The organism is Thiohalorhabdus denitrificans (assembly GCF_001399755.1).
Taxonomy (GTDB): Bacteria; Pseudomonadota; Gammaproteobacteria; order Thiohalorhabdales; family Thiohalorhabdaceae; genus Thiohalorhabdus; species Thiohalorhabdus denitrificans.
Genome location: NZ_LJCP01000014.1, coordinates 1 through 57,318, shown reverse-complemented (window position 1 = coordinate 57,318; position 57,318 = coordinate 1). Strand labels below are relative to the sequence as shown.

The following is a 57,318-nucleotide window of genomic DNA, read 5'->3' as shown; positions in this document are numbered from 1 at the left end:
ACGCCTCCGTTCGCCTGTTTGGATCGCGCCTGGATGACGAGCGGCGGGGCGGGGACATCGATCTGTACATCGAGGCCGATAGCACCCCCGAAGAGCTCCTGGGCCAAGAGCTCAAGCTGTACGCAAGGTTGCAACGGCGTCTGGGCGAGCGGCGGATCGATATCGTTGTGCATGGGCAGGGTCGGCCCCTCCGTCCCATTGACCGGCATGCACGGGAGAGCGGAGTGGCCCTGTGAGCCGGGAGCTCGCTCCGGCCCTGGAGGCCGCCTGTCGGTTCACGGACCGTATGCACACCGCCTTTCAGGCCATTGCGCATTACGCCAGGCATCGCTTGTTGAACCGGTGACGTAGAGTGACCCCCCGCAACCTCGTCTTCTGCTGCGACGGCACCGCCAACGAAGACGGCACGGTGAACACCAACGTCGTCCACCTCTACCAGCGCCTGGCGGACGACCCCGGTGCGCAGATCAGCTGCTACGAGCCCGGCGTGGGCACCTTCTCGCCGCTGGGGATCATGGACGGCGGCAAGGTGGGCATGGCCCTGGGCAAGCTCTTCGGCCACGGCCTCACCGAGAACATCGAGAACGGCTACCGCTTCCTCATGCGGCACTACCACGAGGGCGACCGCGTCTTCCTGTTCGGCTTCAGCCGCGGCGCCTACGCCGTGCGGGCCCTGTCCGGGATGCTCGCCAAAGTGGGCCTCCTGTATGCGGAACAGGACAACCTCGTCCGCTACGCCACCCGCCTCTACAACCGCAAGGGCAACGACGAGGAGGCGAGCGGCTTCGCCCGCACCTACGGGCGCCCCTGTCCCGTTCACCTCATCGGCGTCTGGGACACCGTCGCCTCCCTGGGCTACCTCTACCGCAACCGCCGCTTCTTCAACGCCAAGCTGAGCCGCGAGGTCACCCACGGCTACCACGCCCTCGCCATCGACGAGCGCCGGCCCAAGTTCGGGCACCTGCCCTGGGACGAGGCGCGCGTCGAGCCCCACCAGACCGTGGAGCAGGTCTGGTTCCCCGGGGCGCACGCCGACGTGGGCGGCGGGTACAAGGAGCGCGGCCTGGCCGAGATCAGCCTGCAATGGCTCACCGAGCGCGCCCGCGCCGCCGGCCTGCGCCTGCGCGAGGACGTGGAGCCGCCCCAGCCGCCGGACCCCGCCGGCACCCTCCACGAGCCCTGGAATACCTGGACAGGCTGGGCCCTCAAGATCGCCTACCTAGGCGAGCAGCCGCGGGAGATTTCCGAGGGAGCCCTGGTGCACGGCAGCGTTGCCGCCCGCCGCGAAGCCACCGGCTACCGGCCGGAGGTGCTGCCGGAGGAATACCGGCTTGTCGGGTGGGGGCAATGATGGAAGAATGACTGTTCAATGATTGAACGGACATCGGGACAGTAGCTGTCCCGAACGGGCTGATAAAAAGGGCCAAAGCTTGGTATCAATCCTCCCCGGTTAGGGGGTAGGAGGGTACCCTTCGCTTATTCCGGCCCTGTGCGCTGGGATGAATATTGTGGTGCGGAAAAGAACGGAAGCGGAATGAACTGGCTGATTACCGGCGGCTGTGGGTTTCTGGGGACGAATCTTATCCGGTCTCTGGTGGAGGAGGGCGGACATGCCATCCGCGTGGTCGACAACCTCTCCGTGGGTACCCGCGAGGACCTGGGCCGGGCGGCCGATTTCCAAGAGGTGAGTGATCCCGGTCCCCAGGGGCCAGCAGCCCCGGTGGAGCTGGCGGTGGGGGATATCGGGGACACCGGCCTGGCGGAACGGGCCGCGGCGGGGATGGATGTGATCGTCCATTTCGCCGCCAACACCGGCGTCGGCCCTTCCGTTGAGGACCCCCGCCTGGATTGCGAGAAGAACGTCCTGGGCACCTTCAACTACCTGGAGGCAGCCCGGGCCCAGGGCGTCCCCCGCTTCGTGTTCGCTTCCAGCGGGGCGCCCGCCGGGGAAGTGGAGCCCCCCATCCACGAGGAGCTGGCTCCGCACCCTGTCTCCCCCTACGGCGCCAGCAAGCTTGCCGGGGAGGGGTACTGCTCGGCCTATTGGGGCACCTTCGGTATTGAAACCGTGGCATTGCGCTTCGGCAATGTTTACGGGCCAGGCTCTACGCATAAGGGCAGCGTGGTGGCCAAGTTCCTCAAGGATGCTTTGTACGGAGAAGGCTTGGAGATCTACGGGGACGGGACCCAGACGCGAGACTTCATCTATGTCGATGACCTGATCCGGGCGGTTCAGCTGGCCGCTAAAGTTCCGGGCATCGGCGGCGAGACCTTTCAGATCGCCGCCAACACCGAGACGACCGTTGGCGAGTTGGCAGAGCGCATACTGGCGGAGCTGGCGAAGAATGGCGTGAGCGACATCCCCGTGATTCATGGGGAGCCCCGTGTTGGCGACGTCAAGCGCAACTACTCGGATACCCGCAAGGCCGCCGAGCGCCTTGGCTGGACTCCGGGCTACACCCTTGATCAGGGCTTGGCCCGAACGGTTTCCTACTTCCTGGAAGCGACCTTTGCGGAGGCCCTCTGACCATGCCCCAGTTCGAAGGAAAGCGCATTCTGGTGACCGGGGCATGCGGCACGGTGGGCACTGAGCTGGTCCATCAGCTGCTCACCGATCCTGGCTACGCCCCCGAAGAGGTCATCGGCATCGACAACAACGAGTCCGACCTCTTTTTTCTGGACCAGGCCTACCTGAACGAGCCCAGGGCCCGCTTCTTCGTCGCCGACGTCCGCGACCGCGACGAGCTGTCCCGCCGCATGAGCGGGGTGGACCTGGTGTTCCACGCTGCCGCCCTGAAGCACGTCATCCTCTCCGAGCGCTCCCCGGACCAGGCGGTTCAGACCAACATCACCGGCGTGCAGAATGTCATCGCCGCCGCCACCGAGAACGGCGTGGGGCGGGTGATCTTTACCAGCTCGGATAAGGCGGTGAACCCCACCAACGTCATGGGCACCTCCAAGCTCATGGGCGAGCGGCTCATGACCGCCGCCAACAGCAGCAAGCGCTTTGATGGCCCCATCTTCGCCTCCACCCGCTTCGGCAATGTCCTGGGCTCGCGGGGCTCGGTGATCCCCATCTTCCATAACCAAATCGCGGCCGGCGGTCCGGTAACCCTGACCGACCCGGACATGACCCGGTTCGTTATGAGCATCGAGGACTCTGTGCGCTTGGTGCTTGACTCCGCCGCCCTGGCCCAGGGCGGCGAGGTGTTCATCACCAAGATGCCGGTGGTGCGCATCGCTGACCTTGCCACGGCTATGATCCGGTCCCTTGCCCCGCGCTACGGCTTTGGTCCGGATGCCATTGAGACCCAAGTAATCGGTACTAAGCCCGGGGAGAAGCTCTACGAGGAGCTCATGAGCGACGAGGAGACCCGGCGCTCGGTGGAGCTGCCGCGTTACTTCGCGGTGCTGCCCGCCTTCCGGGGCATCTACCACGACATTCCCTACGATTACCCCGAGGTGGTCACCGAGGAGGTGACCAACCCCTACGTTTCCGCTCGGGAACCGGCGGAATCTCCGGACTGGATCCAGGGCTTCCTGGAGCGGAACGGCCTGCTCGGCGAGCCCGAAGAAGAAACCGCCCGGCGCTATTGGCCCGGCGACAAGGAGGAGCGGAACTGATGCGCGTGCTGATCCTGGGCGGCGACGGCTACCTCGGTTGGCCCACCGCCATGCACCTGTCCGCCCGCGGCCACGAGGTGATGGTGGTGGACAACTACCTCCGGCGGCGCATCGCCCGCGAGGAGGACGTCGAGCCCCTGCACCCGGTGCCCAACCTCCACGAGCGCACCCGCCTGTGGGAGGCCCACTCAGGCTACGAGATAACCCCCCGCATCGGCGACCTCAACGACTGGGAGTTCATCGCCCGGATCTTCGAAGAGTTCCAGCCCGAGGCGGTTATCCACTACGCGGAGCAGCCCTCGGCGCCGTACTCCATGCTTTCCCGCCGGGCCGGGGACCTCACCCTGCACAACAACCTGGGGGTGACCTTCAACGTCATCTACGCCTTGCGCGAATACGCCCCTGATGCCCACCTCATCAAGCTGGGCACCATGGGCGAGTACGGCACCCCCAACATCGACATCGAGGAGGGATGGCTGGAGGTCGAGCACAAGGGTCGCACCGATACCTTTCTCTATCCCCGTCAGGCCGGTAGCCTGTATCACACCACCAAGATCATGGACACCGATCTGCTGTGGTACTACGTGCGCATGTGGGACCTGGCGGTCACCGACCTCATGCAGGGCCCAGTGTACGGGGTCTACACCGACGAGAACGAGGGTGACGAGCGCCTAGTGCCACACTTCAGCTACGACGAGCTGTTCGGCACGGTCCTGAACCGATTCATTGTTCAAGCGGTGGTGGGGTACCCCTTGACCGTTTATGGCAAGGGAGGTCAGACCCGGGGGTACCTCAATATCAAAGATACCCTCAACTGCGTGAATCTCGCTCTTGAAAATCCCCCAGACATAAGTGACCTCCGGATTTTCAACCAGTTCACGGAAACCTTTAACGTCAATGAACTGGCCGACCAAGTCCAACGGGTTGGGAGCAACCAGGGCTTAACGGTAGAGGTGCAGAACCTGGAAAATCCCCGTAAGGAAGCCGAGGAACATTTTTACAATCCTAAACATACCGGCCTCCTGGATCTAGGGCTTCGGCCTCACTACCTTACTGATGAGGTCCTGGAGGAAATGCTGGTATATGCATTAAGGCACAGGGAGGGAATTGTCCAGAACCGAATTTTCCGAGGAACACGTTGGGTCTGATGAACCTGATCGGGGCGAGTTAATCCATGCCCGTCTTGCAGGAGCGCAGGCCACTTGCCGCAATCGGGCAATTACTAGGTAGCAGTGGCCTCGGAGGACAGCTCGCCCGAGGCGGTATCGGAAGCCTAACGGTAAAGGTGGTAGGAACAGGGGTCGGATTTGTTACAGCCGTAATGCTTGCTCGGATGCTCGGGCCGCAGGGATATGGCATCTATGCCTATGTAACCTCCCTGGTAACTTTGATGGCTATCCCAGCTCAGTTTGGGTTGCCCACCCTTGTGGTTAGGGAGACAGCCCAAGCCCAAGTAAAAGAACAATGGGGAGTAATGCGTGGCCTCTGGCGCTGGGCCTCCTTAACGGCCATCCTCTTTTCCCTGGCAGTTGCGGGAATCGGTCTTTTACTCGCTTGGTTTTTCTTCGGGCACTATTCCAATATCCAGCTCGCTACCTTTTACGGAGGGCTGGCCTTAATACCTCTCATAGCTTTGGGGAAGTTACGCGGCGCGGCCCTTAGAGGCCTTCGCTATGGGGTATGGGGCCAAATACCGGAAAGGGTGCTGCGCCCAATCCTTTTTATAGCTTTTCTCGGAGGCGCTAACATCTTCTTGCCCCAAGGAGCCCTGGGGGCTTCAGAGGCCATGATGTTGAACGTGGTTGCAGTGGCCCTGACCTTCTTGGTTGGGGCCTTATTACTGAACCATAATAAGCCCCGGGAGCTATTGAAGAAGCCCGTCCCTGAATACCGGATAAAGGGTTGGCTAGGTGCAGTTGGGCCTTTCGCTTTATTGAGCGGAACTCAGTTGATCATGAAAAATACGGATATTTTATTGATAGGGGCCCTGGGAACTATCGAAGAGGTTGGTTATTACAGGGTGGCGGTTCAGGGTAGCTTATTACTTGTATTTGCACTTGAAGCAATTAATATGATCATAGCACCCCATTTCACCCATTTATTCCATCGGGGGGACTATCAGAAAATCCAACAATTAGTCACATGGAGCATACGAGCATCACTAGCATTTGCTTTCCCGTTTTTGCTCATCTTCGCGTTTTTGGGGAGGGAGATTTTGGGTTTTGTTTTCGGGTCTCCATATACGGAGGCTTACTCCCCCCTCCTTATTCTAAGTTTTGGGCAGCTAATAAATGCGGCTTTCGGGCCAGTGGGCTCTCTTTTGAATATGACTGGGAATGAAAAGGATACGGCAAAGTGGCTCGGAGTAGCTGCGTTATTAAATGTAGGTCTGAATTTAATCCTCATTCCCTTGTGGGGAATTGTTGGTGCAGCGGTAGGGACGGCAGTGAGTTTTATTTTGTGGAATGTTTTGTTAAGTAGAGTGGTTAGGGAGCGTTTAGGGGTAAAAACTTATGGAGTGAGAGCATAATTAGCAAAGAAGGGCTTATTAATTTTATTTGTTGTAAATTTTGAGGCGAAACCATGATAAAACTTCCTGATTTTTTTATAGTAGGTGCGCCAAAATGTGGCACAACCTCTTTGTATTCCTATCTTTCTGAGCACCCTCAAATTTTCATGTCTCCCCATAAAGAGCCAACTTATTTCGGGAAAGATTTGAAGCCAGAATCTCCTTATTTTGTTAGGGATTGGGAAAGTTACAAAAAACTATTTAAGGGGGCTGAAGGGTTTCTTCGTGTTGGGGAGGCCTCCGTGTACTATATGTTTTCACATTCGGCTGCGAAGGAAATTTATGATTTTAACCCTGATTCAAAAATTGTGATTATAATAAGAAATCCAGTTGATATGATGTATTCCTTGCATGGTCAATTGTTGCTGACTGGCAATGAGGATGTTTCTTCTTTTGAGAGCGCAATAAATTTAGAAGATAGGCGCAGGAAAGGCTGGGATATTCCTAAAGAGGGGGAATTTTTTAAGGTTCTTTTTTATAGGGAAGTAGCTAAAATGTCAGAGCAGATCTATAGATACTACGAATTGTTCGGTAGAGAGCAAGTATATGTAATGGTTCTAGAGGAGTTTAAGGAAAGCCCGGAAACGGAGTTCTCCTCTTTATTGAGATTTTTGGAGGTGGATCCCGGTTTTTCTCCGGATTTTTATGTAAAGAATAAAAATAAATCCGTTCGAATTCCAGCTGTTCAAAATTTTTTAAGAAGCCCACCTCCCGTTTTTAGAAAAATAGTCCATAAGGTTTTCTCCAGCCATTTTAGAGAGAAATATCTGTTCCCACTTCGAAAACGCTTAAAGCGATTCAATCTGAAGGAAGGAGGAAGAGGGCCTATTTCCCCGCAGTTTAGAAAACGGTTAGATGCTGAGTTTGCAGGTGAAGTTGAAAAACTCGAAAAAATGCTAGATCGGCCTATTCCGCTTCTTCGAAGAGGTATTTGAACTTTTATAAGGGGGGGGGCTGGGTGCGCCCCTATTGGGAAAGGCGGAATATTAAGTCCCCAAAAAATATGTCCCTTTACGAAAGTTGTTACCCTAAAAAACGGTTCATTTTAGGAAAAATGGAGAAGGAATGGGCGCCCGTAAAATGTTGGACAAATTGTTCTTCCGGTTCACCCGGAATAAGAATCTTATAAACCAGTCTATTTATAAGGTTTGCCTTTCATATATTAAAGCCTATGAGAATGTTAATTATGATTATAGAGTGAATGGAGAAAAATACCTAATCAAGATTTTAAAAGAGTTCTCCCCGCAGACCGTTTTCGATGTCGGGGCCAACCGCGGGGAGTGGACCCGGATGGCCAAGGAGTTCCTTCCTATCGCGGAAGTGCATGCCTTCGAGGTGGTTTCCGGTACCTTTGCTCGATTGAATGAAAATCTAAAAGATCAGCAGGGGGTATACCTGAATAATTTTGGCCTAAGCGCGAAAACGGGCAATTCCCGCATTTTTATGGATGCAGAAAAAGATACGCATTCCACCATGATTACCAATGAGCTTGGCCGGGAATATTTTCATTTAGAGGAAGTACAGACCAAAAGAGGGGAGGAATATTGTGCCGAAAACGGGATTGAGTTTATAGATTTGCTGAAGGTTGATGTGGAGGGTGCTGAGAATCTTGTTTTGGATGGATTTTCTGACATGCTTGATGAAGGAAGGATCTCAGTAATTCAGTTCGAATATACCCCTTTAAATATCTATAGCCGGTTCTTGCTGAAAGATTTCTACGGGCTTCTGTCCGCCAAGGGGTATTCGGTTGGAAAATTGTACCCCTATGGGGTTGCTTTCAAAAAATATACACCTTCCGATGAAGATTTCAAGGGTCCAAACTACGTTGCGGTTCATGAAAGTCGGCCCGAAACTATAAAGCGATTACAGCTCCCCAATTAGTGGCATTTTCTCCTGAGGGAGATGGAACTCAATGGATTCGGGGCACGGTTAGGGCAAACCTAGAAATCATGAATATCTATCCCGAACAAACGTTGGTGTCGGTGGTTATCACCTCCTTCAACTCTTCTCCCGAAACCCTTGCTAGGGCTATTCAAAGTGTCCTCGACCAGTCCTATCGAGCCCTGGAGGTCCTGGTTGTGGATGACGGAAGCTCACTTCCTTTTGGCGGGGTGGAAGGAAATTTTTCCGAAGAGCACATTCGATGGATCGGGCTAATTACTAATCACGGGGTAGGGGCGGCCCGTAATGTGGGGCTGGAAGCTGCTGAAGGGGAGTACGTGGCTTTTCTAGACCACGATGATTGGTGGGAATTCGAAAAGGTGGAAAAGCAAGTGGCCCTGTTAGAAGGCAGCCAAATGGAATGGGTTTATTGCGGGATAACCCGGCATGAAGGACAAAACCGCTCTCGTACCGTCCTTCCCACTGTCTCAGGAGATGTTTCCACGGACATTTTAAAAAATCAAGTAATCGTGGGATCTGTGTCGACGGTAATGGCGAGCAAGTCATTGCTGCAATCGGTGGGGGGGTTTTCGGAAAGCCGGGTCTTAATTGAAGATTGGGACCTCTGGATAAGGGTAGGGGCCGTTTCCCCTGTTTCTTTTGTTTCCGAACCTTTAGTGCACCTGGGTCGGGTTGTGGGAAAGAGCCGCAGCCAGAACGTGGAGGGACGACTAGGCCGCCTGGCTGGATTGATGCGCGCCCATGAGCAGCGTTATCGGGATGCTGGGCTAAGCCGTTATATGCATGCTCGTTACCGGCGTGTGGAAGGGATGCTGTATCAACAGGCCAATGATTTTCCACGCTGTATCAAGGCTTGGGCCAAGATTGCCTTGTCGTTTCCTGGTCTGCTTCCGAAAAGGGGGATGGTTGTCTGCTTCGGAAAAACCCTTCCCTCCTGGATAGCTCGTAAAAGTCGGTCCCTGCTCCTAACTCGGCCGGGCGGCAGCTAATGAGCCCCGACACCCTTTCCCAGAATGGAGTAAGGGGGACTAGTTTCATGGGAAATATTAGCCTGTTGGGGCTTCCCCGGCGCATCTGGCTGAAGGGCTGCCGCCAGTGGGGGTTCCACCAGTACCTTTCACCCCTAGTTCCTGCGCCCCAAGGGCGCAAATGGGTTTTTTTGGTGGGAGCTTACAACTCCGGAACCACTCTCTTGAATACCCTTCTCGGTCAGCATCCCTCAATCAGCACCCTCCCTTACGAAGGGGTTGCCTTGGCGAGCAAGTTGGACCGCCCCGAAGACTATGGCTGGCCCCGAATGTGGCACAAATGCATTGAACACCTGGGTCCCCGCCCGGGAGAGGGAGCGCAAGTGGCCCAACGGTCTCTGCGGGAGTGGGGCATGTGCTTCGATCGCTCCAAGCTAGTCTTCGTCGAAAAATCCATCGTGAATGCAGTCCGCATCCCCTGGCTTATCCAGCATTTCCAGCCAGCCTACTTTATTCACATGGTACGCAATGGCTATGCGGTGGCCGAAGGCATCCAACGCCGAACGAATGGTCAAGCGCCTGGGGGACAATATTCCATTGCGGATTGTGCGTACCAGTGGGCGGAAGCGAACAGAATAGTCCGGGAATCCCTGGTCGAGTATCCCCGAGCCCTTACAGTCTATTATGAAGACTTGGCAGAGGATCCCCTGGCCCAGCTAGCGCGGATTGCGGCTTTTTTAGAATTGGATAACGAATGGACCTCTAATATTTCGGAATTAAAGGTGCATGGGGTAACTGCGCCCCTTAATAACCAGAACCCCCGTAGGCTAGCCCGCCTTTGTCAGGGGGATCTCGAGGCCATTGAAGCCGCTGCGGGGGAGGAGTTGGCCCGTTACGGCTATGGTCGTCCGATTCCGACGGGCAAGAGGGAAGAATGACCCGATTAATCCATGTTTGCGGGGCTGCCCGCACTGGCACCACCTCCGTGGGATTGGCCCTCGGCCAAGCGCCCGAGGCCTTCTATGGAGGTGAAGTGCATGCCTACTATCGCCCTTTTCGACCGCATCATTGGAATCCGGAGTGTAGTTGCCTGGAGCATCCTTGTCCCGTTTGGGAGAAGCTGGGTGGTGGAAAAGCGTCCGGTTTCGTGCAAGAGGCGGCCGAAAGCTTGGGTGTGGATTACATAATTGACTCCTCAGGGGATCTTCCTTGGTTGCTCGACCATCACTCTGGGGCCGCAGACGGGGTTACGAGGTCCTGAATATTTTTACCTGGAAGGAGCCCCTGGACCTGGCTTATTCCCAGTGGAAGAGAGGTCGGCCAGTAGAGCGCGCCCTCCAAGTCTTTGAAAGCCATTATGGGCGCCTGTTGGGTTTGGGAGTGCCCTTCGTGAGCCTAGAGATCGGGGCCTGCGGCCAAGCGCCCCAGGATTACCTAAAGCGCCTGTGCGCCATTACCGGAGTGCCCTATAGAGAGGGCATGGAAGAACTTAATGGTGAGGCCCATTTCCTCTTCGGCAGTGGCATTGTAAAAAAGCGCCTTAAAGATCCAGGCTTCTTTCTGGGGGGGTGGGCGGGAGTTGGGCCTACCCTTCGGAATTCGAGGAAGTTGCCCAGGCCCTAGAGCGCCGAATCTATTCCAGCTCCCGCCTGCGGACCATCCTCCAGGCCCTTCGCGAACGCGACCTCTTTTTCGTCTCGCCGGACCAGGTGGGTTGTCGATCCTTTGCCCCGCGCTTACGCCCCCTTTGGTATTACAAACTCAAAGGGTACCTGGCTTTTCGTCGGATTGTTCCGGAGCGGTATTAGCGTGCTTATTACCTTGCCCATACTCATGTACCATTCCACCGCAGCGGACCCGGGGCTGCCGGTCAATGTCACCCCCGACCTCCTCTCCGAGCATCTTCGGTTTCTGCAAAGGCGGGGGAAGAGGTGTTGCTCGGTACGAGCCTTGTTGGCGGGAGAGCCAGGGTGTGACTTGGCGCTCACCTTTGATGATGGTTATGCCAATAACCTCGATATCCTTCCTGTGTTGGCGGATTTCCAAGCCGGAGCCACCTTTTTCGTTCTTACGGGCGGGGAGGGGGAAACCCTCTCCCACCATCAGCCGCGCCATGTTCCTCTGATGGGCCGTCGAGGATGGCGAACCCTACATGATGCAGGGTTCGAGGTGGCTGCCCATGGCCACTCCCATAGACGTTTGACCGAGCTGTCTGTGGCAGAACAGGAGCAGGAGATCGCGGGAAGCATTCAAACCTTGCGCGAGACCCTAGGAGTGGCTTCGGTCGGCTACGCCTACCCTTATGGGGCAATGGACCCCTCGAGTCACCTGTTGGCCAAGGAGTATTCCGAGTACGCTTGCGCTACCCGTTATAGGAATCCCCTGAAGGAAGACCGCTGGCGGCTGCGACGCATCAATATTAGCGCTGCCGATGAAGGCCGGCGTTTTGGCCTTAAAACGGGAACCCCCTTCCGCTTGCTTTGTGACCTGGGGTGTTGATTGCATGGAACCCTTATCTAGCCCTTCTCCGGCTCCCGGTACCCGGGTTCTTTTCATACGCCCCGGCAATGGCAATTCGCGGCAGCTGTTTGCCATGGACCATTACGCTCGTGCTGCGCAATTCGCTGGGATGGGGGTGGGCATATTAGGTCCGGTTCCCGACCACCCCGAAGCGGATCGGTTGACCGCCTTGGGGAGCTTTCCCTCCTTTCGGCCGAGTTCTCCGTGGAGCCTCGTCACCCGGTTGCGTGCCTTTCATGCCGCCGTTCGCGATTTCCAGCCAGATCTCGTCCACGTCCGCAGCCATTTGGGCGGAGGCCTGCTCCCCGGGCTGCGCCGCTTGTTGTCTCCCAGAACCAAGATGATCCTTGACATCCGGACCATGGCCCCCAATACCCACAAGCACCGGCTGGCTCGGGCGTTGCGGTCCGTGAATGGAAAAGGGTATGACCATGTTTTCGCCCTTAATCAACCCATTTTGGACGCTTACATTGGCTCGGGGGTGGAAACCTCACTTTTGCCTTTAGGGTTTGATGACGGGCTTTTCCGGCCCGGTATGGACAATGTGCAATACGAGCCAGGGTGCCGGCTTCGGTGTATCTACTATGGTTCCATGAACGGGGTGCGGGGCCTGGAGACCCTCCTGCAAGGCCTAGTCCGGGCCCTGCAGGCTGGTGTGGACCTGGAAGCGAACCTGGTGGGGGAGGGAGATGACAAGCAGCGTTTGGTATCCCTGGTTCCCCCTGCCTACGCAGACCGGATCCGCTTCCATCCTTTCTCCGGCCAGCAGGCCCTCGCGGCCACCCTGCGTGAGCACCACTTGGGTTTGGCCTACGTTCCCCAGCAGCCCGTCTTCGACCCTAATCTCCCCCTTAAAACTGTGGAGATGCTCGCCAGCGGGCTTCCTGTCCTGGCAACCCGTACTCGGGGTAATCGCCAAGTCGTCCAGGAAGGGGTAGGAGGGATTTTCGTGGAGGATGATCCTCAAGTGATCTGTGAAGGGCTAATCCAAGCCGCCCGGGGTGCCGGGGCAATGGCAGCGCAGCCCCACGAGCGGGCGTCCACAGTGCGAGATTATGCGTGGTCGGGCCTGGCGAAGGCCTATCTGTTTCCGATCTACGCCGCATTGCTGAATGACTGAAGGCCATCCCGCACATCCCTGGTCCAAGGCCCCAATTGGGATTCCCCTAATTTCTCTGGGTCTTGCGCTTTTATTTTTGGCTGATTGGCTGCATAGCGCCCCTCTGGTAGCGGATTTCAATCTGACCAAACTGACCGGGCTGCTCCTAGCCTCATTGGGTGTGGTCAACGTGCTGCAACAGGGAAAATTTCGTATGTTCCCGGGCATGTTCCCGCTCCTCGGCCTGGCTGCATTACCGCTCCTAACACATGGTTACCTTAATGCCGGGTTGGTGTTTCAGGTCCTGCTCGTAATAATTATATTGTCTGCCGCACCCAGCCTGCAGATAGTGGCCAAAGCGGGCGTCCTATTCCTTGGTGTTTTGCTCGTATTCGTCCTCCTTGGTGCGGTGCTTACCGGAAATTTATTTTTTCTCCGTGGGGAGAATTTTCCATTCAGCTTCTATCTTGCTACCCCCTTATCCAACCCCAACGTGGTCGCACGGACAATAGTTATTGTCCTTCCACTGTTGTTACTGGCCCGACTTCAGGGCGTCTTGAGGACCAAGGCCTGGTGGTTGCTCTTGGTCGGCGGGATTCTGACCATCGCCGTGGTCGCTATGTCTCGGGCGAATATTCTGGCTCTTGTGGTTATGTTTCTGTATTGGGTTTTGGTCGGTCGAGGCGGGGTTTCCGTCGGGCGCCTGCTTCAGTATGGGGCCCTCATCCTTCTCGTGGCCGGGTTGGCCTTTGCTGTCTCCCCGCTACAGGAGAAGTTCGAACGGGCGGCGGTGTTAGTAGGGGGAACCTACCAACTCCTGCAGCAGGCTGAAGGCAACCATTTGGTTTATGAGCATGCCCCCGCCCGTGCCAAAACCTGGGCAGCCTCCCTGCTGCTTTTGCAGCAGAAACCACTGTTCGGCGCCGGGCCGTCGGCCAAAGAGTGGCTGGGACAAGCGGGGGCACAAAAAGGCGGGAAAACCATCGCCGTCCATGGTGCCTTCCTGAATATCCTAACCTCCAATGGCTTCGTGGGGCTGAGCTTGTTCTTGGTGGCCCTGTACCGGCTCTTCCGGGGGCTCGGTAGCGTCGGCCGCATGTTCCTCCTGGGGGCCCTGGTTTCTCAGATTGGGGCCGACATCTATGCCCATACGTTGTTTTGGGCAGTCCTGGGTTTGCTCCTCCTGTTTGACCAGAATAGACGTAATCATCCCAGATCTTCTTACCAGGTTGGGGGTACCCTTCCGGATGAACGGGCGATTGCATGATCCTTCTGTATGCCAATCAGCCTCTGGAGAAATTCCAGGGGCGCTATTTTACCCAGAATCAGAATTTCGTGGATTTTCTTGCCCGGCTGGCGGCCTTTTCGCCCGAATTTCTACTGGCGGTTCCCTGCTGGGAGCGGGCTGAGGAGGAGGTGGCCGGGCTGATCGAGGTCCCTATCCCTTCTCGGTTGTTGGAAGTCAAGGCCTATGATGGGCACTGGGGGGCCATCCGGGCCTCCTTCCGCAATCTACCTCGCCTGTTGGCGGCCATCAGGGTCTCCCGGAAGCGGCAGGAGCGGGTTGTGGTAGGAGGGCCCGGGCCCAACTCCATGCTGTTCTTGCTTTCGCTGCTTGCTCCGCGAACGGTCCGGTTTGCCTTCTTTATAAGGGGGGATACCGTCGAGACGCTGCGCCAGATTTATGCTGGGCGGCGGTTGGGCGGCTGGTTCGCTCCCTGGCTGGCCGGGCGGTTCCAGCGCCGCATCCAGAAGCTGCTTCAGCAGGGGCGGGCCTGGGTATTTCCTTACGGATCCAAATTGGCGGAACGGTACCGGCCTTGGGGTGAGGCCGTTTATCCTATTGCTCCCCTAATCGATCGGGATGTGCTGGCACCGTACCGACCGCCCCGATTCAAGGAAGATGGCCCCCGGCGCTTCCTGTTTATTGGCAGGTTCTCTGCTGAGAAAGGGATCCTCCGGCTGCTTGAAGCCCTAGTAGAAGTACGTGAACAGGGGTATGACGCGGAGCTGACCCTGGTAGGGTATGGCCCGCAGGAAGGGGCGATCCGGGATGCGGTGGAGCGGTGGGGGCTAACCGGGGTGGTTCGATTACAAGGGTTCGTTCCTCACGGTCAGCCCTTGATGGAGGTGATCGAGGCCCACGATGTCCTGTGCCTCCCTTCTCGGACAGAGGGCACTCCCCGGGTGGTGGTCGAGGCTTTTGCTCGGAGCGTGCCGGTTCTGGCCACCCCTGTGGGCAGTATTCCGTTCATGTTCCCTAACTCCGTGGTCCTGACGGAGGGACTCGAGCCCAAGGATCTATCCGTCAAGATGGCTTGGTGCATGGACCATCCGGAGGAGCTCAAGGCGATGATAGAAAAGGGCTGGCAGCGGGTAGAGGATTATCTGATCGATACCTACGTTCAAGATATCGCCGAACGTCTACGTGCTTTTTCTGGCGTAAGCCAGGGAACGTGATTCTTTAATCGGGTTTTGAAAAAGGGTTTTCTTATGAAAATTGTAGTGCTTGGCGGGGATGGTTTTTGCGGTTGGCCGACTGCTCTCCATCTATCCAAATTGGGGCACGAGGTTCTGATTGTTGACAATCTCGTTCGGCGCAAAACGGACGTGGAGCTGGAGGTGGATTCCCTGACGCCCATCCAGCCCCTGTCCAGGCGATTGGATGCCTGGCAGGAGGTCACCGGGAACACTATTCGGCATCTCTATTTCGATGTCGCCGAGCACTATCACCGCCTTCTGACCCTGCTTCAGGAAGAGGAGCCCGACGCGGTGGTTCATTTCGCCGAGCAGCGGGCGGCCCCGTATTCCATGAAATCCTCCTGGCACAAGCGCTACACCGTCGAGAACAACCTTAGCGCCAGTAACAATCTCCTTGCCGCCATCGTGGAGGCCGGACTCGAAACCCACGTGGTTCACCTTGGAACCATGGGGGTTTACGGCTACGGGACCGCAGGGATGAAGATCCCCGAAGGGTACCTGCAGGTGAAGGTGGAGACTGAGGAAGGTGAGGAGATCCATCAGGAGATTCTCTACCCGCCGAGTCCGGGGTCCATCTACCACATGACCAAGACGCAGGACCAGCTGCTGTTCGCATTCTACAACCAGAACGACCGGGTCCGGGTAACCGATCTGCACCAGGGCATTGTATGGGGTACGCAGACCGAGGACACCAAACAGCACCCGGATCTTATCAATCGTTTCGACTATGACGGTGATTATGGAACGGTTCTGAATCGGTTCCTGATGCAGGGGGCGATCGGTTATCCCCTTACGGTCCACGGAACTGGGGGCCAGACCAGGGCTTTTATCCATATCCAAGACACGGTCAAGTGCATCCAGCTGGCCATTGAGAACCCACCGGCTGAGGGTGAACGGGTCAAGATCCTCAATCAGATGACCGAGACCCACAAGGTGCGGGATCTAGCGGAGATGGCGGCCGGGCTAACCGGGTCCGAAATAAGCTACCTGGACAACCCGCGCAATGAGGCCCCTGAAAACGAGCTTCACGTCTCCAATGACACCTTCATCGATCTGGGTCTGAGCCCAATCACCCTGGAAAGTGGTTTGATGGAGGAGGTCCGGGATATCGCGCACGAGTTCGCCCATCGGTGCGATAAGACCAAAATTCCTTGCGTGTCCCGCTGGAACTAAGCCAACAAGGGCCGGTGCATGGACTATGGGGTTTGGCTACGGCATTCGGTGGGCGGGACAGGGTAGTTTACCTCTGGGGTGGGTACCTTTGACACCTACAGGGGTTTGAAGCGGTTGGCTTGGCCAAGCCCCCCGGGAGGGACGACCTAGTGGCCCCTTCCAAACTTCCAGTGACGGTTTTGCTGACCGTTCACAACGAAGCCGGAAAAGCTTCTGGCCGAATCGAAAACCTATTGGACTAAGAGTACCCCGCGAGCAACGGGAAATCTCGGTCGCTCCCGATAATTCGGACGACGGAACCGTTGCCTAGCTGGAAGAAATCGCCAGGCAGGGGGCGCCAGTGACTCTGCTGCCCTTTGACCGGGTAGGCAAATCCGTCGCCCAGAACCGCTCGGCTCCTTACCCCGGAGGGGGTGGTCATTTTTACCGCCTGAACACTCGCTTTTGGGGACGGCTTCCTCAGGCGGGTGTTAAGCCCTTCGCGGATTCTCAAGTGGGTTGCGTGACTCCCGAACTTCGCTAGGAGGAAGGACCGGGGGCTTTGATGGACTTTCGAGATCCCCCTCCGTGAGCTGGAGGGCCCAGCTAGGTATCCTGGCGGAGGAAGCCGTCAGGCCAAGGCGGTTCGGAAGGAGATCTGGGGTAAAAGGAGAGGTCGGTTTGGGTGGCCCTTACTTGTTCCGTTCCTATAGGTAGGGTGTTTTCAGTACGGTTTCTGGAAAGTCTTTTTGTGTATGTATGGGGTTGTTCAGCTATCCAAGGAATAAACCCTCCTTATTTGTCGGCTATCTTAAATATTACAATCCCTTAAAGAGGTTCGGCAATTGGGTTCTCCAGCAGTTTCCGTAATTGTGCCTTGTCATAATGACAGCAAATTTCTTGCAGATTCTCTTGGCTCCGTCGTTTCCCAATCGTTTACTGATTTTGAGGTAATTGTTGTTGAGAATGGATCAACAGATAATACCTGCGAGGTTGCGAAAGAAATTTCCTTTAAAGACTCGAGAATTAGGGTTATCTGTTTTAATGAGGGGTTGGGTGCCGCAAGAGCTAGAAATTTAGGGATTGAAGAGGCAAGAGGCAGGTTTATTGCCTTCCTGGACGGGGATGACTTGTGGGATCCAACAAAATTAGAGAAACAGATTGAATTTATGAATAAATTCGGGCTCCCATTAACCTATACGTGGTATAGGAAGATTGAGATGAATGGACAAAAGCGGGGTCTCGTAAAAGCTCCTGCTACTCTTACCTATAACCACTTCCGGAAAACCAATTTTATGGGTTGCTCCACGGTTGTTATGGATTCTTCCCAGCTTGGGAAAAGATTTTTTCCAGAAGTTAAGCGGGAGGACTGGATTTTATGGTTGGCTATCACGAGGGAGGGGTATACAGCCCACGCGGTTCCCGAATGTTTAGCCCTTTACCGGGTCCCTGATTTTAAAAAAGGCATCAGGAAAAGGTTTAAGCTGATCAAGGACCAGTGGATATTTTATAGGCATTATGCATGTGAGGGTCCTTTTTCTAGTATTTTTCTTTTTGGATGGCATGTGTTTTATGGAAGCCTACGTTTTATAAAATAAGAACAATGAAAATCTGTGTCACCGGTTCTAATGGGTTCGTAGGGTCTGCATTACTGCCGGCCCTTACTGGCCGTGGTCATGAAGTTGTTGCGGTTACGCGAGCCAGCGGAGAGGGAGTCAACCGGTCGGACCACATTGAATGGGTGCATTGCGACCTGGAGCAATCCTCCCTAAGGGCTGATCAGCTCGTTGGCGTTGACGTGGTCGTCCATTTGGCTGGTCGTGCCCATGTTCTAAGGGAGCAGGGAAAGGACCCGTTGGCCGCCTTTCGGCGGGCAAACGTTGAAGCGACCCGAAAGTTTGCCGAAGCCTCTGCGCAAGCGGGAGTGAAACGATTCGTTTTTGTAAGCTCTATTGGGGTGCATGGCTCCTCTTTGGCTAATGGCGAAACGGTTACCGAGGCTTCTTCTGCCGTTCCAATGGAGCCTTACGGGATTTCGAAGTTGGAGGCGGAAGAGGCCCTATGGGAGGTTTCAGGATCCAGCGGAATGGACGTGGTTGTCCTCCGTCCCGCCTTGGTTGCCGGCTATGGGGCGCCTGGAAATCTGGCCCGGCTCGGGAAGCTCATTAACCGGGGGGTACCCGTCCCTGTACCCCTCCAGGATAATGCGCGGTCTTTCGTGTCCCTTAACAATTTGAATGGGCTCGTTCTGCGCACCCTTGAGGCTCCAGCCGCTTCTGGAGAGACCTTCCTGGCTGCGGAACAGACATGTCCGAGTACTCTCGAGGTTATGAGTCTTATTGGGGAAGGGCTTGGGCGGCCGGTGCGCTCCGTTCCTCTTCCGGGTCCTTTTCTGCGGCTCGGGGCAAAGGCGGTAGGGAAATCCGATTTATATGACAAGATTTTCGGCGATCTCCGGGTGGATGCTACTAAAGCCCGCCAACAGTTGGGTTGGGATGTCGTTGAACCGCTTGGAGAGGCTCTCAGGGATGTCGGGCGGGGACTTCGTTCTTAATTCCTAGATGAACGAGGCTTCAAGGGCTTTTTAAGTTCCTACAAGGCTCGCTCCTAGAACAGTTGTGCTTCTGCTAGCACGTGTTTAATGCTTAGGGAACGCAATGGTGGTTTTTTTGTTTTTTGGAGCGGCCTTTTTGGCCGCTCTTTTTCTGACCGGCGGAATGCGCCGCTATGCACTTGCCGCCGAGCTGATGGATATTCCCAATGCCCGGAGCTCCCATGACGTGCCTACCCCCCGAGGCGGTGGGCTTGCGGTGGTAGCGGTGACGCTAGTGGGGCTCCCGGCTTCAACCCTTTTGGTCCCCTTTTCTTTTTCCAGCTTGGCGGCATTGTGGATTGGCGGGGCTGCCGTAGCGGCCATCGGATGGCTAGACGATCGCCAGGACCTCCCCGCCAGGTGGCGGCTTCTTGTGCATCTCTTGGCCGGGGCCTGGGTGGTGGCCTGGGCCGGGGGGGCGCCGGCCTTGCCTTTGCCCGGCCTGGAGTGGGATTGGGGCGTGCTGGGTTCCGTCGTTTTGGTCCTGTTCATCGGGTGGGTACTGAACCTCTACAACTTCATGGACGGCATCGACGGCATCGCCGGGGTGGAGGCGCTAACCGTGGCCGGGACGGCGGCGGTCCTCCTGGGGTGGCTTGGGGCCCCGGGCTGGGCATCAGTGTCGGGCCTGATCGCCGCCGCCAGCTTGGGCTTTCTGCTTTGGAACTGGCCGCCGGCAAAGATTTTCATGGGGGACGCGGGGAGCGGTTTCCTCGGCTTTGCCCTGGCGGCCCTGGCGGTGCTTACCTGGGCCGAGGCCGGTTTGACCTTCTGGGCCTGGCTGATCCTCCTTGGGGCGTTCATCGTGGATGCTAGCCTTACCCTGGCCCGTCGGATGCTGCGGGGGGAGCGGTTCTACGAGGCCCACCGTTCCCACGCCTACCAGCATGCCGCCCGACAATTCGGTAGCCATCAACCCGTTACGGTGGCGGTTGGGGTTATCAATCTGTTGTGGCTTGCTCCCCTGGCTTGGGCGGCGGCAGCCTGGCCGGAGTGGGGCTTGGTGGTCATGCTGACGGCCTGGGCCCCGATCCTGATAATCTGCTTGTATTTCCGGGCCGGATTGCGGGAATGAGGTGGAAGTCCGGAGGAATGACCGGAAGGATTTCGGTGGACTTGGAAGGTAGGTTCCCGCCGAGCGCCTGCCCGTGGCCCGGGAGCTGGGGGAGACCAGCATTATGCTTCCGGTGCATCCGACGCTGACGGACGAGGAGGTGGCGGGGTTCTGTGAGGGGATCCGGGCGGTGATGGGGGAGGCGTGTGCCGGGGATTGGGGAAATTGACCGCGCCCGGCCATACGGACTAAGCTTGATGAACTAGGTTTTGGCTGGGGGGCAGCTGATGGAGGTGGTGAACATACACGACGCCAAGACCCGGTTGTCCCGGCTTCTGGAGGAGGTTCAGGAAGGCAAGCCCTTTATTATAGCCAAGTCCGGTAAGCCCATTGCGCGGGTGACCAGTGTGGAGGCCCCGGAACCAGGGAAGACGCGGCGGATAGGGTTCCTTGCTGGCCAGATCAAGGTGCCGGAGGACTTCGACCGGATGGGGGAAGCGGAAATCCTGTCCATGTTCGGCGAGGATGATGCACCTTCTCCTTGATACCCATGTGCTGCTCTGGGCGGCCGGAGCTCCGGAAAGGCTCTCCGACCAAGCCAAGTCCCTTATCGAGGATCCGGAGAACCAGCCGCTATTCAGTGCGGCCAGCTTGTGGGAAATCACCATCAAGCGGGGCCTTCAGCGTCCCGATTTCCAGGTGGAGCCGGAGATCCTTCGGCGCGGGCTGGTGGAAAACGGCCACGACGAGGTGCCCATTACCAGCACCCATGCGATGGCGGTTGGCTATCTTCCCCCTATCCACAAGGACCCCTTCGACCGGATCCTCGTCGCCCAGGCGGAGACGGAAGGGGCGCTCCTCCTCACCGCGGACGATGTGGTTGCCAAGTATCCCGGGCCTATCCGAAGGGTCTGAGGGAATGTGGCCCGACTAGCCGTACGCCGGAGGGGTCGCGGCTGGTAGCCGCTCCTACAGGGGCTTGATCAGCCTTCGGCCGTGCGCAGAGAAACCACCTTGCCTTCCGCGGCCTGGGCTTCCTGCTCTGGTTGCTGCGGCTGGTATTCGGGGGCGAGCTGGCGCACCAGCTCTCGGAGGTCGGCGCCTTCCCGGTCGCAGGCCTCGGCCATGGTGGCCAGGGTCTCCTGCAGGCGCTCCCAGTCCACCTCGCGGTACTGGGCCCGCAGGACCTTGTGGTGGGCGGTGGGCTGCAGCGACTCCGCGTCGTGGAAGAGTTCCTCGTAGAGCTTCTCCCCCGGGCGCAGCCCGGTGAAGGTGATCTCGATGTCCCGCCCCGGCTCCTTCCCGGAGAGCCGGATCATCTGCTCGGCCAGGTAGCGGATGGGCACCGGCTCGCCCATCTCCAGCACGAAGATCTCCCCGCCCTCGCCCATGGACTCCGCCTGCAGGATGAGCTGGCAGGCCTCGGGGATGGTCATGAAGTAGCGGGTGATGTCCGGGTGGGTGACGGTCACCGGCCCGCCCCGGGCGATCTGCTCCCGGAACACGGGGACCACGCTGCCGGCGGAGTCCAGCACGTTGCCGAAGCGGACGGTGACGAAGCGGGTGTCCGAGCGGGCGTCGAGGTTCTGGCAGAAGATCTCCGCCACCCGCTTGCTGGCGCCCATGATGTTGGTGGGGTTCACCGCCTTGTCGGTGGAGATGAGGACGAACTTGTCCGCGCCGAAGTCGGCCGCCGCGCAGGCCATGTTGCGGGTGCCGAAGACGTTGTTGCGGATGGCCTCCCGGGACTGGGCCTCCAGCAGGGGGACGTGCTTGTACGCGGCGGCGTGGAAGACGGTATCCGGCCGATATGCGGTGAACAGCGCTTCCACGGCCGCCTCGTCGCGGACGTCGGTGAGCGTGGGCACCAGCTCCAGCCCGGGGTAGGCGCAGCTCAGCTCGCGCTCGATGCCGTAGAGGTTGAACTCGCACGCCTCCAGCAGCACCAGCCGGCGGGGGCCGTAGGCGGCGATCTGCCGGCACAGCTCGCCGCCGATGGAACCGCCGCCGCCGCTGATGAAGACGGTCTTGCCGGTGAGGCCCGCGCCGATGGCTTGCTGGTCAAGCTGCACCGGATCGCGGCCCAGGAGGTCCTCGATGGCCACCTCCTGGAGGTCGGTGAAGCGGGCCTTGCCGGTGATCAGGTCCTGCATGCGGGGGAGGGTGCGGAAGCGGACGCCGCTGCGCTCGCATAGCTCCACGGCCCGCTGCATCTCCTGGTTGGAGGCGGAGGGCATGGCGATGATGATGAGGTCCACGCCCTGGCGGGCCACCACCTGGAGTAGGTCCTCTACCCGGCCCAGCACGGGGTGGCCGCGGATCTTGGCGCCCTGCAGAGAGGGCTTGTCGTCCAGGAAGCCCACGACGTCGTAGGGTCCCTCCGTCTTCAGATCCCGGGCCAGCATCTCCCCCGAGGCGCCGGCGCCGAGGATAAGGACGCGGTCGCCCCGGGAGCCGTGGGTGAGGTTCGGCCAGTTGTCCCGCATGAGGCGGAAGAACAGCCGGGGGCCGCTCAGCAGGAGGATGAGGAACAGAGGGTAGAGGACCAGGGTGGTGCGGGGGACGCCCTCCAGGCGGTTGATCAGGAACAGGGCCGTGGCCACGGCCAGGGCGCCGAGCAGGGCGGCGCGGACGATGTTCCAGGCGTCCGGGACGCTCGCGAAGCGCCAGACGCCGCGGTACAGCCCCGTCCGCCAGAGCAGCAGACCCTGGATGCCCATCACCAGAGGCAAGGCCTTGAAGGCCGGGTCCGTGGGGAACCCCGTGATGTGGAAGTCCGTCCGGACCAGGAAGCTCAACAGCCAGGCCATCCCGACCATCAGGAGGTCGTGGGTCACGACAAGCTGACGCCGGGATAGGATGCCGGGGCCTTGGGCCATGGGTGCTGCCTTCGGATGTTGGTAATCGGCGACAGTCTACTTGGAAAGCGTCTTTGTTTCCATCCAGTGTACTGTCCGGCCTACAAAAAATGGCGATATAGGCGTCGCAATTTCCGCCCCCGGACCCGAGTACAGGGTGGTGTCCCGACGATCACCGGGTGCGGCTTCCTCAAGGGGCGGGCGGCTCGCCGGCGGCGTAGAAGCGGTGCCCGCCCAGCTTGGTGCGCAGGGTCAGCGCCCGGGCCCACGGGGGCTCCACGCCCTGGGCGTGGTAGTGGTCGCTGCCGAAGGTGGGGTCCTGGACGGCGCCTTCCAGGACCTGCGCCACCACCCGCCGGGCCTGCTTCCAGGCTCGCTGGTCGGCGGGGGCCGGATAGGCGGCCGGGTCGTTGGGGCGGCCGTCGTCCACCCAGGAGAACTGGGCGCTGTCTCGGATGACCCGGCAGGCCTCGTCCGGGAACCGGGACGCGCGCAGGCGGTTCAGGACCACCATGGTCACGGCTACCTGTCCGGCCACGGACTCCCCGCGCGCCTCGAAGAAGGCGTTGCGCGCCAGGCACTCCCGCTCCGCCCGGGACAGGGGCCGCACGCGGGCCTCCCAGGAAAGCCCGGAGGGCCGGCGGGTGGCGCCGGACGGCAGGGGTATGGGCTCCGGCGCGAAGGAGCGGGCGTCCGGCTTTCGCAGTTCGGGGCTGATGGCGGTGCCGCCGTTGCCGTGGCTGGCGGGGGAGTCCATCACCGCCAGCGCCCAGAAGAGCCCGGCGCCCAGGGTGAAGCTTGCCCCGCCGAGATGGAAGGGGAAGGGCATAACCGCTCCCGGGTAACGTCGTAAGGGGACCTCCCTCCATCCCTTACAGACCCCGGGTGGCGCGTCCAGGACCGGGCGCCCGGAAGTTGACCGGCCACCAGCGTGTGCTTCCCTGGTATTGGTTACACCTGGTAGGGAACCCGGATGCCGGGGGATTCCGGGGCAAACGCCTTGGTGTCCCGGGTTACCAGGAGGGCCTGCTCGCATTCCGCCGTTCCCAGGATGATGGCGTCGGGGAGCTTGAGGCCGTTGGCCCGCCGAAGAACCACGGCGGCCTCGGCGACTTTCCCGTCGAGAGGGATCACGTCGAAGGTCTCCAGGAATTCCCGGACGGTTTGCTCCTCCTTTTCGTCGCGGCATCCCACCAGTACCTCCATCCAGGTGATCTGGCTGATCTGGCGACTGGTGTAGCGTTGGAGCTCCTCGGCGGATTGGTCCACGCCGTTTAGGTAGTCCACGAGGATGTTGGTGTCGAATACCGCCTTCATTCGGCCCACTCGTCGCGGAGTGCGCGCTGATAGCGCAAGCCTTCATCGCGGTCCTGCCACATGCCGAACGCGGGGGATTTCCGGTCCGGTGCCGGGCGGGTGGTCAGGTAGGCGTGGACGGCCCGGCGGATGGCCTCCGCCTGGGAGATGTTCTCCCGTTTGGCCAGCGCCTTGATAGCCTTGAGCTGTTCCTCGGGAAGGTCGACGACCGTGCGCATGGGTGCCTCCAGGTGATATCAGATGACGACATCATGGCGCAGTAGGGAGATCCGGGCAACTCTTCCGGGGTTCCGGCCGTCCCGGGTTTTCCACCCCGAGGAGTCGCGGTCTCGGACCGCTCCCACAAGGGGCCGGCACAGGGCCCTTTCTGGGTCCCACGTACTAAGGCGCGCTCCGGTTCCATCGGGCTTCCGCGGGGCCATGCGCGCCGGTTGGGTATCCCGTACAATGCGCTGCTCCTAGAACACACATTCGGTATCCCGGAGAGGCATGGATGGACCGCGAATTCTGGCTGGATAGGTGGAAGAATAACCGGATCAACTGGCACCTGGAGAAGGTGAACCCGCATCTCCTGGATTTCTGGCCGGAGATGCCGGTGCCGGCGGGAGGCCGGGTCTTCGTGCCCCTGTGCGGGAAGACGGTGGACATGCACTGGCTGGCCGCCGAGCGCGGCCACACCGTGGTGGGGGTGGAGCTCTCCGAGCAGGCCTGCCGGGATTTCTACGCCGAGAACGGGATGGAGCCGGAGGTGACGGAGGACGGGCCCTTCCTGCGCTTCCACGCCGGCGGGGTGACCATCCTGTGCGGGGACTTCTTCGACCTGGACGCGGACCGCCTGGGGCCGGTGGACGGGGTGTTCGACCGGGCCTCCTTCATTGCCCTGCCGCCGGAGATGCGCGAGCGCTATGGCCGGGCTATGCACGATCTGCTCCCTAGCCGGCCGCCCATCCTGTTCTGGACCCTGGAGTACCCGCAGGAGCAGATGTCCGGCCCGCCCTTCGCGGTGCACGAGCCGGAGCTGGAGACCCTGTACGGTTCGACCTACGAGCTGGAGACCCTGCGGCTCTGGGATGTGCTGGAGGAGAGCCCGGGGTTCCGGGAGGCGGGGGTGACGGAGCTGCGGGAGCACGTGTATCGGCTCACCGCTCGGGAGTGAACGGCGGTCGCGGTCACGGACCGCTCCTACAGGGGCCTTGTCGCCCGCTATGGGAAATAGCCTCTTGTGGGAGCGGCTATCAGCCGCGACAGGCCGGGGCGTGAACGGCGGTCGCGGTCTATGGACCGCTCCCACAGGAGCCTTGGCCCGCTATCGGGAATAGCTCCTTGTGGGAGCGGCCATTGGCCGCGACAGACAAGGGCGGGAAGGGGGTCGCGGCCACTGGCCGCTCCTACAGGGGGCCTGTTCCTACAGGCCCCTTCCCCTTACATGCCGCCGAACTGCAGGCGGTCGCTGACCGCGTCGATGCCCGCCTGGGCGCAGCTGCGGTCGATGTCCCCGCCGGGGGCGCCGCTGACGCCCACGGCCCCGACGATCTGGCCGCCGCCGGTCTCGACGATGAGGCCGCCGTCGGCGAACAGCAGGTCGTCCATGTGGTTGAGGGTGGCGCCGACGCCTTCCCGGTTCTGGATCAGCTGGTGGGTGTCCACGGAGAAGGAAACGGCGGTGAAGGCCTTCTCCTTGGCGATGCGGTAGCTCACCTCGGGGGCGTAGACGTCGCGCATGACCACCTGCGGGTTGCCCTCGCGGTCCACCACCGCCGCGGTGACCTGGTAGCCCTTCTCCCGGCAGGCCTCCACGGCGCCTTCGGCGATGTCCCGGGAGATTTCCATGGACATGCGGGTCACCTCCATGAAGTCGCCGCCGCCCGCGTCGTCCTGCGCGGTGGCGGGCAAGCTGACGAGGGAGCCGGCCAGGAGGCCGGCGGCCGCCTTGGCGATGCTCCGCGGTTGGATGGACATAAGCGCAGCCCTTTCCGTTTGTAGGGTGTTGCGTTGAAAGGCGATTGCCCCGGATTTTGTACTGCATGGGCGGGGGGCTGTCCACCGGGACCGGGAGTGTCAGGCGAGGGGTGAGGGCGTGTCCCGGGGGAGGGTGAAGCGGAAGGTGGCGCCGCCCCAGCTGTTCGCCTCCGCCCAGAGCTTGCCGCCATGGGTCTCGACGATGGACTGGCTGATGCGCAGGCCCAGCCCCATGCCGTGCGGCTTGGAGGTGAAGAAGGGCTCGAAGACCTGGTCCAGCTCGGTCCCGGATAGGCCCGGCCCGTTGTCGTGTACCGAGATCAGGGCCTCGCCCTCCTCCTGCGCCTCGATGGTCACCAGGATCAGGGCCTTCTCCCCCCGGCCCGCCTGCTCGCTCACGGCCTCGGCGGCGTTGCGGACCAGGTTCATGGCCACCTGCTCCACCAGGGATGGATCGCCGTGGAAGCGCGGCAGGTCGGGGGCGGGCACGTTGTGGAGCTGGATGCCCCGGCCTTCCGTCTCCAGCCGGGCGAGGCTCAGCACGTTCTCCAGGACCACGTTGAGGTCCATCTCCTGCCAGCGGGACTGGCCCCGCCCAACGAAGGAGCGCAGCTGCCGGATGATCCGGCCCGCCCGCTGCGATTGGGCCTGGAGGTCCTGGAGGATGGCCCGGATCTTGTCCAGGTCCGGCTCCGGGCGCTCGAAGTAGTTGAGGCAGGCCTGGCTGTTGGCGCTGATGGCGGCCAGGGGCTGGTTGAGCTCGTGGGCGAGCTGGGTGGCCATCTCCCCGGCGGTGCTCAGCCGCGAGGCGTGGGCGAGCTCGTTGAGGTGCCGCCGGGCGAGCCCCTCGGCCTCCTTGTGCTTGGTGAGGTCGCGGGCGATGGTGGAGAACCAGGCCACCCGCCCCGATTCGTCGTGGTGGGCGAGGATGGTCTGGGCCATGGGCACCTCGGTGCCGTCCTGGCGCAGGAACCGCATCTCTCCCTCCCAGGAGCCGTGCTCGGCCGCTTGGAGCAGGGCCTCCCGGGCCAGCCGTCGCGCCTCCTCCTCCGGATGGCTGTCCCAGGCCCACCGCTCCTGCCCCTTGGGGTTTCCGAGCAGCTGCTTGGCCGCCGGGTTGTGGTACAGGATCCGGCCCTCGGGGTCGGCGATGCCGACGAAGTCCGGGGCGGCCTCGATGATCTCGGAGAGCTGCTCGCGCTCGGTTTCCAGGGCCTTGCGCGCGGAGAGGTCGTAGCCGAATCCCACCAGGTACTGGCTGCCGGCGATGGTGACCAGGTGGCAGGCGAAGCCGTAGGGAATGCGTCGGCCCTCCGGGTCGGCCAGCTCCAGATCCAGGGTGCCGTGGCCCTTCTGCAGGGTCTGGCGGAGGGCGGTCTGGAGGCCGGGGTGCTGGTCCTTCGGGAACAGGTCGATGGTGCGGGCCCCTTCCAGCTCCTCGGGACGGCGTCCGGTGAGCCTCTCCAGATTGCGGTTCCAGCGCACCAGCCGGCCCTCGGGCGTGATCACCCCGAACAGGCCGGGCATGTTCTCCACCATCATGTGGATGAAGTCCCGCTCGCGGGCTACGGAGGCCTCCCGAGCGCGGCCGGTGATCCGCTGGCAGACGGACGCCGCCAGCCCGCCGAGCAGCAGGCCGCCGAAGGCGGAGATCGTCGCTGTCCACCAGAAGGAATCCTGGAGGGCTTCCATGGCTCGCCCTCAACGGTTGCGCCGGGGCCGTACCGCCGACCGTTACTTGGAAGTGGCGCCATTTTCGCCCACCGAAGGAAGGGTTGGTCAGCCGGGAGGCTCCGAGAGGTAGGCGCCGCGCCGCCGTGGCGGTCTTATTCGGAAATCTCATATTGATATAGGGGTGTACCCATTAAGACAATTAGGGGGGACCCTTAGTCGGCTTTCCCCGCCCGTCTGGACCCCGGGGCCGAACTTCCCGATCCGCCCTCGATTCCAAAGGGATAAGGGCTGGAAGGAAGGGTCCGGAAGCTCCCCGATGCACGCCCGGAGGTGCTGCCATGTGCGGCCGATACGGTCTGTTCACCCCCCAGGAGGACCTCGCCGAGCTCCTCCGCGCCCGGATCCGGGATCGCGCCTGGGAGGGGTCCTACAATCTGGCCCCCACCCAGAAGGGGCTGGTATGCCGGGAGGCCGAGCCGGGGGAGCGCGAGCTGGTCGGGCTGGAGTGGGGGCTGATCCCCTTCTGGGCCAAGGACCCCGGGGAGACCCGTTCCAAATACAGCCTGATCAACGCGCGGGCCGAGTCGGTGGCGGAGAAGCCGGCCTTCCGGGCCGCCTTCCGGCGGCGGCGCTGCCTGGTTCCCGCCGATGGCTTCTACGAATGGCACGCGGTGGAGGGCGGGCCGAAGCAGCCCTACTGGATCCGGCTGAAGAGCGGCGAGCCCATGACCTTCGCCGGGCTCTGGGAGCGCTGGGAAGGGGAGGTGGAGGGGCAGCCGCGGGTTCTGGAGAGCTACACCATCATCATGGGCGAGCCCAACGAGCTGCTGGGCCGGATCCACAACCGCATGCCGGTGGTGCTGGGGTCCGGGGACCGCGACCTGTGGCTGGACCCGGGGGTGGGCGATCCGGAAGCGCTGCGAGGACTCCTGCGGCCGTATCCGGCGGAGGAGATGGAGGCCCATCCCGTGTCCCGGGGGGTGAACAACCCCCGGAACGACGGGCCGGAGCTCCTGGAGGAGGTGGCGGAGTAGGGCCTCCTGTGAGGCCAGGCCGTTTGTGGGGGCGGCCATTGGCCGCGCCCCCCTTCAAGCCCCGGTTTGTCGCGGCTGATAGCCGCTCCCACAATTGCGCCGCAGGAACAGACCCCTGTAGGAGCGGCCAGTGGCCGCGACAAGCAGGAGTCCGCTCCCACAGACCCTCCTATCGAACGCTTTGCCTACTTCGACAACCAGAAGGTCCAGGTCTCCGGGGTCTCGCCCTCCTCGGCGTTCTCGTCCTCCTTGGCCAGGAACACGTACACGCCGGTCTCGGGGTCCCGCGCCAGGGTGTCCCATTTGGCGTGGGCGTTCATGGGGCCGTCCCCCGCCAGCTCGAACTCGGACCAGGCGTTGGCCCGGGGGTCGTAGGTCCACATGCGCAGCTGCCCGTCGAGGCGTTTGGCCACCAGGGCCTTGCCCAGCTCCGGGGCCCACTCGATGGAGAAGGAGGCCCCCACGCGCTCGCCGTTGTGCCGGAGCTGGGCCATCTCCTTCACCTCCCCGGTGCCGAAGTTCATCCGCTGCCAGCGGTTCTGGGCGAAGACGATGTGCCAGCCGGATTCCGGGTTGTAGGCGCTGTGCACCTCCGTGTAGGCGTCTCCGGTGGAGCCGGCGGTGACGACCGTCCGCCAGGTTCCGGTCTGGGCGTCGAAGGCCCAGGCCCGCTCGTTGTGGCCGCTTCCGGCCACCGTCACCACCGTGTCCAGCCCCGGATCGTAGGTGAGGTTCCAGATGGCGATCTGGCCCGTATTGTCGAAGGGGAACGGGTCCTCGGCCAGGTCCTGCCAAGCCCCGTCGCTATCGCCCATGGCGGGGTCGTAGCACCAAAGGCGCTGCTTGAGCAGGCAGTAGCCGTGCCCGGGCCACCAGGCCATCTGGGCGTAGGAGTGCTTGGTCACAGGCCGGCCGCGCGGCGAGAGGAGGTCCACCTCCCAGCCGGCGTTGTTCGAATCCTTGATGTCCTGCTTTTCCTGCGCGGTCAGGTGGTCCCAGTCGTCCACGTCGGTCCAGTCCTCCTCCTCGGTGAGCTGGACCCACTCGTTGTCGCGGATGTCGTAGGCGTCGATGTCGTTGCCGTCGTGGGTCTTGTGGCCGCCCCCCCAGTAGTAGACGCGGCCGTCGCCGGCGGTCACACCGGCGTAGGGCCGGTACTCCGGCTCCCCACCGGCGTCGTCCTCGTTGAACCGCTCACCCACCGCCGGATCCTGCCGGACCCAGGTGTCGGCGGGCCATTCCGGGGTGTAGGCGCGCGGCTCGGCCTCCTCTTGCTCTTCCTGCCCGGGATTCCCCGCGCCGTTCCGGTCTCCAGAGGCGCCGGAGTCGTCGTTTCCCGAGTTTTCCCCGCAGGCGGCCAGGAACAGCACGGGGAGCAAGGCTGCTCCCAGCGGGAGGGGCACGCTGGCCCGGTTGCGGGGGTGTTGGCTCGTTCCCTCGCGCATATGGCTGTGTTGCACGGTTTTCCCCGTTCGAATGTATTTGCCAGGAAGCGAAGTAGTTTGAAAGGCGTTCTGGTGGCGGAGGGCTTTTGTAAAACCTTTATACAAAAGGCATTCCGCCGTTTTCTGCATCCCTTTGCCAATGAAGCCCTATATCCGGGGGCCTTGCTACCCGGGGTGATCGCGGCTTTTTCTATATGCGGGTACCTAGGGAGGGGTGACTAGAAAACGGTGCATTCCCTTTAGCGGAAGGCCCGGTTGCGCGGGTAAGAGATTGAAATTACAGGGGGCTGGATAAGAAAAGGGGCCACCGGCGTCCGCCGGTGGCCCCGTGGCTTCCTTCCCGTACGGGCTATGGGGAAGGGCTATTGCTCCTGCGAGGTCTCCTCTTCCGTGCCCTGTTCCCCGGACTGGCTTCCGTCCTCCCCTTCCTGGGCTTCCTCTTGGGCCTCGATCCGGAAGGTCCAGGTGGTGGGGGTCTGGTGGGCGTTCTCGTCCGCCTTGGCAAGGAAGACGTAGACGCCGGTCAGGGGATCCCGGGCCAGCGTGTCCCACTTGGCGTGGGCGTTGACGGGACCCTCGTTCTCCAGCTGGTAGCGCTCCCAGGCGTCCGCCTCAGGGTCGTAGGCCCAGAGCTGGAGCTGGCCTTCAATGCTGATGGCCACCAAGGCCTTGTCCAGCTCGGGAGACCATTCCATGGAGAAGGAGCGGATCACCGGGCCGTAGGGGCCTTGCTCCAGCTTGCCCTCCATGTCCGGGTGGTTCCGGAGCTGGGCCATCTCGCGGGCTTCCCCGGTGTCGAGGTCCACCCGCTGCCACTGCTGCCCGGCGTAGACGATGTGCTCGTCGGCGTTGGGGTTGTAGGCGGAATAGACCTGGCTCCAGGAGCCGTCCGTGCGCATGTACCGCCGGGGCTTGGAGACCCAGGGCCCGTTTCCGGAGGCGGCGTCGGGATCGTAGATGTAGGCCCCCGAGCGTCCGAAGCCGGCGCCGTAGAAGGTCACCAGCGTGTCCAGTTCCGGATCGTAGGCCAGGTTCCAGACGTGGATGCTCCCCGCGTTGTTGAAATCGTCGGTATAGGGATTTTGGGCCAGCTCCTGCCAGGCATCGTCCTCATCGCCCTTCTCGGGGTCGTAGCACCACAGGCGTTGCTTGAGGAGGCAGAACCCGTGCCCCGGCCACCAGGCCGTCTGGCCGTAGGAGTGCTTGGAGAGCGGCCGGTCGCGCGGGGTGAGGATGTCCACCTCGTGCCCACCGCCCTGGGAGTACTTGATCTGCGCGATCTCGTTGATGACGTCCCGTTCCTCCTGACTCAGCTCGTGGCCGAAGAAGAACTCCTCGTCGTTCTGGTCCCGGTCCGAGGCCAGCCAGTCGCGGGCCCAGGTGGAGCCGATCTGGGATTCGGCGTGGCTCACCTCGGTGCTCATGTCCGGCTCGTACCAGCTGACGACGTCGTTGGTATTCTCCTCCTCGGTCAGCTGTTCCCAGCGGGTGTCGACGATCTCGTAGGCATCGATGTCGTTGCCGTCATGGGACTTGTGGCCTCCTCCCCAGTAGAAGACGCGCCCGTCGCCGGCCGTTACCCCCGAGTAGGGGCGGTATTCCGGCTCGCCAGAGTCCGCCTGGGGATCCTGCTGGACCCAGGTACCGGCGATGATATCCACGCCGGAGGTGTTGTCCCCGTTGCTTCCGTCGTCAGTGCCATCGTTGCTACCGCCGCTGCTACCATCGCCCCCGCAGGAGGCTATCAGCGCCGTGGCCAGGAGCGGCCCGAGCAGGTAAAGGGTTGGCCTGAGTTTGTGCCGTATCATGCAGCTGTCTCCTTGCGATCCATTCTTGGTTTTTTGTGGTGTTTCCGCGCAGTATGGAATTAGTGCGGCGTCCCCCCGTCCGTTGTCCTTGGCAAGCCTTCCTGCTTGAATAGACTTTCTGTAAAGTTTGCTTGACAGCTTTTATGTGGAACTTGATGTTTTAGGGGTGTTAGTGGTCTCCCTTATGCATAAATATTGTTCAAATTTTTTGCTGTAATTTTTTGTGCACGTTTTTCTCCCTACGACACATTAAAGTTTTGCTTGTGGCTACTCCGGGAGACACCTTACCCGGGACAGAAAGGTCTTCCGTCCGCGGTTGCAGATGCGGGGCGGGGACGGCGGGCGGGGACAGTCAAGGGGATGGGCCTACGGCCCGGCGGGACACTTCCTGAGGAGGTGGGGGCGTTCAGAGGGCGGACGGCGGGGGAACCGCCGTCCGAGGAGGCGGAGGGAGAGGGATCGATTGAGGAGGCCGGCGGTGCCGGGGTCAGGTGGTGTGGCGGGGGATGGGCGGCAGGCTGTCGAGCAGATCCCGGCCGTAGGGTTTGGTGACGACGCGGGGGTCGAGGATGGTGACGGTGCCCCAGTCGTCCTCGCTGCGGATCAGCCGCCCGACGGCCTGGATCAGGCGCAGGCTGGCGTCGGGCAGGCTGATCTCGAAGAAGGGCTTGCCGCCACGGGATTCCACCCACTCGTGGGTGGTGGCCTCCACCGGGGTGGTAGGCACGGAGAAGGGGATGCGGGCGATGACCACGTGCCGGCACAGGGCGCCCGGCAGGTCCACGCCCTCGGCGAAGGAGGCCAGTCCGAACAGGACGCTGCCCCGGCCGGCCTCGATCTCCGCCTCGTGGTCGGCGAGCAGCCGCTCCCGGCTCACCGCGCCCTGGCACCGGGTGCGCTTTCGCCAGTCCTCCGGCAGGCGCTCGTGCACCGCCTCCATCTGGCGGCGGCTGGTGAACAGCACCAGGCTGCCCTGGTCCGGGTCCAGGCGCTCGGGGAGCAGCTCGGCGATGGCTTGCGTGTGGGCCTCGGTGTCGCGGGGGTCGGGCAGGCGTTCCCGGGGCACGTGGAGGGCGGCCTGGCCGTAGTCGAAGGGGGAGGGCAGGCGGTGGCACTTGGCCCGGCCCTCCTCGGCGAGGCCGAGCTTTCCCAGCAGGCGGTCGAAACGGCCGAGGGAGGTGAGGGTGGCGCTGGTGATCAGCGCCCCGGCGCAGCGGTCCCAGAGGCTCTCGCGCAGCTCGTCGGCGGCGGAGATGGGGGAGACGGAGACGCGGTAGTCCCCGCCGTCGCCCTGCTGGTCCGGGACCGCCTCGATCCAGCGGGCCAGGGGCGGGCGGCCCTCTGGGTCCGGCTCGGCCATGCCGGACCAGGCCGCCTCCAGGTTCTCGCAGCGCTCGCGGACCAGGCCCAGCCGGGGAAGGACCTTGTTCAGGGCGTCCTGTTCGGTTTCGTCCTGGCGGGAACGGGCCTCCTCCAGGGCCTTGTCCGCCTTGTTGCCCAGCTCGCGGAAACGCGCCGCCAGCTCGCGCGCCGGGCCGGCCACCCGGGCCGCCAGGGCGCGGAGGTCCTCGGGCACCTCGCCGCGGGGGAAGCGCCATTCCTGCTCCGCCTCTCCGGCCGGCCAATTGGCGGCGAGGGTCTGGCGGGCCTCCTGGAGCAGGGCGTCCAGGCCTTCGCTGCGCTCCTGGACGCTGCCGGCCAGCTCCGTGAGCCCGCTGTCGTCCCCCAGGGCGGCCACCGCCTCGGTCACGGCCTTGGGCAGCTCCGCCACCCAGGAGCGGGCCGCCTCGCAGCCCGCGGCGGCGTGGAACTGGTCCACCGCCCGTCCGGGCAGGTGGTGGCCCTCGTCGAAGACGTACAGGCACTTTTCCGGCGGCGGCAGCACCACGCCGCCACCCAGGGCCAGGTCCGCCAGCACCAGGTTGTGGTTGGTGACCACCACGTCCGCGCCCCACACCCGGTCGCGGTCGCGGTAGTAGGGGCAATGCTCGCGGTGGGCGCAGGCGCCGCCCGTGCAGCCGTGGCGGTTGGTGGTTACCAGGGAGCGCACGGCCCCGGACAGGGCGTCGGGCCAGGCGTCCAGGTCGCCGTCCCAGTCGTCGGCGCTCCAGGCGCGGTGCATGGCGGCCACCGTCTCGGCGTCGTCCCGGGAGGGCCGCTGCGCCCAGAGGGCGCCGTCCAGGGCCATCTGGTCGCCCTCGTCGTCCACCGCCGCCCGCTCCAGGTCCCGGATGCAGGCGTAACGCCCGCGGCCCTTGGCCAGCTGGGAGCGGAACTCCAGCCCCCCGTATTGCGCCACCAGCGGCAGGTCCTTGTGCAGCAGCTGCTCCTGCAGCGCCACCGTGCCGGTGGAGACCACCAGGGTCCGCTGCTCCTCCTGGGCCACCACGATGCCCGGCAGCAGGTAGCCCAGGGACTTGCCCGTCCCCGTGCCCGCCTCCAGGGCGAGGATGCCCGGGCCGTCGTCCTCCGCCGAGAGGGTCCGGCCCACCTCCGCGATCATCCACCGCTGCACCTTGCGGTCCCGGAACTCCGGCAGGGTCTGCTTGATGCGCTCGAAGGCGGCGCGTATGCGGGTCTTGGCTTCTTCGGTAGGCATGGGGGCCGAGGCTTCCGGGTTGCGTTTGAGCGCCTCATTCTAACCCGGCTGTCGAGCACCAAGGTTTAAGGCGACGCGCATCCGGATGAATCCCCTCCGGGCGCGGGCTGAACCCGCAGATCGTTGCAGAGCCGGTGCGCGGGGGTGATAACGATAAGAATAGTTATTCTTCTGCAGGGAGGTTCTGCCATGAACAACCCACCCAGGATCCTGATGGTGGTAACCAGCCATGACCGCATCGACGAGGAGCACGCCACCGGCCTCTGGTACGAGGAGTTCGCCGTCCCGTACCGGCTCTTCCGCGACCAGGGCGCGGAGGTGGTGGTGGCCAGCCCCAGGGGCGGCCCGGCCCCCATCGATCCGCGCAGCGCCCCGGAGGACACCAGCGGGGACGAGGCCTGGCCCGTTATCCAGGCCACCAGGCCCCTGGAGGAGGTGGCGCAGGAGGACTTCGACGCGATCTTCCTGCCCGGCGGCCACGGCACCATGTTCGACTTCCCGGATAACGCCGAGCTGATCCGGGTCATCGAGCGCATGAACGCCGACGACAAGGTTATCTCCGGGGTCTGTCACGGCCCCGCCGCCCTGGTGCACGCCAACGGCCCCGACGGCCGTCCCATCGTGGAAGGCCACACCTTGACCGTTTTCACCAACGGCGAGGAGGAGGCCGTCCAGCTAAAAGCCCTGATGCCGTTTCTCCTCGAGAGCCGCCTGCGGGAGGCCGGCGGCAAGGTGGTGGCCGCCGACGACTGGGAGGACCACGTGGAGGTGGACGGAAACCTGATCACGGGTCAGAACCCGCAGTCCAGCCGCCACGCCGCCCAGACGGTGATGGAGGCGCTGGCCTCCTGAACGTTCGCCCCTCCGGCCGGCTCCCCCTGGAGCGGCCCACCTGTCGCGGCACCCTGGCTGGCTGGTCGCGGCGGGGGCCGCCGCTCCTACCGGCCCCTTTGCCGTTGTAGGAGCGGCGGCCGCGCCGCGACCGCTTCAATTCTTGTTATGCCCTTTTCGGCGAATCCTGCCGGAGAGGCGCGCCTACCAGAGGCTTGTAAGCCGGTGTAGGAGCGAGCTCCAGCTCGCGACCCGCCGTCCGGGGCGCAATTGTCGCGACCTGGAGGCCGTTCCTACACCGGCCAATGGGCCTCTCCGATCTTTTGTAGGAGCGGCGGCCCCCGCCGCGACCAGTGAGCCGCCCCACCGCGGTCCCCTCCACCCTTTGCCATACCGACACCCCACCGCCCCACACCCCCAGCCCTCTCGCCAAGGGCCGGGTCCGCCGGCACCCGATCGTGGTTGGTGACCACCACGTCCGCGCCCCGCCCCGGAATGGCCTCTCCCTACCCGCATTGCAAATTTCAGCCGGCTCCCCGGCGTAAGCGGGGGCGAGTGAAATTTGCGATGGCGCGGGAAGGGGTTCAATGAAGAAAAAACATTAAAAAACAAAGATATGTAAGGTTGGCACGGAGCCTGCTTAATAGAGGGCGGAAAATCCGGTCACGATGTCCTCGGCACGCGGTTCTGCCGGTTAACAAGGGGAGAGGAAATGGCGAACGGAACGAACGCGGGCGCGTCGGCGGAGGCGGGCGCCCAGGTCGCGAAGGCGCAGGAGAACCGGGGCCCCCTCTACGCCCTGGGGGTGCTCGGGGCGGCGACCGTGGCCTCCATGTGGGCGCTGTCCGTGGACCAGCGCTGGATCTACCTGATCTCCTACCTCTGGTTCGGCCTGGTGTACGGCATCCTGCTGCAGTACGGCCGGTTCTGCATGGCCTCCGCGGTGCGGGACCTGTTCAGCATGAACGTCCCGCGCATGGCGGTGGGGGTGATGATCGCGGTGGTGCTGTACTCCCTGACGGCCGCGGCGGTCACCGCCGCGGGGATCAGCCCGTTCCACCCGCATCCCCTGGGCTGGCACATCCTGATCGGGGCGGCCATCTTCGGGTTCGGCATCGTCTTCACCGGCGGCTGCGCCTCCGGCTCTCTGTACAAGGCCGGGGAGGGCAACGGCGGCTCCATGCTGGTGCTGGTGGCCATCTCCTTCTCCCAGGCCTGGTTCGTGGCCACCGGCACCTGGACGGACGGCCTGGTGCCCGAGTCCTGGTCGGAGAACGCCGCGGCCACCGGGATGCCGGAAAGCCTGTCCGTGACCGAGGGCTGGTTCGACCAGTTCATGGCCGGCTACATCTGGGAGCTTTCCGGCGGCACCGTGGCCGGCCTGCTCGGCATGGAGGGCACCGTGGCGGGGGCCTTCCTGGGCAACGCCCTGCTGGGCGCCATCCTGCCCGCCCTGGCCATCGTGCTGGTGCTCTACGCTTTCTATTTCCGCAAGGGCTATCTGCGCCGCGAGGGCCTCACCGAGGGCCCCGTGGGTTTGCGCAACGAGCTGCGCGGCATCTGGGCCCTGCTCACCTCCTCCAAGAAGACGGCCCTGGCCGGCCTGGGGCTGGGCGTGTTCGCCGGCCTGCAGATGTGGGTGATCGGCGGGCTCCGGGAGAAGTACGACATCTTCAACTTCGGCGAGCTCATGGGCCGCATGGGCCATGACACCGGCCTCTCCATCCAGAACACGGTGTTCGATCCGGGCTACTGGTACATCACCACCCAGGAGGCCCAGCTGGGCGGCTGGGTGATGGAGCGGATGGGCTTCAATTACATGGACAACATCTACTTCGGCCTGGAGAACGGGCTGCCCAACCCGTTCCTGAACGCCCCGCTGCTCATGTCCATCGGCATCATCCTGGGCGCCATGATGATTGCCCTGGTCAACCGGGAGTTCAAATGGAAGAAGCCCAACCTGGAGACCGCCATCTTCGCCCTGGTGGGCGGCACGCTCATGGGCATCGGCGCCCGCCTGGCCATGGGCTGCAACATCGGTGCCTTCTTCGCCGCCGTCACCAACGGCGACCTCAGCGGCTGGATCTTCCTGGCCGGCATGGCGATCGGCGCCTACGCCGCTGTGCAGGTCTTTAACTGGTGGGTGGACCGCAAGGCCGCGAAAGAGATGGACTTCGACCTGTAAACGACGGGAGTGGGCCGGCCCCGGGCCGGCCCCGCGTATCGATAGGAGAACGATCATGGCGGTGAAGTTCGAGAAGACCGGCGAAGGCGAGTACCAGCTGGACGTCACGGGCTACGTCTGCCCCCACCCGCAGATGTATACCAAGAAGGCCCTGGGCAAGATGGGTTCCGGGGAGATCCTGGCGCTGATCTTCGACAACCCCTCCTCGGGGGAGTCCATCGAGTCCATGTGCGAATCCGAGGGCAACGAGCTGCTGGAGAAGCAGGACAGCGGCGGCAGCTTCTGCTGGAAGATCCGGAAACTGTAGGAGAGGGGGAATGCAAGCCATGAACCGGCCATTGGCGGCGATCTGGGCAGTCTGTCTTGTATTCATCGGCTATTCCATCTGGGTAGCCAACTTTTAGCCAGCGGACCGCGCGGCCGGGATCCGCGCGGCAAAGGGGAGGAAAAGGCATTGAGCAAGATCGGAGTCCTGGTGGCCACGGACGAATTCCCCGGCTGCGCCACCGGCCTTCTGCGGCAGGCGGCGGCCAACGGGGCGGAGGCGGCCTGCTTCCTCACCGACGCCGGCGTTAAGGTGCTGCAGGACCCCGAGTTCCGCGCCGCCGCCGAGGAGGCCGGCGCCGGGGTCACCGTCTGCGAGCACAGCTGGGAGCGCTTCAAGCTCGGGGAGCCGCTGCCGGGCTACCAGTACGCCAGCCAGTACCAGAACGCCCTGATGATGGGCTGGGCCGAGAAGGTCCTGGTGCTTTGATCGAGACCCCGCCCCGCCCGGGGCGGGCACGAGAACGAGGGAGCCGGCCCGAGCCGTCGGGCCTGCGCAAGGAGGAGCCCATGACGGAGAAGCAGGTTGCGGTTTTGGTCCGCCACAACCAGGCGGAGGCCCTCCGGGTGGCCGGGGGCATGACGCTGACGGACCACGCGGTGGACGTCTATGTCCTCGACGAGCCGCTGGCCGACACGCCGGCCGTGGAGGAGCAGATGGAGGTGCTGGAGTTCGCCGACGTGGAGCCGGTGTCCGCCGTGCCCGGCCACGAGGCCCCGGGCGGAAGCGTGGCCCCCGCCGCCCTGGCCGAGCGCCTGCCCGGCTACGACGCGGTGCTGGCCCTGTAGATTCCGAGAACCGGGAGGAGCCCGACCATGGAGATACTGCACGTGGTCCGCAGACGGGAGGACCTCAGCGAGGGAGTGAACAGCGTCCTCGACGCCCTGGACGACGCCCACTCCTGTCGCACGGTCTGCCTCGCCGAGCGCGAGGCCGGCCCCGAGGAGTTCGACGCCGAGCTGTTCAGTGCCCTGACCGAGGCGGACCGGGTGTTCTGCTGGTAGGGAGCTGTGAAGCAGGGCAGCCATGCCCTTCGGGAAGCCAAGCCGCCTTCGGGCGGCTTTTTTGTTGTTCGGTCCGGCGAAAGAAACCTGCTTTAGCAGGTCGACCAATCGCCCACTGAAGTGGGCTCCTACAACCCATTGCCGCTACCTGTAGGAGCTTGCTTCAGCGGGCGAATCTGAAACCGTTCACACTGTATCGGACAGCCCGGGATGTCCGTATTGCATTTGGCAAGATTCTCTGCCCTCGGCTTGGTTCTGCAATCCGGGCCCCTACGGGGGAATCTTTTTAGTGTTCTGAATTTTTGGGGTTTTTGTGTTTGGCACGCCCCCTGCAAAGAGGTGGACGGGCACAACTTCAATCCTCGGCCCGGAAACCGACAAGCCATGAGGGGGAAACGCGATGGCTTCACACACCAATCCGGCCATTCGCCGGTTCTTCGGAACCGGAGCACGGGCGGGCGCACTGACGGTGGCGGGCGTCCTCGCCCTGAGCGGCTGCGGCGACGAAGCGGACAACAAGACCGTCACCGAGTACATGAACGGGACCTCGGACCCGGTGAACTACAACGACCCGTCCACGGTGGATCGGCCCACGGGGGTGGACTCCTACGCCGAGAGTGCCTCCGTGATCCCGGACACGGACTTTGCGGCGAAGAGCGGCTCGCCGTCGCTGCAGTCCCCGGCGGACATCGCTCAGGAGTCGGATGCCGACTACAGCAACAACACCAACGGGTTGATCACGGCGGGGACCCTGGAAGCCTGGATGAACGACTGGCCGGCGGGAAATAAGCCCTCCGGCTTCAGCGGCGATTTGGTGATCCTGGAGGTGGCCGATGGCGGAAACTACGACGACGACGGCAATTGGACCGGCGGCGGGACCTACTTCCAGCAGAACACCGGTAATGGAGACGGAAACAACGTCCGCACCTATGTGGTGAGCCACATGGATGTGCGGGAGAACCGGAACAACGGGGTCATGGACTCCGTGGCCATGGTCCCCAGCGAGTCCGGCATCAATAACTTCATGGCCAAGTACAATATCGATCCCACCAGTGACATGGTGGTGGTGGCCATGGGCAAGGGCGGCGGTTTCGCCAATATGCAGATGGGTCGTGTCTGGTATGCGCTGCGCTACTGGGGGGCACCGGCCGAGAATCTGGCCATGCTGAACGGTGGGGCTCAATACCACGCCAGCCAGGGAGACCTATCCAGCGTTCAGGAAAATACGGATCCATCCACCGTGGTTACCGGCCATTACAACCCCTCCATTGCTGATGGTTCAGTGGCTACTGCACCAACCCCAGCTGCGGATCTCCCCGAAGCCAACATGGACCTCATGATCAGCTACGAGGGACTGCTGAAGATGGTGGCTGAGAGCGAGGGCGTGCCTTCCGGCGGCTATCTCCTCTGGGACGCCCGCTCCGCCGAGGAGTACTACGGCCTGGAGAACCAGGGTCGCGGCTACGCCTTCGAGGGCCACGTGCGTACCGCGGAGAACCTGCCCTACGGCGAGCTGCTGGTGGCTGATGAGGGCTACCGGTATCTGAGCAAGCCCGCCCTGCAATCCAAGCTGGACGGCCTGGGCTACGAGGACGGCCAGACGGTGATCACCTACTGTGTGACTACCTACCGCGCCATGATCACCGGCATTGCCAGCGGTGTGGTGCTGGGCAAGCCCACCCGCTTCTACGACGGCGCCTGGATGCAGTGGGGCAAAATGGCCTACCACCAGAACAAGGAAGGCACCTACAACCTAGCGTCGGACTCCCCCTGGCGGGCGGACATCCCCGAGGCCAGCCGCTGGATCAACTACGATCCGGACGCGGATGATTCCGGTGGGTCCTCGGGCGGCGATGACGGCGACGTGGCCGTCCCCGAGCAGGGCTGCGGCTGAGCGTTCTTCCTCCCGCGGCAAGCGGAGCCCCGGCCACTGCGGTGGCCGGGGCTCTTTTGCTGGTTGGCTGAAACGAGGCCTGTGGGAGCGGTCCGGGACCGCGACGGGCTGTGGGCCCAGGTAACGGGTCGGGGTCGCGGACCCCTCCCACGGCTTCCTCAGGTAGGGTGACCTCACTTCCGGTCTTGTTGGTGGGTGATAGGGTGCCGTGGGGCGGGCAGGGCGCATTGTAGGTTTTCGGGTTGTGCCCTCTTTGCTATGAGGGGGCAACGGCAGAGAAAGGAGCCGCCATGGGCGGGCGTGGATTCGCGATGCTGGGGATTTTGGTCGTGGCCGTGGCGGGCGGGTCCCTGGCCTGGTGGGCCCTGCAGCCGGGCGCGGCGGAGGAGAAAGCTACCGCTGCCTTCCTGGACCGCTTCTGGACCCATCCCATCCCCGCCCAGGGGCAGCCGCCCGAGGGCTTCACGCCTTTGGAGGCCTCCCTGGACCCCGGCGCGTGCCGCTCCTGCCATCCAGACCGCTTCGCGGAATGGGACGCCAGCCTGCATAGCCAGGCCATGGGCGCCGGGATCTGGTGGCAGTTCCGGGTCAAGAGCCCCGAGCAGGTGAAGGAGTGCGCCCGCTGCCACGCCCCCATGGCCGAGCAGCTCGCCCTGATGGGGCGGGACCTGGGCTGGGAGGACACCGGCGGGGCGCCGCCGGAGCATGTCCCCGCCGATCTGCACCGCGAGGGGCTGGTGTGCGCCGCCTGCCACGTGCGCGGCCACAAGCGCTTCGGCCCGCCAGCCGAGGATCCCCTGCCCGCCGAGCGCGCCCCGCACGACGGCTTCGTGGCCACCGAGGCCTACCGCTCCAGCCGCTTCTGCGCCGAGTGCCACCAGTTCCCCGAGGACGGCCCCAAGCTGAACGGCAAACTGCGGGAGAACACCTACGAGGAGTGGCGGGCCAGCCGCTACGCCGAGGAGGGGGTGACCTGCCAGTCCTGCCACATGCCGGGCCAGAAGCATCGGTGGAAGGGGATCCACGACCCCGGGATGGTACGGGAGGCCGTCACGGTGGAATTGGACGCCGAGCCTGCGGGGGAAGGGGCGTACCGCGTTGCCGGGGAGGTGGCCAACACAGGGGCCGGCCACAAGTTCCCCACCTATCTGACCCCCAAGGTGTACGCCCGCCTGGTGCTGGAGGACGGCCAGGGAAAGGTCCGGGAGGAGCTGGACCGGGCGGTGATCGGCTGGGGGGCGGACGTGGAGATGACGGAGGAGCTCTACGATACCCGGCTGTCCCCGGGCGAGGCCGTGCGTTTGCAATCGGAGGCCCGTCTCCCGGATCAGGCGGCGGGCTGGCGGGTGGCCCTGCACCTGGACGTGGCGCCCCAGGAGCATTACGAGCGCCTGTTCCGCTACATGTTCCAGCAAGCGGACAAGATGAGCGCGGAGACGGTGCGTACCTTGGAGCAGGCCCTGAAGGAGGCGGTGGCCACCCGCTTCCGGGCGTTGAGCGAGCGGGTGGCGCTGGACGGGGAGGGCTGAAGCTGGTCGGGCTCTTTGGGCTGGACCCGGGACGCGGGGCAAGCCCTCCAGGCTCCAAGGGGCCCGGCCCTGCGGGCATCCCTTCAGTCGCCTTTCGGGCTTACCCCGCATCCCGGGGAGTCCATTTTGGGTACGAATTGCTGTGACAGGACACTACGGGGGCGGTCGTTCATTGCACGGCTACGGCTACCCTCCCGTAGAAGCCCGCTTTACCGGGCGAATGGCCGGTTTCGCACGGTGGCCATGATGGGCTCCCCCTGTTTCGCCCACTAAAGTGGGCTTCTATGCAGGCTCCAACGGTGGGCTGCCGCATTGGGGACTCGTGGTGGATCCCTGGCGGCGCCGGTTTTTCCCCTCCCTTACCATCCATTCCCCTTTCCCCTTGGTCCTTTCCAGCTCGACCTGTCCTGTCCCATTGCAAAAAACGTCCGGGCCCGGGGGCTGTGGCCTTGTGCAATGGACCTGTTTGTCGCGAACAATTTTATGTTTCTGTTTTTAAATAAAAATTGCCATTGGCACGGAAGGTGCTTTCTAGGGGGACAAACAGGCGGGACTGCACGGCGGAGGCGGAAATGGCGGGGCTGCGGATCTTGGCTGTGACGATGCTGCCCCTGGCCCTCCTGGCCGGATGCGCGGCCAACGGGGGGCCGGAAGGTGCCTCGGCGGAAGAGGGGCTGCGCTACAAGGGCCAGGGGCCGCCCTGCATGTGCAACTCGGGCCTTAGCGAGGCCGAGGTCCAGGAAGCCGAGCGGTCCGGCGAAGAGTAGTCCCAACGGAAACGGGAAAACCCAAGGGAAGGGGGTCGTCCATGAAACGTTTGCTTCGTGCTGCAACGAGTCGGCTGGGCGTGACCAGCGGTGCGCTGGCCGTGGTGGCGGCGGTCACGGCGCTGAGCTTGTCGGGCGTGGAACAGAACCGGGAAGAGGCTGCCCTCGATGAGCTCGCCGCCACGGAACGGGCGGAGCAGGGCTGGGGGGATCGGGTCCTGTCCTCCATCCACCACGGCGTCCTGGAGCAGGCGCCCGTCAACGTGGCCAACGCCTGCGGCCTGGGCGCCACCTCCTGCTTCAAGTGCCACAACGAGGGCCGGCGGGGTCCTGCTCCGGCCATGGATGCCGAGTCGGATCCCTGGCACCCCGATCACATGGAGGTGAACCACTCCTGCGACGGCTGCCACCAGGGCAACCAACGGCTGATGGTCAAGGGCATCGCCCACAAAGAAATGCTCCCGGACCCGCGTGAGCATCCGGAGACCGCTTGCGCCGAGTGCCACGAGGGCGGCGAGGTGGACGGCTTGCTGGAGACCTATAAGGCGGTGGACGACTAACGGGCGGAATTGCCAGGAACGGAAGGGGGAATGCAAATGCATTCACAGCGTACGACCGAGCGGGGCGCTCCCATGCGGGGGCATTGCGGAAGCGGGATCCTGAAACGGGCCGGCTGGGGGGGACTCCTCTTCGCGGCCGGCCTGGGAACGGCCCAGGCGGGGCCGACGGCGAACTTCGGCGAGCAGGGTTTCGTAACCTTCAACTACGCCGGCCAGTTCTGGGCACAGTATCAGGACTTCACCTCGGCCACTGACAACGGCTCGCAGACGGACTTCTTCCTGCGCCGCAACCGGCTGACCTTCAAGGGGCAGTGGTCCGATTACATCGGCTTCTACGCGCAGCTGGAGGCGACCTCCGATGGCCGGGACGAGACGATGAGCACCGGCCGCTCCATCTATTACCGGGATGCCTACCTCACCATGGACTTCTCCGACCCGTTGCGCTTCATCGTCGGTAAGTTCAAGAACACCTTCACCCGCGAGAACCTCGAGGCCTGCCTGGAGCCCCTGACCCTGGACCGGGCGGAAACCATCGCCTACACGCCCTTCGGGCGCAGCCGGGACGTGGGCGTGGCCATGTGGGGCAACCTGCTCGACGCCCAGGTGCAGTACCGGGTGATGGTGGCCGACGGGCGCGAGGCCGACGAGGTGGTGCAGGATTCCCCTCGGGTGACCGGACGGATCCACTGGTCCCTGCTCGATCCCGAGTACCAGTACGGGTACCGGGGCACCTATCTGGGCACCCAGCGGGTCCTGACCATCGGTGCCTCCTACGATTACCAGGCGGACGTGGCCTACGGCGATGCCCCGAACCTGTCGGACAGCAAGGACTACGACGCCTGGACCGCGGACATCTTCTTCGAGTACCCGTTCAGCTGGGGCACGCCCACGCTATCCGGTGCCTACATGGATTACAGCGTGGGTGACGCCATCAACATGAACCCGGACGACGAGCTACCCATCACCAGCGAGCTGGATGCCTACTACGCCAAGGCGGGCTACCTGGTGCCCGGCAAGGTGGGGCCCGGCCGGCTGCAGCTCTTCTACCGCTACGAGAACTCCGACTACAACGTCGACACCGGCTTCTATGACCAGACCTGGAACAGTGCGGGATTCAACTATTACATTGACGGACAGAGACTGAAGTTCACGTTCGAGTACGCCATGGTGGACTTCGATCAGCCCATGGACGGTGTGCCGCCCCTGGAGGACTACGACCAGGCCACGGCCGGGCTGCAGCTGATTTTCTAGCGGCCGCGGCAGCACGTCCCCACAACAGGCAGGATTGCGCCATGAAGGAGCTTTTCTCCCGGTACGCCGGGCTTCGCGCATGGTGGCAGGAGGGCGATTCACGCAGGCGCATTTCTGCGGGGGTCCTGCTTCTCCTGGGAGTAGGGCTATGGGCGGCGACGGAGGTCCGGGCGGATGGCCTCGCCGGGGCCTCCTTGCTTTCCGTCCTGGGACTCGCCATCCTCGTTACCTCACGCACGCGGAGTGACGAGGTGCATCGGGAGGCCCGCGACGAGGCGCTGCGGGCCCTTCACGATAAAATCGCCGAGGCCAAGGAGGGTTGCCTCCAGCCGGTGGAGGTGGGCACCCTCGGGGACCTCGACCCTCGAATGTCCAGGATGGTCAGCGACTACAACCGAATGATCGAGAACTTGCGGTCGACGTTCAACTATGTAGAAGAATGCCAAAACAAGGTGCTCGCCGAGCGCAACAAGACCGACGCCCTGCTGCAGAGCCTGCCGGGGGCGCTGATCAGCGTCGACGAGAACCTGGTCATCACCACGGTGAACAAGCAGGCCGAGGAGATCATGGAGGGCCCGGCGGAGGCCCTGATCGGCCAGAACCTGTTCGAGCTTCTCGACCTCAACGAGGCGGACCGCTGCATCCTGCGGGACGCCTTCCTCTACAAACGCCCCGTGCGCAACCAGGAGATCGCCCTGACCATCGGTCAGGAGCCGCGCGCGGTCTCCATCAACCTGTCCTTCCTCTCCCGGGAGGACACGGACATGGCGGCGGTGGTCACCCTCCAGGACATCACCGAGTACAAGCGCCTGCAGGAAAGCGTGTACACCCGGGAGAAGCTGGTGGCCATGGGCCAGCTGGCGGCCGGGGTGGCCCATGAGCTGAACACGCCCCTGGGCAACATCCTCGGCTATTCCCAGCTGATGCAGGAGTCCCTGGACGACCCGGAGCGCCTCGCCCACTACTCCGGTGTGGTGGTGGAGGAGGCCAAGCAGTGCTCCCGCATCGTCCAGGACCTGCTCAACTACGCCCGCAAGGACCAGTGCGTCGGCGAGACCTGCGGCCTCAACGCCCTGATCGGGGAGGTCAACGACACCTTCCTGAACTGTCGGCTGAAGCGGTTCAAGGTGGATCTGGAAACCGAGCTGGACCCCGGGATCCCGGAGGTGGAGGGCGGCTGCGGCGAGCTCGACATCGTCTTCACCAACCTGATCCTCAACGCCATCCAGGCCCTGAAGGGGGTCGATAACCCCCAGGTGCGGATCCGGACCTGGGAGGAGCCCAACGGCATGGTGGGTGCCAGCGTGGAGGACAACGGCCCGGGCATCCCACCCGAGATCCGCAGTCGCGTCTTCGACCCCTTCTTCACCACGAAGGATGTGGGTGCCGGGAGCGGCCTGGGGCTCGCCATATCCCAGGCCATGCTTTCCAAGCGGGGCGGCTACATCATGTACGACGCCGACTACGCCGACGGCGCTCGGTTCATCCTCCGTCTACCCTCGGCCAAGGCCCATGAAGCTAGCGATTGATCCGGAAAGCGGGGAGGGCACCGAGGAGGCTCCGGAGGATCTCGACCGCCTCCCGCGGGTCCTCGTGTGCGAGGACGACCCCAAGATGTGCGAGCTGGTGGCCAGCGTGCTGAAGCCGCTGGAGGCGGAGGTGGTCGGCCTCACCGATTCCCAGGAGGCCCTGGACTACCTGGAGCGCAGCCGGGTGGAGGTGGTGGTCACCGACCTCAAGATGCCCCGGGTGGACGGCCTGGACGTGCTGCGCTTCGCCAAGCAGCAGGATTCCTCGGTCCAGGTGGTGATGATCACGGGGTACGGCACGGTGGAGTCCGCCGTGGAGGCCCTGAAGAGCGGCGCCTACGACTACATCCGCAAGCCTTTCGACAATGCCGAGCTCTACCACACGGTGGAGCGGGCCCTGGAGCACAACCGCCTGAGCATGGAGAACCGCCGGCTGCGGGCGGAGCAGCGGCTGTTCGGCAGCTCGGCCCTGATCGGCCAGTCCGCCGGGATGGTGGCCGTGCAGCGGCTGGTGGACGCCGCGGCCGCTTACGACTGCAGCGTGCTCATCGGCGGGCAGTCGGGCTCGGGCAAGGAGCTGGTGGCGCGCCAGATCCACAAACAGAGTCCGCGGGCCGATTACGCCTTCGTGGCTGTGAACTGCGCCGCCATCCCCGAGGACCTCATCGAGAGCGAGCTGTTCGGCTACCGGCGGGGCGCCTTCACCGGGGCCGATCGCGACAAGCCGGGCCTGTTCGAGGCGGCCAACGGCGGGACCATCTTTCTCGACGAGATCAATAACGCCTCCCTGTCTCTGCAGGCCAAGCTCCTGCGGGTCCTCCAGGACGGGGCCTACTACGCCATGGGCGACACCCAGCCCCGGACCACCGACGTCCGCGTGCTGGCCGCCAGCAATCGGGGCATCCCGGAGCTGATCGAGGCCGGCCACTTCCGGGAGGACCTGTTCTACCGCCTCAAGGTCATCGAGATCGACGTGCCCCCGCTCCGGGACCGGCGGGACGACATTCCCCTGCTGACGCAATACTTCCTCCACAAGTACACCCGGAAGTACGGCAAGAGCCTGAAGGGCGTCACCACGCCGGTGCTGGGCGCGCTCATGCGCTACGACTGGCCCGGCAACGTGCGCGAGCTGGAGAACCTGGTCCAGCGCATGGTGATCCTCGCCGAGGGGGAGAAGATCGACACCGACGTGCTGCCCCCGGAGCTCCAGCAGCCCGGGGAGGTGGCCGGCAAGGCGCTGGACTACATCCCCCCGCAGAGCCTTGAGGAGGTGGAGGCCTACTTCATCAAGAAGACCCTTCACGAGACGGAGGGGGACCGGGCCCTGACCGCCGAGATCCTGGGGATCAACAAGTCCACCCTCTGGCGGAAGATCAAGAAGTACCAGCTCGAGGGCGGGGCGGAAGGCGGGGCCTGACCCCGGACCGGACCCCGTGCGGCGACCCCGTAACCGCTGCTCCCGGAGCGCCCTTGGGCGCTCTCCCGCCTCCTCGCTGGCGGGTTGCCTCAACCCGATTTCCCGCCTCTCCCGACCTCCCGAATCCCGGGAACCGTCCCGCCTCCAGGGCGGTTGCCCCTTTCCCGCAGGGGGTTCGCCGGGGCCGGTACCGGGCCCGCCGGTGCGGAAGGCCCCCAGACTCCCGCGGCTGAACCCCCAGCCCATTGCAGAGCGCGGATCCACCGTCCATAAGGATAAGAATGGTTTCCTTATCCGCCCTTCCCGACGGGGAGGGCCTGTGATTCGGGTGGAGGCACGTGATCCAGGGTCTGAGCCGGAGGGCAAGGGCGCTTGCGGGGCTGTGGGGCCTGGAACGGGCCTCCCTAGTGGCCCCGCGGGTGGACATGCTCTCCCGGGGGTTCCTGTCCAAGCGCCGGCGCATGTACCCCTTCCACGCCTACCCCCGCGACCGCTTCCTGAGCGACTGGGAGGTGGAGCTGCGCTTTCCGGCCATCAACCCCGCTTTCGTGAAGGAGCTTCTGGGCAACAAGCTCGCCTTCCACCTGTTTCTGCGGGATTTCGGCCTGGACGGCCACTCCTGCGGGCTCGTGGGGCTGCTCGCCGACGGCGCCTTCGTCCCCACCGAGGGGGCGGCGGACCTTGGGGAGGCCCTGCAGAGGAGCCGGCGGCTGTTCCTGAAGCCGGTTTCCGGGGGTGGAGGGCGGCGGTGCCGGGTGGTGGAGGACGTCGGGGAGCTTCCCGGGGAGGGGCTGTGGCTGCTGGAGCGGGAAGGGGTCCCCCATCCCTACGCCTCGTCCATTTTCCCGGGCGCCCTGAACACCCTGCGGGTGCTGGTGCTGAAGGACGCGCGGGGGGCCTTCCTGGCCGGGGCCGCCCATCGTTTCGGCGCCTCGCGGGAGGTGCCGGTGGACAACTTCTCCCGGGGCGGGGTGGCCTGCGGGGTGGACCCGGAGCGCGGCGTGCTGGGCCGGGGAGTCACGGAGCCGGGGCTCTACGCCCGGGACGTTCACGACCGCCATCCGGTAACGGGGAAGCGCCTGGAGGGGGTCCGGGTGCCCTTCTGGGAGGATCTCAAGGAATTGACTGTGGAATTGACAGAGGCGGTCCCGGGTCTGCGGTACGCCGGCTGGGATATTTTTGTATCCCCCGAGGGACCGAAGGTCATCGAGGGGAACGGGGATGTGGCCAACCCCAACAACCTACTGCAGCCGCACCGGCCGTTGCTTACCTGTCCGAGAACCGTGGCGTTTTTCCGGGACCATCATGTGCTCTCCGAGGGTCGGGCCGAGGCCCTGATCCGGAACCTGGGCGCGGCCTGAATGGGCGTCGGTCCCCCTGGTCCCTGTGGGAAGAGGACGGTCATGCATCTCCAATGGCTCCCCGATGGACTGGCGCAGGCTTGCCGGCGCGTGGGGCTGGGGCTCCGACGCCGGATCGATTGGGGGTCGCGGGCCAAGCGGCTGCTCATCGACGCCATCCTCTACCCCTCGGACCTGTACACCTCCGTGACCACCCATCGGGAGAAGATCGGCCCGGTACCGCGCCTCTGGGCGCCACGGACCTTCAACGAGCACATCCAGGCCCGGAAGCTGTTCGACCGCAGGCCGGTCTACACCCGGCTGGCCGACAAGCTCGCGGTGCGGGACTACGTGGCCCGGGAGGCGGGAAGCGTCTATCTGCCCGAGCTGTACTGGCAGGGCAAGGACATCCGGGAGGCCCCGCGGGCGGACCTGCCGTCGCGCTTCGTCATCAAGTCCAACCACGCGGTGGGCACGGTGATCCTGGTGGAGAGCCCGGCGGAGGTGGACTGGGCGGAGGTGGGGCGACAGACCCGCGGCTGGCTGGAGATGGACATCTCCACGATCATGGGGGAGTGGCACTACCGGTGGATTCCACCGCGGCTCTATATCGAGGAGCTCCTGCCGGCCCCGGCGGGGCAATCCGCCCCCGTGGATTACAAGATCTTCTGCTTCGGCGGGCAGCCGGTCTTCATCGAGGTGATGCTGGGGCGGGGGCGGGACCCCCGGATCCTGATGGTGGATGCGGAGTTCCGCCCGCTCCCGGTGCGGGGCAAGGCCCCGGCCCCGGAGGAGTCCCTGGAGAAGCCCGCCAACCTGGCGGAGATGCTCTGGGTTGCAGAGCGCCTCTCCCGCCGCTTCCGGTTCGTGCGCGTGGACCTCTACAACATCGAAGGTCGGGTGGTCTTTGGGGAGATGACCTTCACCCCGGCGGGAGGCGCCATGCAGCTGGACCCCGGCGACTGGGACTACTGGCTGGGGGAGCATTTCCGGACCGCCGCACCGCCACCCGTGCCCAAGCCCGCCAAGCCCCGGGCCGGAAGGCGCCGGTGGGTAGGAACCGTCCTATAGACGGCTCTTCACCACCTCCTTGGGCACCTGTTTGCCCCGGCTGCCGCGGGTTCGCACGTACTCTTTAAGGGCCTCCGGGGAGAGAGTCACGGTCTTGCCGCCCTTGCCGGGAAGGGTCAGCCCCGCCTCGTCCACCCGGTCCACCCGCGCCAGGGCCTCGCCTTCCTTCAGCTCCATGAGCTTGACGCCCTTGCCGGAGGTCATCTCCTTGACTTCACCGGCGGGGAAGACGGCCAGGTGGCCGCTGTCGCTGACCGTGGCCACCTGGTTGCCGTGGGCAGCCAGGGGCAGGGGCGGCAGTACGTTGGCACCGTTCAGGGACTTGAGCACCGCCTTGCCATTCCGGGTGCGGCCCAGCAGGTCGCCGAAGGTGGTGATGAAGCCGTAGCCAGTGGTGGTGGCCAGTAGGAAGCGGTCCCCGGGATCGCCGATGACCATGCCCGCCACGCCCGCACCCTGCAGGTCCACCAGGGAGGACAGCGGGGTGCCGTAGCCGCGTCCGCCGGGGGCCTCGTTGGCCGACACGGTGTAGGCACGGCCATTGGTGGCGAGGACCACCACCGACTTGGTGGTGCGGGTCTCCACGGCGGCCAGGGGGCCGTCGCCGTCCTTGTGGGGCACGGAGGTGAGGTCCAGGCCGTGCCCCTGGCGCGCGCGGAACCAGCCCTTGCGCGACAGCAGCACCGTGACCGGCTCGTCCATCACCGGGGCCTCCATGGCTACCGGCTCGGAGTCCTCGATCAGGGTGCGGCGGTCGTCGCCGTAGGTGGCGATGTCCGCTTGCAGCTCCTCCACGATCTTGTCCGTCATGGCGTCGTGGTCGGCCAGCAGGTGCTCCAGGTTTTCCTTCTCGCCCCGCAGGTCGGAGAGCTCCTGGTCCACCTTGATGGAGTCCATGCGCGTAAGCCGGCCCAGGGGGATGGCAAGCACGTCGTCGGCCTGGGCCTCGGTAAGGGCGAACTGCTCCATGACCCCGGCCTTGGCTTCGGCGTAGTCCTCGGCGTTGCGCACGATGGCGATCACCGCGTCGATGTCGAGCAGGACCGCGCGGCGGCCCTCCAGGATGTGGATGCGGTTGTCCACCTTCTCCAGGCGGGCGCGGCTGCGCCGGGTGACCACTTCGCGCCGGAAGGTGGTCCAGCCCGCCAGCACCTCCTTGAGGGCCAGCTCCTTGGGGCGGCCGTCCAGGTCGATGAAGGTGAGGCTCACCTTCTGGCGCACCTCCAGGGAGGTGAGGCCCATGAGGAAGCCCATGAGCTCCTCGGGCTTCTGGCGCTTGGACTTGGGCTCGATCACCAGCCGCACCGGGCCGGTGTCCTGGCCGGCCTGGTTGGACATGCCGCCCACCTGGGCCAGGACCGCCTGCTTCTTGGCCTTCTGATCGCTGGTGATGTCCTTCTTGCCCTTCTTGGGCTGCGGATTGGCCAGCGCGTCGATCTCGGCGAGGATCTGCTCGGCCGAGCTGCCGGGGGGGAGCTCGGTGACCGCCACCTGCCAGTCGCCGCCGGCCAGCTTCTCCACCTCCCACCGCGCGCGCAGGGTGAGGGAACCGCGCCCCTTCTCGTAGAGCGCCGCCAGCTCCTCCCGGGAGGCGCACACCTGCCCGCCGCCGGGGAAGTCGGGGCCCTGGATGTGCTCCAGCAGGTCGGCCGTGGTGGCGTCGGGGTTGCGGTAGAGGGCAACGGCCGCTTGCCCCACCTCCCGCAGGTTGTGGGAGGGGACGTCGGTGGCCAGGCCCACGGCCACGCCGGGCTGGGCGTTGAGCAGGGCCATGGGCACGCGCGCCGGCAGCACCTCCGGCTCCTGCTCGGCGCCGTCGTAGTTGTCGATGAAGTCCACCGTGCCGCGGTCGGTCTCGCCGAGCAGCACGTCGGAGAAGGGGGTCAGCCGCGCCTCGGTGTAGCGCATGGCGGCGGCGTTGTCGCCGTCGGGGGAGCCGAAGTTGCCCTGGCCGTCCACCAGCGGGTAGCGGAAGGTGAAGTCCTGGGCCATGCGCACCATGGCGTCGTAGGCGGCCTGGTCGCCGTGGGGGTGGTACTTGCCGATCACCTCGCCCACCACCCGGGCCGACTTCTTGTGGTCGGTGTCGGCGCGCAGGCCCAGCCGGTGCATGGCGTAGAGGGTGCGGCGCTGGACGGGCTTCAGCCCGTCGCGCACGTCGGGAATGGCGCGCCCCTTGACCACCGACAGGGAGTAGGCCAGGTAGGAGCGGCCCAGGTGCTCGCGCAGGTCCAGCCAGTCCTCGCCCCGCTCGCCGTCGCGGGCGCCGGCGAAGGTGGTCATGTCAGCCATGGAAATCCCTCATTGATGCCTTTTCTGGGAATGCGCCAGGAATCCAATCGTTTGTAGGAGCGGCGTCCTCGCCGCGACCCGCAGGGGCGACCGAAGGAGGTCGCGGCCGGGAGGCCGCTCCTACGGGCCTTCCAGTGCCTGGGGGAACAGTCTCCAGCCCCAGGTGGTCGCGGTGGGCGCCACCGCTCCTACCGGCCCGTCCCCGGTTCAAATGTCGGCTTCCACCTGGTCGCCGTTGGCCTCGATCCAGGCCCGGCGTGCCGCCGCCTCGCGCTTGCCGAGGCAGCGGTTCACCTCGTTCCAGGTCTCCTCCTCCTCGTCCTCGGGGACGAACAGCGGCAGAAGCCGCCGCGTATCCGGGGAGAGGACGGTCTCCCAGAGCTGCTCGGCGTTCATCTCGCCGAGGCCCTTGAAGCGGTAGGCCTTCACCTTTTCCGGGTCGATGCCCTCGTCGGCCAGCTTCTCCAGGGTGGCGGCCTTCTCCGGCTCGTCGAGCACGTAGATCTTGCGCGCGGGCTTGCCCTTGCCCTGGCCGGGGACATCGAGGCGGAACAGCGGCGGATGGGCGACGAACAGGTGGCCGCGCTCGATGAGCTTGGGGAAGTGGCGCAGGAACAGGCCGATGAGCAAGGCCTGGATGTGGGCGCCGTCCACGTCCGCGTCGGCGAGGATGACGATCTTGCCGTAGCGCAGCCCGGAGAGGTCGGCCTCCTCGTCGAGGCCGTGGGGGTCCACGCCGATGGAGACGGCGATGTCGTGCACCTCGCGGTTGCCGTAGAGCTCGCCGCTGTCCACCTCCCAGGTGTTCAGCACCTTGCCGCGCAGGGGCAGCACCGCCTGGGTGTCGCGGTCGCGGGCCTGCTTGGCGCTGCCCCCGGCGGAGTCCCCCTCGACGATGAACAGCTCGGTGCGGGCCGGGTCGTCGGACTCGCAGTCGGTGAGCTTGCCGGGCAGGGTGGCCAGGGCTCCGCCGCGCTTCTTGGCGGACTTCTTGTTGGCCTGCTGGCGCTCCCGGGCCGCGGCGATGGCCAGCTCGGTGATGGCCTTGCCGGCTTCCGGATGCTCGTTGAGCCACAGCTCGAAGCGGTCGCGGAACAGGGTGGTCACCAGCTTGGCCGCCTCGCGGGAGGTGAGCTTCTCCTTCACCTGGCCCTGGAACTGGGGGTCGAGGAGCTTGGCGGAGAGCAGGAAGCAGGCCCGGCTCCAGATGTCCTCGGGAGCGAGCTTCACGCCCCGGGGCAGGAGCTGGTGGTGCTCGGCGAAGGCCCGGATGGCCTCGGTGGCGCCGGTGCGCAGGCCGTTGACGTGGGTGCCGCCCTGGGCGGTGGGGATGAGGTTGACGAAGGACTCGCCCAGCCCGGCCCCCTCGGCCACCCAGGTGATGGCCCAGTCCACGCCCTCGCCGGGCTGGAAGTCGCCGGCGCCCGTGTCCGGGTCGTAGAAGCGGCCGGCGGCGTAGACGGGGCAGACGGTCTCGCGGCCGTCGAGCAGTTCCTCCAGGTACTGGGCCATCCCGTTCTCGTAGGCCCAGGCCTCCACCATGGGGTCGCCTTCCTCCTGCTGCCGGACCAGCTCCACGCGCAGGCCCGGCAGCAGGATGGCCTTGGTGCGCAGCAGGCGGCGGAGGGGGTCCAGGAGGATGCGTCCGTCGTCGAAGTAGCGCTCGTCGGGCCAGGCGCGGATGGTGGTGCCGGTGGAGCGCTTGGCCACGGTGCCGGTCTGGGCGAGGGGCTCGTCCACCTCGCCGCCGGCGAAGGCCATGCGGTGCTCGGCGCCGTCGCGCCGGACGGTAACCTCCAGGCGGCGGGAGAGGGCGTTGGTTACCGCCACGCCCACCCCGTGCAGGCCGCCGGAGATGCCGTAGACGCTGTCGCCGCCCTTCTGGAACTTGCCGCCGGCGTGGAGGGTGGTGAGGATCACCTCCACCGCGGGCTTGTTCTGCGCCTTGTGGTGCTCCACCGGGATGCCGCGCCCGTCGTCCTCCACGGAGACGGAGCCGTCAGGGTGCAGGGTGACCCGGATCAGGGTGGCGTGGCCGCCGAGCGCCTCGTCGGCGGCGTTGTCCACCACCTCCTGGATGATGTGGTTGGGGGCGGAGGTCTCCGTGTACATGCCCGGGCGCTTACGCACCGGATCCAGCCCCTCGAGGACGGTGATATCCTCGGCGGAGTAGCCGCCTTCCTTGCCCATGAACCGTGTCTCCGCGGCGTTTTCGGGAATAGGGTTTGGCCGCCCCGGCGACGATGCCCGCAGTCCGGCGGGCGCCGTTGCCGGGACGGCGGGACACTCTAACGGAATCGGGCGGAAAAGTAAGGGAAAGAGCCGCGGTTGAAAATATCCCCGAAGGTTGGCCCGCGCTGGGAGGGCTCGCGGAGGGGGCTTCCAAGGGGGGGTGGCCAAGCAAAAAGCCCGGGTGCTCGCACCCGGGCCCTTGCATCGCCTCGCGTCGGGCCGGGGCCTGTGCCCCGGTGCCGTGCGGCTGCCTACGGCTCTTCGGAGAGGTGGAAGGTCCAGGTCTCCGGGGTTTGCCCTTCGTTGGCGTTCTCGTCCTCCTTGGCCAGGAAGACGTAGGTCCCGGTCTTGGGGTCCCGCGCCAGGGTATCCCACTTGCCGTGGGCGTTCATCGGCCCCTCCCCCGCCAGCTCGAAGTCGGACCAGCGGTCCGTGGTGGGGTCGTAGGTCCACATGCGCAGGCGCCCGTCCACCTTCTTGGCCACCAGCGCCTTGCCCAGCTCCGGAGCCCACTCGATGGAGAGGGAGGCGCCCACTGCCTGGCCGTTGTGGCGCAGCTGGGCCATCTGCTTCACCTCGCCGGTTTGGAAGTTCATCTGCTGCCAGCGTTGCTGGGCGTAGACGGTGCTCCAGCCGGTCTCCGGGTTCATGGCGCTGTACACCTCGGTGTAGTTCCCGCCCGTGGAGCCATCGGTTACCACCGTATCCCAGCCCCCGGTCTCCGGATTGTAGGCCCAGGCCCGCTCGGAGTAGCCGCTCCCGGCGACCGTGACCACCGTGTCCAGCCCGGGGTCGTAGGAGAGGTCCCAGATGGCGATCTGCCCCGTGTTGTTGAAGGGGAACGGGTCCTTGGCCAGGTCGGTCCAGGCGCCGTCGGCGTCGCCCATCTTGGGGTCGTAGCACCACAGGCGCTGCTTGAGCAGGCAGTAGCCGTGCCCGGGCCACCAGGTCATCTGGGCGTAGGAGTGCTTGGTCACCGGACGGCCCCGCGGCGAGAGCAAGTCCACCTCCCAGCCGCCACGACGGCTGGCGTCCATGGCCTCCTTCTCGTCCTGGGTGAGGTGGTCCCATTCCCAGACGTTCTCCCAGTTCTCCTCCTCGGTGAGCTGGACCCAGCGGTTGTTGGCGATGTCGTAGGCGTCCACGTCGTTGCCGGGGTGGGTCTTGTGGCCGCCTCCCCAGTAGTAGACGAAGCCGTTGCCCGCGGTCACCCCGGAGTAGGGGCGGTAGTCCGGTTGGCCGGCACCCGCCTCGGGGTCCTGCTTGATCCAGGTTCCCGCCGCACCCTCGGCGGGGTCGCTCTTCGGGGGATCCTGGTCGGTGGAGCCGGAGTCGTCCCCGGTCTGGTCCCCGGAGTCCGAGCCCCCGTCGGTGGAGTCCCCGGAATCAGTGCCGTCCTGCTCGCCGGAGTCCGGGCTCCCGTCGCCGGAATCCCCGGAATCCGTTCCCCCTCCGCCCGAAGTCCCGGATCCTCCCGTGCCCTGGTCGGTGTCCGATCCCTCCTGGCCGGATTCGTCAGCACCGGTCCCTTCCGACCCGGTGGACTCGCCGGAATCGCTCCCATTGCCGTCGGAGGTTTCCTCCGTCTGCTCGGTCCCGTCGTCCGCGCTGGGGAGGCCGTCGACGTTTTCCAGCTCCTCCCCGCAGGCGGTCACCAGCAGGGCGGCGCATACCGCCGCGCTGGCGGGAAGAAAGCGGTTCCCCCCGTTTCCTTGAGCCATGTGCGTCTCTCCTGATTTCCGGTTATCCCCGCGCCGGGCGGGGCGTTCGACAAAAGAGGGGCCCGGGGCTAGAGCCCGGGCCCCTCGCGTCGCTACGGTTCAGCCATGCGGCCTCGGCCTCGGCATCCGCTCACTGCGAGATGCTGTAGGCGCCCATGTTGTAGGCGTTATCCCGAGGCTCCGTGGCCATGGGGTGCCGGTACTGCTCCGTGGGCTCGTGCGCCGAGTCCACGGCCGAGGGGGCCGATTCCACGTGGAGCTGGTCATCCAGGTACTGGTCCGCCGCGTAGCTCTGGTTCTTGCCGTTCCAGTCGCCGGGGTACCAGTAGACGCCCTGGGTGGTGCCGTCCTTCACCAGGCGGGCCCCCGTCACCAGGTTGTTCTCGATGGTCATGCTGTCCATGTCGTACACATCGAGCAGCAGGGAGGACCACAGGGTCTCGCCCTTCTTCAGGAAGCTGTTGTAGGCGATGGTGATGTCGGCGTTATTCACCGGGCAGGGCTTCACATCGCCGTAGCGCTTGCGCACGGTCACGTCCATGGCCTGTACCGCGCCGTCCCGGTTCTCCGAGACGATGGCGTTGCCGACCACCCGGTTGGTGCCGCAGCCCCAGATGTTGATGAGGTTGGCGGTGGTGCCGTAGTTGTCGAGCAGGTAGTTGTTCTCGATGTCCACGTTCACCGATTTGGCCTTGATCATGTGGCCGTTGCGGG

50 protein-coding genes (1 of these 50 only partly in view) are annotated in these 57,318 nt (G+C 64.0%); 37 read left to right on the top strand and 13 right to left on the bottom strand.

The features are described from left to right. From AN478_RS12000 to AN478_RS11945, 20 genes are all read left to right on the top strand, one after another. Nucleotides 1–236: the 3' portion of a nucleotidyltransferase domain-containing protein gene (locus AN478_RS12000; protein ID WP_054966871.1), read on the top strand. It extends 64 nt beyond the left edge of the window; only the last 236 of its 300 coding nucleotides appear in the window; the start codon falls outside the window, past its left edge; the stop codon is at nt 234–236. Nucleotides 237–352: 116 nt separating this feature from the next. After that, nucleotides 353–1,351: a DUF2235 domain-containing protein gene (locus AN478_RS11995; protein ID WP_054966870.1), complete on the top strand. Its 999-nt coding sequence runs from the start codon at nt 353–355 to the stop codon at nt 1,349–1,351. Between the two features lie 183 nt (nt 1,352–1,534). Then, a complete protein-coding gene (locus tag AN478_RS11990; protein ID WP_054966869.1) occupies nt 1,535–2,527 on the top strand; it encodes an NAD-dependent epimerase/dehydratase family protein in 993 nt (330 codons plus the stop codon). A gap of 2 nt (nt 2,528–2,529) precedes the next feature. After that, complete coding sequence (locus AN478_RS11985) at nt 2,530–3,624, top strand: SDR family NAD(P)-dependent oxidoreductase (RefSeq protein WP_054966868.1); 1,095 nt, start codon at nt 2,530–2,532, stop codon at nt 3,622–3,624. Beyond that, on the top strand, nt 3,624–4,772 hold the full coding sequence (locus AN478_RS11980) for an NAD-dependent epimerase/dehydratase family protein (protein WP_054966867.1): 1,149 nt from the start codon (nt 3,624–3,626) through the stop codon (nt 4,770–4,772). Before AN478_RS11985 ends, AN478_RS11980 begins: the two co-directional genes overlap by 1 nt. Before the next feature lie 26 nt (nt 4,773–4,798). Then, the gene (locus AN478_RS13715; protein WP_082433076.1) at nt 4,799–6,154 is read left to right on the top strand and encodes a flippase; all 1,356 of its coding nucleotides are present in this window, start codon (nt 4,799–4,801) and stop codon (nt 6,152–6,154) included. A gap of 53 nt (nt 6,155–6,207) precedes the next feature. Next, the gene (locus tag AN478_RS13710) at nt 6,208–7,128 is read left to right on the top strand and encodes a sulfotransferase family protein (RefSeq protein WP_074471191.1); all 921 of its coding nucleotides are present in this window, start codon (nt 6,208–6,210) and stop codon (nt 7,126–7,128) included. Nucleotides 7,129–7,258: 130 nt separating this feature from the next. Beyond that, nucleotides 7,259–8,074: an FkbM family methyltransferase gene (locus tag AN478_RS13705; RefSeq protein ID WP_082433075.1), complete on the top strand. Its 816-nt coding sequence runs from the start codon at nt 7,259–7,261 to the stop codon at nt 8,072–8,074. Between the two features lie 68 nt (nt 8,075–8,142). Continuing rightward, the gene (locus tag AN478_RS13700) at nt 8,143–9,084 is read left to right on the top strand and encodes a glycosyltransferase family 2 protein (protein WP_074471193.1); all 942 of its coding nucleotides are present in this window, start codon (nt 8,143–8,145) and stop codon (nt 9,082–9,084) included. Beyond that, complete coding sequence (locus AN478_RS13695) at nt 9,084–10,001, top strand: sulfotransferase family protein (protein WP_082433074.1); 918 nt, start codon at nt 9,084–9,086, stop codon at nt 9,999–10,001. The genes AN478_RS13700 and AN478_RS13695 overlap by 1 nt, the downstream gene beginning before the upstream one ends. Before the next feature lie 1,039 nt (nt 10,002–11,040). Further along, complete coding sequence (locus AN478_RS13690) at nt 11,041–11,562, top strand: polysaccharide deacetylase family protein (RefSeq protein WP_176758712.1); 522 nt, start codon at nt 11,041–11,043, stop codon at nt 11,560–11,562. Further along, the gene (locus AN478_RS14870) at nt 11,495–12,703 is read left to right on the top strand and encodes a glycosyltransferase family 4 protein (RefSeq protein ID WP_082433073.1); all 1,209 of its coding nucleotides are present in this window, start codon (nt 11,495–11,497) and stop codon (nt 12,701–12,703) included. Before AN478_RS13690 ends, AN478_RS14870 begins: the two co-directional genes overlap by 68 nt. Further along, the gene (locus AN478_RS11970) at nt 12,696–13,949 is read left to right on the top strand and encodes an O-antigen ligase family protein (protein ID WP_082433072.1); all 1,254 of its coding nucleotides are present in this window, start codon (nt 12,696–12,698) and stop codon (nt 13,947–13,949) included. Before AN478_RS14870 ends, AN478_RS11970 begins: the two co-directional genes overlap by 8 nt. Beyond that, nucleotides 13,946–15,142, top strand: a complete 1,197-nt coding sequence (locus AN478_RS11965; protein WP_054966864.1) for a glycosyltransferase family 4 protein — start codon at nt 13,946–13,948, stop codon at nt 15,140–15,142. Before AN478_RS11970 ends, AN478_RS11965 begins: the two co-directional genes overlap by 4 nt. Nucleotides 15,143–15,175: 33 nt before the next feature. Then, nucleotides 15,176–16,336 carry an NAD-dependent epimerase/dehydratase family protein gene (locus AN478_RS11960; RefSeq protein ID WP_054966863.1) on the top strand — a complete coding sequence of 387 codons (1,161 nt, stop codon included), beginning with the start codon at nt 15,176–15,178 and terminating at the stop codon, nt 16,334–16,336. Between the two features lie 824 nt (nt 16,337–17,160). Further along, nucleotides 17,161–17,913, top strand: a complete 753-nt coding sequence (locus AN478_RS13680) for a glycosyltransferase family 2 protein (protein ID WP_074471197.1) — start codon at nt 17,161–17,163, stop codon at nt 17,911–17,913. Continuing rightward, nucleotides 17,874–18,869, top strand: coding sequence for an NAD-dependent epimerase/dehydratase family protein (locus AN478_RS14865; protein ID WP_082433070.1), 996 nt, complete (start codon nt 17,874–17,876; stop codon nt 18,867–18,869). Before AN478_RS13680 ends, AN478_RS14865 begins: the two co-directional genes overlap by 40 nt. Before the next feature lie 103 nt (nt 18,870–18,972). Continuing rightward, on the top strand, nt 18,973–19,983 hold the full coding sequence (locus tag AN478_RS11955) for an MraY family glycosyltransferase (protein WP_054966862.1): 1,011 nt from the start codon (nt 18,973–18,975) through the stop codon (nt 19,981–19,983). A 266-nt stretch (nt 19,984–20,249) separates the two neighbouring features. Then, the gene (locus AN478_RS11950; RefSeq protein WP_054967103.1) at nt 20,250–20,507 is read left to right on the top strand and encodes a type II toxin-antitoxin system Phd/YefM family antitoxin; all 258 of its coding nucleotides are present in this window, start codon (nt 20,250–20,252) and stop codon (nt 20,505–20,507) included. Continuing rightward, the gene (locus tag AN478_RS11945) at nt 20,491–20,877 is read left to right on the top strand and encodes a type II toxin-antitoxin system VapC family toxin (RefSeq protein WP_054966861.1); all 387 of its coding nucleotides are present in this window, start codon (nt 20,491–20,493) and stop codon (nt 20,875–20,877) included. Before AN478_RS11950 ends, AN478_RS11945 begins: the two co-directional genes overlap by 17 nt. 68 nt (nt 20,878–20,945) lie before the next feature. On the opposite strand, the gene AN478_RS11940 is transcribed toward AN478_RS11945, so the two are convergent. The 4 genes from AN478_RS11940 to AN478_RS11925 all read right to left on the bottom strand — a co-directional run bounded on the left by AN478_RS11940 (nt 20,946) and on the right by AN478_RS11925 (nt 24,355). Then, complete coding sequence (locus AN478_RS11940; protein WP_054966860.1) at nt 20,946–22,841, bottom strand: polysaccharide biosynthesis protein; 1,896 nt, start codon at nt 22,839–22,841, stop codon at nt 20,946–20,948. Between the two features lie 169 nt (nt 22,842–23,010). Continuing rightward, nucleotides 23,011–23,649: a cell wall hydrolase gene (locus tag AN478_RS11935; RefSeq protein ID WP_054966859.1), complete on the bottom strand. Its 639-nt coding sequence runs from the start codon at nt 23,647–23,649 to the stop codon at nt 23,011–23,013. 122 nt (nt 23,650–23,771) lie between these two features. After that, on the bottom strand, nt 23,772–24,137 hold the full coding sequence (locus AN478_RS11930; protein ID WP_054966858.1) for a type II toxin-antitoxin system VapC family toxin: 366 nt from the start codon (nt 24,135–24,137) through the stop codon (nt 23,772–23,774). After that, a complete protein-coding gene (locus AN478_RS11925; RefSeq protein ID WP_054966857.1) occupies nt 24,134–24,355 on the bottom strand; it encodes a ribbon-helix-helix domain-containing protein in 222 nt (73 codons plus the stop codon). The genes AN478_RS11930 and AN478_RS11925 overlap by 4 nt, the downstream gene beginning before the upstream one ends. A gap of 275 nt (nt 24,356–24,630) precedes the next feature. On the opposite strand from AN478_RS11925, the gene AN478_RS11920 reads away from it, so the two are divergent. Then, on the top strand, nt 24,631–25,293 hold the full coding sequence (locus AN478_RS11920) for a thiopurine S-methyltransferase (protein ID WP_054966856.1): 663 nt from the start codon (nt 24,631–24,633) through the stop codon (nt 25,291–25,293). 266 nt (nt 25,294–25,559) lie between these two features. On the opposite strand, the gene AN478_RS11915 is transcribed toward AN478_RS11920, so the two are convergent. Both AN478_RS11915 and AN478_RS11910 read right to left on the bottom strand, forming a co-directional pair. Beyond that, on the bottom strand, nt 25,560–26,096 hold the full coding sequence (locus tag AN478_RS11915) for a GlcG/HbpS family heme-binding protein (RefSeq protein WP_054966855.1): 537 nt from the start codon (nt 26,094–26,096) through the stop codon (nt 25,560–25,562). A gap of 99 nt (nt 26,097–26,195) precedes the next feature. Then, nucleotides 26,196–27,788, bottom strand: coding sequence for a PAS domain-containing sensor histidine kinase (locus tag AN478_RS11910; RefSeq protein WP_054966854.1), 1,593 nt, complete (start codon nt 27,786–27,788; stop codon nt 26,196–26,198). 320 nt (nt 27,789–28,108) lie between these two features. Between AN478_RS11910 and AN478_RS11905 the strand changes: the two genes are divergently transcribed. After that, nucleotides 28,109–28,804 carry an SOS response-associated peptidase gene (locus tag AN478_RS11905; protein WP_054966853.1) on the top strand — a complete coding sequence of 232 codons (696 nt, stop codon included), beginning with the start codon at nt 28,109–28,111 and terminating at the stop codon, nt 28,802–28,804. Between the two features lie 185 nt (nt 28,805–28,989). Here the strand turns inward: AN478_RS11905 and AN478_RS11900 are convergent, their stop codons facing one another. From AN478_RS11900 to dinG, 3 genes are all read right to left on the bottom strand, one after another. Continuing rightward, entirely contained in the window at nt 28,990–30,264 is a 1,275-nt protein-coding gene (locus AN478_RS11900) for a hypothetical protein (protein ID WP_176758714.1), read from the bottom strand. 347 nt (nt 30,265–30,611) lie between these two features. Continuing rightward, nucleotides 30,612–32,057: a hypothetical protein gene (locus AN478_RS11895; RefSeq protein ID WP_054966851.1), complete on the bottom strand. Its 1,446-nt coding sequence runs from the start codon at nt 32,055–32,057 to the stop codon at nt 30,612–30,614. Nucleotides 32,058–32,544: 487 nt separating this feature from the next. Further along, a complete protein-coding gene (gene dinG / locus AN478_RS11890) occupies nt 32,545–34,656 on the bottom strand; it encodes an ATP-dependent DNA helicase DinG (RefSeq protein WP_054966850.1) in 2,112 nt (703 codons plus the stop codon). A 189-nt stretch (nt 34,657–34,845) separates the two neighbouring features. On the opposite strand from dinG, the gene AN478_RS11885 reads away from it, so the two are divergent. From AN478_RS11885 to AN478_RS11815, 15 genes are all read left to right on the top strand, one after another. Beyond that, nucleotides 34,846–35,508, top strand: coding sequence for a type 1 glutamine amidotransferase domain-containing protein (locus AN478_RS11885; RefSeq protein WP_054966849.1), 663 nt, complete (start codon nt 34,846–34,848; stop codon nt 35,506–35,508). A 691-nt stretch (nt 35,509–36,199) separates the two neighbouring features. Next, nucleotides 36,200–37,672 (top strand): YeeE/YedE family protein, encoded by a 1,473-nt coding sequence (locus tag AN478_RS11880; RefSeq protein WP_054966848.1) that lies wholly within the window; start codon nt 36,200–36,202, stop codon nt 37,670–37,672. A 55-nt stretch (nt 37,673–37,727) separates the two neighbouring features. After that, the gene (locus AN478_RS11875; RefSeq protein WP_054966847.1) at nt 37,728–37,979 is read left to right on the top strand and encodes a sulfurtransferase TusA family protein; all 252 of its coding nucleotides are present in this window, start codon (nt 37,728–37,730) and stop codon (nt 37,977–37,979) included. A gap of 147 nt (nt 37,980–38,126) precedes the next feature. Continuing rightward, nucleotides 38,127–38,426: a hypothetical protein gene (locus tag AN478_RS11870; RefSeq protein ID WP_054966846.1), complete on the top strand. Its 300-nt coding sequence runs from the start codon at nt 38,127–38,129 to the stop codon at nt 38,424–38,426. Nucleotides 38,427–38,506: 80 nt separating this feature from the next. Then, on the top strand, nt 38,507–38,785 hold the full coding sequence (locus AN478_RS11865) for a hypothetical protein (RefSeq protein WP_054966845.1): 279 nt from the start codon (nt 38,507–38,509) through the stop codon (nt 38,783–38,785). A gap of 27 nt (nt 38,786–38,812) precedes the next feature. Next, on the top strand, nt 38,813–39,001 hold the full coding sequence (locus AN478_RS11860) for a hypothetical protein (RefSeq protein ID WP_054966844.1): 189 nt from the start codon (nt 38,813–38,815) through the stop codon (nt 38,999–39,001). 400 nt (nt 39,002–39,401) lie between these two features. Beyond that, the gene (locus AN478_RS11855) at nt 39,402–40,895 is read left to right on the top strand and encodes a sulfurtransferase (protein WP_054966843.1); all 1,494 of its coding nucleotides are present in this window, start codon (nt 39,402–39,404) and stop codon (nt 40,893–40,895) included. Nucleotides 40,896–41,206: 311 nt separating this feature from the next. Then, complete coding sequence (locus AN478_RS11850; RefSeq protein ID WP_082433068.1) at nt 41,207–42,424, top strand: ammonia-forming cytochrome c nitrite reductase subunit c552; 1,218 nt, start codon at nt 41,207–41,209, stop codon at nt 42,422–42,424. Nucleotides 42,425–43,014: 590 nt separating this feature from the next. Continuing rightward, on the top strand, nt 43,015–43,191 hold the full coding sequence (locus AN478_RS11845; RefSeq protein WP_156344096.1) for a hypothetical protein: 177 nt from the start codon (nt 43,015–43,017) through the stop codon (nt 43,189–43,191). A 41-nt stretch (nt 43,192–43,232) separates the two neighbouring features. Then, entirely contained in the window at nt 43,233–43,751 is a 519-nt protein-coding gene (locus tag AN478_RS11840) for a hypothetical protein (RefSeq protein WP_143004034.1), read from the top strand. A 36-nt stretch (nt 43,752–43,787) separates the two neighbouring features. Further along, entirely contained in the window at nt 43,788–45,002 is a 1,215-nt protein-coding gene (gene extI / locus AN478_RS11835) for a selenite/tellurite reduction operon porin ExtI (protein ID WP_231627416.1), read from the top strand. Nucleotides 45,003–45,043: 41 nt separating this feature from the next. After that, nucleotides 45,044–46,531: a two-component system sensor histidine kinase NtrB gene (locus AN478_RS11830; protein ID WP_082433067.1), complete on the top strand. Its 1,488-nt coding sequence runs from the start codon at nt 45,044–45,046 to the stop codon at nt 46,529–46,531. Then, on the top strand, nt 46,515–47,948 hold the full coding sequence (locus tag AN478_RS11825; RefSeq protein ID WP_054966837.1) for a sigma-54-dependent transcriptional regulator: 1,434 nt from the start codon (nt 46,515–46,517) through the stop codon (nt 47,946–47,948). The genes AN478_RS11830 and AN478_RS11825 overlap by 17 nt, the downstream gene beginning before the upstream one ends. A gap of 338 nt (nt 47,949–48,286) precedes the next feature. Then, nucleotides 48,287–49,309 (top strand): sugar-transfer associated ATP-grasp domain-containing protein, encoded by a 1,023-nt coding sequence (locus tag AN478_RS11820; protein WP_143004035.1) that lies wholly within the window; start codon nt 48,287–48,289, stop codon nt 49,307–49,309. Nucleotides 49,310–49,351: 42 nt separating this feature from the next. Further along, nucleotides 49,352–50,359, top strand: a complete 1,008-nt coding sequence (locus tag AN478_RS11815) for an ATP-grasp fold amidoligase family protein (RefSeq protein WP_054966835.1) — start codon at nt 49,352–49,354, stop codon at nt 50,357–50,359. On the opposite strand, the gene parC is transcribed toward AN478_RS11815, so the two are convergent. The 4 genes from parC to AN478_RS14165 all read right to left on the bottom strand — a co-directional run. Then, entirely contained in the window at nt 50,354–52,651 is a 2,298-nt protein-coding gene (gene parC / locus AN478_RS11810; protein WP_143004036.1) for a DNA topoisomerase IV subunit A, read from the bottom strand. The genes AN478_RS11815 and parC overlap by 6 nt on opposite strands. Before the next feature lie 207 nt (nt 52,652–52,858). Next, on the bottom strand, nt 52,859–54,841 hold the full coding sequence (locus AN478_RS11805) for a DNA topoisomerase IV subunit B (protein WP_054966834.1): 1,983 nt from the start codon (nt 54,839–54,841) through the stop codon (nt 52,859–52,861). A gap of 293 nt (nt 54,842–55,134) precedes the next feature. Beyond that, nucleotides 55,135–56,604 carry an ICP22 family protein gene (locus tag AN478_RS11800; RefSeq protein ID WP_054966833.1) on the bottom strand — a complete coding sequence of 490 codons (1,470 nt, stop codon included), beginning with the start codon at nt 56,602–56,604 and terminating at the stop codon, nt 55,135–55,137. A 130-nt stretch (nt 56,605–56,734) separates the two neighbouring features. Next, on the bottom strand, nt 56,735–57,318 hold a 584-nt coding region (locus AN478_RS14165; protein WP_054966832.1), incomplete at its 5' end, for a hypothetical protein.

What these genes read in the sequence shown, in the direction of transcription:
- AN478_RS11985 (WP_054966868.1), top strand. Translation starts at nt 2,530, where the DNA reads ATGCCCCAGTTCGAAGGAAAGCGCATTCTGGTGACCGGGGCATGCGGC.
- AN478_RS11815 (WP_054966835.1), top strand. Translation starts at nt 49,352, where the DNA reads ATGCATCTCCAATGGCTCCCCGATGGACTGGCGCAGGCTTGCCGGCGC.
- AN478_RS11920 (WP_054966856.1), top strand. Translation starts at nt 24,631, where the DNA reads ATGGACCGCGAATTCTGGCTGGATAGGTGGAAGAATAACCGGATCAAC.
- AN478_RS13710 (WP_074471191.1), top strand. Translation starts at nt 6,208, where the DNA reads ATGATAAAACTTCCTGATTTTTTTATAGTAGGTGCGCCAAAATGTGGC.
- AN478_RS11880 (WP_054966848.1), top strand. Translation starts at nt 36,200, where the DNA reads ATGGCGAACGGAACGAACGCGGGCGCGTCGGCGGAGGCGGGCGCCCAG.
- AN478_RS11930 (WP_054966858.1), bottom strand. Translation starts at nt 24,137, where the DNA reads ATGAAGGCGGTATTCGACACCAACATCCTCGTGGACTACCTAAACGGC.
- AN478_RS11825 (WP_054966837.1), top strand. Translation starts at nt 46,515, where the DNA reads ATGAAGCTAGCGATTGATCCGGAAAGCGGGGAGGGCACCGAGGAGGCT.
- AN478_RS11965 (WP_054966864.1), top strand. Translation starts at nt 13,946, where the DNA reads ATGATCCTTCTGTATGCCAATCAGCCTCTGGAGAAATTCCAGGGGCGC.
- AN478_RS11970 (WP_082433072.1), top strand. Translation starts at nt 12,696, where the DNA reads ATGACTGAAGGCCATCCCGCACATCCCTGGTCCAAGGCCCCAATTGGG.
- AN478_RS13695 (WP_082433074.1), top strand. Translation starts at nt 9,084, where the DNA reads ATGAGCCCCGACACCCTTTCCCAGAATGGAGTAAGGGGGACTAGTTTC.
- AN478_RS11910 (WP_054966854.1), bottom strand. Translation starts at nt 27,788, where the DNA reads ATGGAAGCCCTCCAGGATTCCTTCTGGTGGACAGCGACGATCTCCGCC.
- AN478_RS11855 (WP_054966843.1), top strand. Translation starts at nt 39,402, where the DNA reads ATGGCTTCACACACCAATCCGGCCATTCGCCGGTTCTTCGGAACCGGA.
- parC (WP_143004036.1), bottom strand. Translation starts at nt 52,651, where the DNA reads ATGGCTGACATGACCACCTTCGCCGGCGCCCGCGACGGCGAGCGGGGC.
- AN478_RS11955 (WP_054966862.1), top strand. Translation starts at nt 18,973, where the DNA reads ATGGTGGTTTTTTTGTTTTTTGGAGCGGCCTTTTTGGCCGCTCTTTTT.
- AN478_RS11905 (WP_054966853.1), top strand. Translation starts at nt 28,109, where the DNA reads ATGTGCGGCCGATACGGTCTGTTCACCCCCCAGGAGGACCTCGCCGAG.
- AN478_RS11990 (WP_054966869.1), top strand. Translation starts at nt 1,535, where the DNA reads ATGAACTGGCTGATTACCGGCGGCTGTGGGTTTCTGGGGACGAATCTT.
- AN478_RS11865 (WP_054966845.1), top strand. Translation starts at nt 38,507, where the DNA reads ATGACGGAGAAGCAGGTTGCGGTTTTGGTCCGCCACAACCAGGCGGAG.
- AN478_RS14870 (WP_082433073.1), top strand. Translation starts at nt 11,495, where the DNA reads ATGAAGGCCGGCGTTTTGGCCTTAAAACGGGAACCCCCTTCCGCTTGC.
- AN478_RS11800 (WP_054966833.1), bottom strand. Translation starts at nt 56,604, where the DNA reads ATGGCTCAAGGAAACGGGGGGAACCGCTTTCTTCCCGCCAGCGCGGCG.
- AN478_RS11895 (WP_054966851.1), bottom strand. Translation starts at nt 32,057, where the DNA reads ATGATACGGCACAAACTCAGGCCAACCCTTTACCTGCTCGGGCCGCTC.
- extI (WP_231627416.1), top strand. Translation starts at nt 43,788, where the DNA reads ATGCATTCACAGCGTACGACCGAGCGGGGCGCTCCCATGCGGGGGCAT.
- AN478_RS13700 (WP_074471193.1), top strand. Translation starts at nt 8,143, where the DNA reads ATGAATATCTATCCCGAACAAACGTTGGTGTCGGTGGTTATCACCTCC.
- AN478_RS11840 (WP_143004034.1), top strand. Translation starts at nt 43,233, where the DNA reads ATGAAACGTTTGCTTCGTGCTGCAACGAGTCGGCTGGGCGTGACCAGC.
- AN478_RS11875 (WP_054966847.1), top strand. Translation starts at nt 37,728, where the DNA reads ATGGCGGTGAAGTTCGAGAAGACCGGCGAAGGCGAGTACCAGCTGGAC.
- AN478_RS11940 (WP_054966860.1), bottom strand. Translation starts at nt 22,841, where the DNA reads ATGGCCCAAGGCCCCGGCATCCTATCCCGGCGTCAGCTTGTCGTGACC.
- AN478_RS11925 (WP_054966857.1), bottom strand. Translation starts at nt 24,355, where the DNA reads ATGCGCACGGTCGTCGACCTTCCCGAGGAACAGCTCAAGGCTATCAAG.
- AN478_RS11885 (WP_054966849.1), top strand. Translation starts at nt 34,846, where the DNA reads ATGAACAACCCACCCAGGATCCTGATGGTGGTAACCAGCCATGACCGC.
- AN478_RS11980 (WP_054966867.1), top strand. Translation starts at nt 3,624, where the DNA reads ATGCGCGTGCTGATCCTGGGCGGCGACGGCTACCTCGGTTGGCCCACC.
- AN478_RS11950 (WP_054967103.1), top strand. Translation starts at nt 20,250, where the DNA reads ATGGAGGTGGTGAACATACACGACGCCAAGACCCGGTTGTCCCGGCTT.
- AN478_RS11915 (WP_054966855.1), bottom strand. Translation starts at nt 26,096, where the DNA reads ATGTCCATCCAACCGCGGAGCATCGCCAAGGCGGCCGCCGGCCTCCTG.
- AN478_RS13715 (WP_082433076.1), top strand. Translation starts at nt 4,799, where the DNA reads ATGCCCGTCTTGCAGGAGCGCAGGCCACTTGCCGCAATCGGGCAATTA.
- AN478_RS11805 (WP_054966834.1), bottom strand. Translation starts at nt 54,841, where the DNA reads ATGGGCAAGGAAGGCGGCTACTCCGCCGAGGATATCACCGTCCTCGAG.
- AN478_RS11850 (WP_082433068.1), top strand. Translation starts at nt 41,207, where the DNA reads ATGCTGGGGATTTTGGTCGTGGCCGTGGCGGGCGGGTCCCTGGCCTGG.
- dinG (WP_054966850.1), bottom strand. Translation starts at nt 34,656, where the DNA reads ATGCCTACCGAAGAAGCCAAGACCCGCATACGCGCCGCCTTCGAGCGC.
- AN478_RS11960 (WP_054966863.1), top strand. Translation starts at nt 15,176, where the DNA reads ATGAAAATTGTAGTGCTTGGCGGGGATGGTTTTTGCGGTTGGCCGACT.
- AN478_RS14865 (WP_082433070.1), top strand. Translation starts at nt 17,874, where the DNA reads ATGGCATGTGTTTTATGGAAGCCTACGTTTTATAAAATAAGAACAATG.
- AN478_RS11860 (WP_054966844.1), top strand. Translation starts at nt 38,813, where the DNA reads ATGGAGATACTGCACGTGGTCCGCAGACGGGAGGACCTCAGCGAGGGA.
- AN478_RS11830 (WP_082433067.1), top strand. Translation starts at nt 45,044, where the DNA reads ATGAAGGAGCTTTTCTCCCGGTACGCCGGGCTTCGCGCATGGTGGCAG.
- AN478_RS11945 (WP_054966861.1), top strand. Translation starts at nt 20,491, where the DNA reads ATGCACCTTCTCCTTGATACCCATGTGCTGCTCTGGGCGGCCGGAGCT.
- AN478_RS11935 (WP_054966859.1), bottom strand. Translation starts at nt 23,649, where the DNA reads ATGCCCTTCCCCTTCCATCTCGGCGGGGCAAGCTTCACCCTGGGCGCC.
- AN478_RS13705 (WP_082433075.1), top strand. Translation starts at nt 7,259, where the DNA reads ATGGGCGCCCGTAAAATGTTGGACAAATTGTTCTTCCGGTTCACCCGG.